This is a genomic window from Otoolea muris, from assembly GCF_943193115.1.
Lineage (GTDB): Bacteria > Bacillota > Clostridia > Lachnospirales > Lachnospiraceae > Otoolea > Otoolea muris.
In genome coordinates this window covers 1-46459 of sequence record NZ_CALPCY010000039.1, presented here as the reverse complement: position 1 = coordinate 46459, position 46459 = coordinate 1, and the positions used below count along the sequence as shown (strand labels likewise).

The 46459-nt window shown below is 54.9% G+C and carries 40 protein-coding genes and 2 pseudogenes; 6 read left to right on the top strand and 36 right to left on the bottom strand.

Going from position 1 to position 46459, the window contains the following annotated elements; translation table 11 throughout:
* Nucleotides 1–289, bottom strand: a 289-nt coding sequence (locus NFS31_RS18980) for a transcription termination/antitermination NusG family protein (protein ID WP_275563911.1), incomplete at its 3' end; no start/stop codon positions are given.
* A 369-nt stretch (nucleotides 290–658) separates the two neighbouring features.
* Nucleotides 659–1180, bottom strand: a complete 522-nt coding sequence (locus NFS31_RS18975) for a transcription termination/antitermination NusG family protein (protein WP_251498668.1) — start codon at nucleotides 1178–1180, stop codon at nucleotides 659–661.
* Between the two features lie 1185 nt (nucleotides 1181–2365).
* Here NFS31_RS18975 and NFS31_RS18970 point away from each other — a divergent pair.
* Both NFS31_RS18970 and NFS31_RS18965 read left to right on the top strand, forming a co-directional pair.
* Nucleotides 2366–3184, top strand: coding sequence for a hypothetical protein (locus tag NFS31_RS18970; protein ID WP_251498665.1), 819 nt, complete (start codon nucleotides 2366–2368; stop codon nucleotides 3182–3184).
* 18 nt (nucleotides 3185–3202) lie between these two features.
* Nucleotides 3203–3331, top strand: a pseudogene (locus tag NFS31_RS18965) (Uma2 family endonuclease); the annotation flags it as partial.
* Between the two features lie 20 nt (nucleotides 3332–3351).
* On the opposite strand, the gene NFS31_RS18960 reads toward NFS31_RS18965, so the two are convergent.
* The 18 genes from NFS31_RS18960 to NFS31_RS18875 form a co-directional block, all read right to left on the bottom strand.
* Nucleotides 3352–4338 (bottom strand): tRNA dihydrouridine synthase, encoded by a 987-nt coding sequence (locus tag NFS31_RS18960; RefSeq protein WP_251498662.1) that lies wholly within the window; start codon nucleotides 4336–4338, stop codon nucleotides 3352–3354.
* Nucleotides 4339–4481: 143 nt separating this feature from the next.
* On the bottom strand, nucleotides 4482–5087 hold the full coding sequence (gene cbiT, locus NFS31_RS18955; RefSeq protein ID WP_251498659.1) for a precorrin-6Y C5,15-methyltransferase (decarboxylating) subunit CbiT: 606 nt from the start codon (nucleotides 5085–5087) through the stop codon (nucleotides 4482–4484).
* A 189-nt stretch (nucleotides 5088–5276) separates the two neighbouring features.
* On the bottom strand, nucleotides 5277–6833 hold the full coding sequence (locus tag NFS31_RS18950) for a cobyrinate a,c-diamide synthase (protein ID WP_251498657.1): 1557 nt from the start codon (nucleotides 6831–6833) through the stop codon (nucleotides 5277–5279).
* Nucleotides 6830–8449, bottom strand: coding sequence for a precorrin-6A reductase (cobK, locus tag NFS31_RS18945; protein ID WP_251498654.1), 1620 nt, complete (start codon nucleotides 8447–8449; stop codon nucleotides 6830–6832). The genes NFS31_RS18950 and cobK overlap by 4 nt, the downstream gene beginning before the upstream one ends.
* A complete protein-coding gene (gene cobJ / locus NFS31_RS18940) occupies nucleotides 8442–9191 on the bottom strand; it encodes a precorrin-3B C(17)-methyltransferase (RefSeq protein ID WP_251498651.1) in 750 nt (249 codons plus the stop codon). The genes cobK and cobJ overlap by 8 nt, the downstream gene beginning before the upstream one ends.
* A gap of 151 nt (nucleotides 9192–9342) precedes the next feature.
* A complete protein-coding gene (locus NFS31_RS18935; protein WP_251498649.1) occupies nucleotides 9343–10479 on the bottom strand; it encodes a cobalt-precorrin 5A hydrolase in 1137 nt (378 codons plus the stop codon).
* The gene (cobM, locus tag NFS31_RS18930) at nucleotides 10460–11239 is read right to left on the bottom strand and encodes a precorrin-4 C(11)-methyltransferase (protein WP_251498647.1); all 780 of its coding nucleotides are present in this window, start codon (nucleotides 11237–11239) and stop codon (nucleotides 10460–10462) included. The genes NFS31_RS18935 and cobM overlap by 20 nt, the downstream gene beginning before the upstream one ends.
* A 117-nt stretch (nucleotides 11240–11356) precedes the next feature.
* Complete coding sequence (cobI, locus tag NFS31_RS18925; protein WP_251498674.1) at nucleotides 11357–12034, bottom strand: precorrin-2 C(20)-methyltransferase; 678 nt, start codon at nucleotides 12032–12034, stop codon at nucleotides 11357–11359.
* 108 nt (nucleotides 12035–12142) lie between these two features.
* Entirely contained in the window at nucleotides 12143–13360 is a 1218-nt protein-coding gene (gene cbiD / locus NFS31_RS18920) for a cobalt-precorrin-5B (C(1))-methyltransferase CbiD (RefSeq protein WP_251498645.1), read from the bottom strand.
* A 43-nt stretch (nucleotides 13361–13403) separates the two neighbouring features.
* Nucleotides 13404–13613, bottom strand: coding sequence for a small, acid-soluble spore protein, alpha/beta type (locus NFS31_RS18915; protein ID WP_251498642.1), 210 nt, complete (start codon nucleotides 13611–13613; stop codon nucleotides 13404–13406).
* A 197-nt stretch (nucleotides 13614–13810) separates the two neighbouring features.
* The gene (locus tag NFS31_RS18910; RefSeq protein WP_251498640.1) at nucleotides 13811–14728 is read right to left on the bottom strand and encodes a DUF4097 family beta strand repeat-containing protein; all 918 of its coding nucleotides are present in this window, start codon (nucleotides 14726–14728) and stop codon (nucleotides 13811–13813) included.
* A gap of 39 nt (nucleotides 14729–14767) precedes the next feature.
* Nucleotides 14768–15418: an HAAS signaling domain-containing protein gene (locus NFS31_RS18905; protein WP_251498639.1), complete on the bottom strand. Its 651-nt coding sequence runs from the start codon at nucleotides 15416–15418 to the stop codon at nucleotides 14768–14770.
* A 5-nt stretch (nucleotides 15419–15423) separates the two neighbouring features.
* Nucleotides 15424–15738, bottom strand: a complete 315-nt coding sequence (locus NFS31_RS18900; protein WP_251498637.1) for a PadR family transcriptional regulator — start codon at nucleotides 15736–15738, stop codon at nucleotides 15424–15426.
* Nucleotides 15739–16861: 1123 nt separating this feature from the next.
* On the bottom strand, nucleotides 16862–16957 hold the full coding sequence (locus NFS31_RS18895) for a putative holin-like toxin (RefSeq protein ID WP_251498635.1): 96 nt from the start codon (nucleotides 16955–16957) through the stop codon (nucleotides 16862–16864).
* Between the two features lie 375 nt (nucleotides 16958–17332).
* The gene (locus NFS31_RS18890; protein WP_251498635.1) at nucleotides 17333–17428 is read right to left on the bottom strand and encodes a putative holin-like toxin; all 96 of its coding nucleotides are present in this window, start codon (nucleotides 17426–17428) and stop codon (nucleotides 17333–17335) included.
* A gap of 422 nt (nucleotides 17429–17850) precedes the next feature.
* Nucleotides 17851–18861 carry a GGGtGRT protein gene (locus NFS31_RS18885; RefSeq protein ID WP_251498633.1) on the bottom strand — a complete coding sequence of 337 codons (1011 nt, stop codon included), beginning with the start codon at nucleotides 18859–18861 and terminating at the stop codon, nucleotides 17851–17853.
* Between the two features lie 73 nt (nucleotides 18862–18934).
* Nucleotides 18935–19627 (bottom strand): iron-sulfur cluster assembly scaffold protein, encoded by a 693-nt coding sequence (locus NFS31_RS18880; protein WP_160225010.1) that lies wholly within the window; start codon nucleotides 19625–19627, stop codon nucleotides 18935–18937.
* Nucleotides 19628–19712: 85 nt separating this feature from the next.
* The gene (locus NFS31_RS18875; RefSeq protein WP_251498631.1) at nucleotides 19713–20702 is read right to left on the bottom strand and encodes a LysR family transcriptional regulator; all 990 of its coding nucleotides are present in this window, start codon (nucleotides 20700–20702) and stop codon (nucleotides 19713–19715) included.
* Nucleotides 20703–20969: 267 nt separating this feature from the next.
* Here NFS31_RS18875 and pcp point away from each other — a divergent pair, with 267 nt between their 5' ends.
* From pcp to NFS31_RS18860, 3 genes are all read left to right on the top strand, one after another.
* Entirely contained in the window at nucleotides 20970–21611 is a 642-nt protein-coding gene (gene pcp, locus NFS31_RS18870) for a pyroglutamyl-peptidase I (RefSeq protein WP_251498628.1), read from the top strand.
* A gap of 92 nt (nucleotides 21612–21703) precedes the next feature.
* Entirely contained in the window at nucleotides 21704–22390 is a 687-nt protein-coding gene (locus NFS31_RS18865; RefSeq protein ID WP_251498625.1) for a DUF969 domain-containing protein, read from the top strand.
* Between the two features lie 15 nt (nucleotides 22391–22405).
* The gene (locus NFS31_RS18860; protein WP_251498622.1) at nucleotides 22406–23326 is read left to right on the top strand and encodes a DUF979 domain-containing protein; all 921 of its coding nucleotides are present in this window, start codon (nucleotides 22406–22408) and stop codon (nucleotides 23324–23326) included.
* 123 nt (nucleotides 23327–23449) lie between these two features.
* On the opposite strand, the gene NFS31_RS18855 is transcribed toward NFS31_RS18860, so the two are convergent.
* The 7 genes from NFS31_RS18855 to NFS31_RS18825 form a co-directional block, all read right to left on the bottom strand.
* Complete coding sequence (locus tag NFS31_RS18855) at nucleotides 23450–24805, bottom strand: MATE family efflux transporter (protein WP_251498619.1); 1356 nt, start codon at nucleotides 24803–24805, stop codon at nucleotides 23450–23452.
* 100 nt (nucleotides 24806–24905) lie between these two features.
* The gene (gene gltA, locus NFS31_RS18850; RefSeq protein WP_251498671.1) at nucleotides 24906–26303 is read right to left on the bottom strand and encodes an NADPH-dependent glutamate synthase; all 1398 of its coding nucleotides are present in this window, start codon (nucleotides 26301–26303) and stop codon (nucleotides 24906–24908) included.
* The gene (locus NFS31_RS18845) at nucleotides 26303–27193 is read right to left on the bottom strand and encodes a sulfide/dihydroorotate dehydrogenase-like FAD/NAD-binding protein (protein ID WP_251498617.1); all 891 of its coding nucleotides are present in this window, start codon (nucleotides 27191–27193) and stop codon (nucleotides 26303–26305) included. Before NFS31_RS18845 ends, gltA begins: the two co-directional genes overlap by 1 nt.
* A gap of 147 nt (nucleotides 27194–27340) precedes the next feature.
* Nucleotides 27341–28216 carry an MBL fold metallo-hydrolase gene (locus NFS31_RS18840; protein ID WP_251498614.1) on the bottom strand — a complete coding sequence of 292 codons (876 nt, stop codon included), beginning with the start codon at nucleotides 28214–28216 and terminating at the stop codon, nucleotides 27341–27343.
* 434 nt (nucleotides 28217–28650) lie between these two features.
* Nucleotides 28651–30264, bottom strand: a complete 1614-nt coding sequence (gene pruA, locus NFS31_RS18835) for an L-glutamate gamma-semialdehyde dehydrogenase (protein WP_251498612.1) — start codon at nucleotides 30262–30264, stop codon at nucleotides 28651–28653.
* Between the two features lie 524 nt (nucleotides 30265–30788).
* A complete protein-coding gene (gene thyX / locus NFS31_RS18830; protein ID WP_251498609.1) occupies nucleotides 30789–32240 on the bottom strand; it encodes an FAD-dependent thymidylate synthase in 1452 nt (483 codons plus the stop codon).
* A gap of 662 nt (nucleotides 32241–32902) precedes the next feature.
* Nucleotides 32903–33424: a cytidylate kinase-like family protein gene (locus NFS31_RS18825; protein WP_251498606.1), complete on the bottom strand. Its 522-nt coding sequence runs from the start codon at nucleotides 33422–33424 to the stop codon at nucleotides 32903–32905.
* A gap of 460 nt (nucleotides 33425–33884) precedes the next feature.
* Here NFS31_RS18825 and NFS31_RS18820 point away from each other — a divergent pair, with 460 nt between their 5' ends.
* On the top strand, nucleotides 33885–34757 hold the full coding sequence (locus tag NFS31_RS18820) for a LysR family transcriptional regulator (RefSeq protein WP_251498603.1): 873 nt from the start codon (nucleotides 33885–33887) through the stop codon (nucleotides 34755–34757).
* 160 nt (nucleotides 34758–34917) lie between these two features.
* On the opposite strand, the gene NFS31_RS18815 is transcribed toward NFS31_RS18820, so the two are convergent.
* From NFS31_RS18815 to NFS31_RS18775, 9 genes and pseudogenes are all read right to left on the bottom strand, one after another.
* Nucleotides 34918–37014 (bottom strand): elongation factor G, encoded by a 2097-nt coding sequence (locus NFS31_RS18815; RefSeq protein WP_251498601.1) that lies wholly within the window; start codon nucleotides 37012–37014, stop codon nucleotides 34918–34920.
* Between the two features lie 195 nt (nucleotides 37015–37209).
* Entirely contained in the window at nucleotides 37210–37617 is a 408-nt protein-coding gene (locus NFS31_RS18810) for an ATP-binding protein (protein WP_251498599.1), read from the bottom strand.
* Nucleotides 37614–39239, bottom strand: coding sequence for a PP2C family protein-serine/threonine phosphatase (locus tag NFS31_RS18805; protein ID WP_251498595.1), 1626 nt, complete (start codon nucleotides 39237–39239; stop codon nucleotides 37614–37616). Before NFS31_RS18805 ends, NFS31_RS18810 begins: the two co-directional genes overlap by 4 nt.
* A gap of 84 nt (nucleotides 39240–39323) precedes the next feature.
* Nucleotides 39324–40994 (bottom strand): GH3 auxin-responsive promoter family protein, encoded by a 1671-nt coding sequence (locus NFS31_RS18800; RefSeq protein WP_251498592.1) that lies wholly within the window; start codon nucleotides 40992–40994, stop codon nucleotides 39324–39326.
* Nucleotides 40995–41037: 43 nt separating this feature from the next.
* Nucleotides 41038–42792 (bottom strand): MATE family efflux transporter, encoded by a 1755-nt coding sequence (locus tag NFS31_RS18795; RefSeq protein ID WP_251498589.1) that lies wholly within the window; start codon nucleotides 42790–42792, stop codon nucleotides 41038–41040.
* Nucleotides 42789–43088 carry an STAS domain-containing protein gene (locus NFS31_RS18790; protein ID WP_251498587.1) on the bottom strand — a complete coding sequence of 100 codons (300 nt, stop codon included), beginning with the start codon at nucleotides 43086–43088 and terminating at the stop codon, nucleotides 42789–42791. The genes NFS31_RS18795 and NFS31_RS18790 overlap by 4 nt, the downstream gene beginning before the upstream one ends.
* 375 nt (nucleotides 43089–43463) lie before the next feature.
* Nucleotides 43464–44180 (bottom strand): annotated as a pseudogene (locus NFS31_RS18785) (amino acid ABC transporter ATP-binding protein); the annotation flags it as partial.
* Nucleotides 44177–45808 (bottom strand): ABC transporter substrate-binding protein/permease, encoded by a 1632-nt coding sequence (locus NFS31_RS18780; RefSeq protein ID WP_251498585.1) that lies wholly within the window; start codon nucleotides 45806–45808, stop codon nucleotides 44177–44179. The pseudogene NFS31_RS18785 and the gene NFS31_RS18780, both read right to left, overlap by 4 nt.
* 59 nt (nucleotides 45809–45867) lie before the next feature.
* Nucleotides 45868–46374 carry a Crp/Fnr family transcriptional regulator gene (locus NFS31_RS18775; RefSeq protein ID WP_251498583.1) on the bottom strand — a complete coding sequence of 169 codons (507 nt, stop codon included), beginning with the start codon at nucleotides 46372–46374 and terminating at the stop codon, nucleotides 45868–45870.
* Between the last annotated feature and the right edge of the window lie 85 nt (nucleotides 46375–46459).

Below are 46459 nucleotides of genomic sequence, written 5' to 3'. Positions count from 1 at the left end.
CCATAAATACATACCCCGGGAAGAGCGGGCATACCTTAAGCCGCCACGTCCCTCCCAGCCGTTTCAGCCATTCCGCCTTTATCACAAAACAGTCCCGGTAACCTTTTCCTGCCAGAACCGCATGGATCCCGGCTACCAGTTCCTCCTCTTTCCCGGTTGTCGTCTGAATCACATACCACATCGCATCCTCCTGTATCACAGCCAGTACGGTGATTGCCTGGATAGCCTGGATGGCTTTTTCTCCGCCGGGGAGCTTTTTATGCCGGGCCCTTTGTGTATATTTCCCCACGTATATTTTCCCCGGCCTCCTTACATCCCTCTTTATAAAAAAACGCAGGCTCCGCCATACCCGCAGTATTTCTGTCTCCGGGGCCGCCGCCTTTTTTGGATTCCGGTACGTTTTTCCTTCCCGGGCGTATTTTATCCCATGAGCAGTCCACAGCGCCGGGCCGACGCCGAATCGCTGCCTTCACGGGAATGGGCCATACATCCATACATGAACCCGCCATCCATCCAAAAATCCATATGCAGGTACAGCCAGCCTGCATGCCTCCATAGCTGTACAGTCTGTCTTATACCGTTGTGTCTGCATTGTATCCGCATTGTGTCTGAGTTGTATTTCTGTATTCCGGTGATATCTCCCGGGCTGTTTGCCGCGTCACACGGAAAGCGCTTCTTCGTCCAGCCCGATCCCGGCCCAGATGACCGCCTTCCTGCGCGCCAGCGAAACTTCGACCTGCGCAAACTTACGGTGCCAGTCGAGCCGCAGGAGACGCTTTTCCCGCCCCTTTAAGGGGCCCCGCGTGATACAGTCCCTCCCGGCCTCCCGATCCCGGTAGCCGTACGATACGGGAAGGACATGCCGCGCCCCGCAGAGTTCGCGCAGGGAGGCTTCCTCCTCCTCATAAACCGGAATCATATACCCCGGTTCTGCCAATATGTGAAAAACTTCCCGGTACTGATCCAGCTCTTCCAATAACATGTCCGGCCTGGCGCTCTGCAAAAAGACATAGCCGGGGAACATGTCCCGTTCCACCCGCCTCCACGCCCCGTCCGAACGCCAGAAGCGCTCGCAGCGGAATACAAAGGCATCTTCCAGCGCCTCATGGGATAACTGCCTGCGGCAGGCGTCGAGCATCCGTCCTTCCCGCCCGCGCCGGCATTCCAGCACATACCACATAGAAACCTCCCGGATTTCGTAGAATAACGTAATCTACGAAGGGAAACTGTGTTAAAATTTATTTTATTATCTGATTTATTTTTCAGTGAATTTTAATTAAGAAATTCACAAAGAAAATTTATAGAATTTTAAAACATATCTGAGAGAAACTGCTATTGAAATAAGGGGAAAACCGTAGTATAATGAATGAAATTTCTTAGATTACGTTATTCTACGAAACTCAATATTCAAACCGGAAAACCATTCTAAAATATCTGCGCTATAACACTTCTTCATGATTACACCCAAAACCGTCAGGATCTCTGAAAGTGTTATAAAACTAAAGTTACTGTCCACACGGCAGCCAACACGAGGTGTGAAGAACAACAATTGTGTAGCAGTTCAGGGTTCAATGGTAATTAGTTAAGAGAAGTGAGCGATTGCGATGTGTTGTTTGTCGTGAGAGGGCCGCCAGCGTCAGATTCTAATTACCATTGGTGTATGAACAGTAACGAATTTTTCATTTTTCGACAAATTCCTTCTTCCAGGGTATTCCCTTCTATCCCTAAATCGCTTATAATAGTTTTACATCAGAGAAAGCGGGCAGCGCTCCCTGTTTGGAGGATACGCACCTTCGGGACTGGTTTAATTTAGGTTAGACCCGTGCCGCAGGTGTGTAAACACCAGAGAGAGGAGGATGTGGTCTATGTTCTTCTTAGAAGTCCTGAGCCGTATTGTAAGTATCTTTACGGGCATTGTGGGCGGCCTTAACGGGTTGATCTCATTAGTCCAGAAGTGTAAACCTTACATAGATCGGCATAAGGCAGAGACAGAAAAAGACCCATCAGCAAGCTTGGCGGCATCTGATGGGTCGAGAGATAATTGCCAAAGCAATCATTAATCACCAAAGGGCGGCAGCTACATCGCCGCCTTTTTTATTACAACTTCATCATAGCATTTTGTCAGGGTGAAGTCAATAAGGAAATCCACAAAGAAATCCAGATAGCCCGGAATCTGTTACTGTTCACACCCCTGACGGGCTGTGCCCAGTAACACGCTTCGCATTGGCCGGTGTGTGAACAGTAACCAATTATACCTCCAGTGAAAACATCGCGATAAATATACATTGCAGGCAACAGGCAAATGTTTTATACTAAAATGTATCAAAGCTGTATGCTTGTACGGATAAGCAAGGGAGGATTCCAGATGAAAAATTTCAATGATGCTGCCCGCGGCATTGCGGAGGATGCGGTACGGTATGCCATGCAGAGCGAAATAGCGCTTGATTACACAAGAGAAAGCGCCAGACACGTTGATACGTTTCTCGATGCCTTCCATGACAGCCTTGACAAATATGACAGCGATGAGGGCGCAAACATCCTGTGGAATACCGCGGTCCTGTTCGGAACCTATATCGGGGAGATGCTGCTGCGCTCCGGGCTGGCTGAAAAGGGGTTTGCCTGGGCCTGGGACGATGGAATTCCCATACTCAGTATTCCCGGCAAAACGGCCGTTTCACCCATCACCAAAGCCCATAAACGGATTCTGAACGGCGCAGAGGACAGCATTAAAAGCTTTGTTGACGTAGTGTTCTCCTTCGTGGACGGTAAATGGCCCAAAACAGGAGTGCTGCGGGTTCCCGATGTTGAAATGGCAAGCGGTAAAAAAACAGAGAGAATTATTTTAAAAGAATCGGATTACTACCTGTCCCTTGTTGCAGAGGGAAAAGAGGATTTCGTGATTTTCAAATCGCACGATGGATTTTTCCAGTTTTACGGAATTGGGAATCAATTCGTCTGCGAGGTCTGGTTCAATCTGAGCGGACGCAGGGCATATGCGCTGATAAATCCCGATTGCACGGATACCGGGCGCGTAAACCTTGTCACACCGTTCGGCCGGTATACTCCCAGAAAGCGGGATATTATCTCGCTGGAACAGCTTAAAACAGCCGTGCGTGAGTATTTTTCTAATCTTGATGAAACAGACTTTCTCGCAAAAGTCCCGCATGAGAAAATGGAAATATAAAGAGGGAGGCCATTATTCGTGGCATTAACACAGAAAAAATTCTATACAGTCAAAGACATATACGATTTGCCGGAGGGACAGCGGGCGGAGCTGATTGACGGAGAAATCTATGATATGGCGCCTCCAGGCACGAAGCATCAGGAAATATCCGGCGCTGATATTCACCGTTATTGATACAATGCCGTTCCAGACTGCAGTACAGACCGCGCCGCCTCCTGATACTCCGCGATCCTCTGCGCCTTGCGGATCCGTTTCAGTTCTTTCGCGGCCTCCGGAAAATGGCTTCCGAAATGATCCCACAGCTCCTTCATTTTAAAAAGCACATTCCGGTCCCCGGGCATAACCTCCTGATATCCGCACAGAAGCATATCATGGAATTTCACAAAACGCCTGCGAAGCTCCTCGTCTGCCTCCTCGTCCGTCTTCCTTTTCCACCTGCCGTCCTTTAACTGCTCCATCAGCCACGGACAGGCTACCGCGCCCCGCCCGATCATGATGGCCGAAAGGCCGGGAAACTCCGTCTCCACATTCTCCGCATCCGAAACGGAACGGATATCTCCGTTATAGCAGAGCGGAATCCTGCTTTCCCCTGCTGCCAGGCGGAATGCCTCCATCCTCGGCTTTCCTTTATAATAATCCTCCCGGACGCGCGGGTGGACGATCAGCCCGCTGACCGGATAGCGGTTGAATATCTCAAGCAGCGCCGGGAATTCCTCCTCCGATACGTATCCGATTCTCGTTTTTATGGAAATGCGAAGCCCGGGGCACGAGGCCGAAAGCTCTGAAAAAACGCAGTCCAGAAACCGGTCAAGCCGTTCCGGATCCGCCAGAAACCCGGCCCCTTTTCCCTTGGCTGTCACGGTTCCGGACGGGCAGCCCAGGTTCAGGTTGACTTCACCATACCCATATCCGGCCAGCGTTTTTGACGCCTTAATAAAATCTTCCTCCCGGCAGGTCAAAACCTGGGGCGTCACGGGCGTTCCCCGGTTGTTCTCAGGCAGAATATCCCTAAGCTCCCTCGCGGAAAATCCCTTCCCGCTCCCGGGAGCCAGAAACGGCGTGTAATACCGTTCCACCCCGGAAAAGCAGGCGTGGTGGGCATTTCGGAAGATATACCCTGTAATGCCCTCCATGGGGGCAAAATAATACTTCATTGATCTCCTCCATTTTTATATTTCCCGGTATATCATTGCGCAAAGAGCAGGCGATGGCATTCATTGTTATTTACGCAATGCCGTAATTAGGAACTGCCCCGAAGCCAACACCCCCGCTGCAAGCAGCGGGGCATCAAGCCTGATCAGCCATCCCTGTCCCGTCTTTCGTCCCCTCCGAATGACGCCACGTAAACCGGATTCTGTCCTTTCATCAGATGCAGCCCTGCCGCGGCCTCCGCCCTGGCTATCTGCACGGAGACAACCTCTGCCGGAATCCCCCTCTGATTTATATATTCCAATGCATGAGACAGGGATTCCAGCGCAATCATATTTATAACCACCCGGATCCCCGGATTTATGCCCCGCAGCGCGTCAAGGATCTCCCACATACGTCCCGACGTTCCTCCGATAAAGGCATGCGTCGGCCGCGCTCCTTCCCGTCCCGGCGCGCCCTCTGTGCACAGGCCCCCAAAGCATTCCGGCGCTTTTTCCTCCACAACGGCGATGCTGCTTATCCCCGCTTTTTCGCAGTTTTTCCGGATCAAATCTGCCGCCTCAGGACGGAATTCGATCGCCGCGATCCGGATGTCCGGACAGGAAAGGGCCGCCTCCACGGACACGGAACCCGTCCCCGCGCCGATATCCCACAGCACGCAGCCGGGATACAGCTCCAGCTTTGACAGCGAAACCGCGCGCGCCTCGCTCTTTGTCATAGGGACATTGCCCCTGATAAACCATTCATCCCTCATAGGTTATGGTATTCCTTTCCTGTTATCAATTCACCGTTATTTGTGCAATGCTGTACGATTCTTCATTGGCTGTACTTTTCGATTTTACAGCTATGCTTTTTACTCCTCACATCATACTTAATCCCAACTAAAAGTATATCTCCTCCATAGCGGCAGCCACTCTTTCCAGCGTGCCGGCATTATTCATCTTCAATCTGCAGGATTCCGGCTGTCTGAAGCCTCCCTCTCTCCGAATTCCCCGCAGGCCGCAAGCCATCCGGCGGCAAATTGGGGATTGGACGGGTAATAAAGATGCGGAAAGCCCCATATCTGGGCCGCCGCGGCAAACTCCCCCCTGCCTTTCCCTCTTATCCCCGGCCGCTGGCGCATGCACCGCCACTTTCTGTCTCCGGACGGCTTTTTCGCCTCCCAGTCCGTTCCCGGGCTCCCGCTGTCCCAGTAGTGAAACTCATGCCCCCGGATTTCCAGCCCTTCCGGGGAGGTCAGTGTCACATACCCAAAGCGTGAAAGCCCCGCGCCGCGAAATGCCGCCGCATCCACCGCCCCGGCCATGGGATAGTCCTTCCCGTCGCTGCCCTCAAGCGTCCTGTGCAGGTAGAGGAAGCCCCCGCACTCCGCCAGCATCGGCATGCCCGCCCGGGCCGCGGCGCCGATCTCCTCTCTCATCGCCTCATTGAGGGCCAGCCCGGCCGCATAGTTTTCCGGATAGCCGCCTCCTAAAATCAGGCCGCAGACGTTTTCCGGCAGCGCCGTATCACGCAGAGGGCTGAACGGGACAAGCTCCGCCCCCATCTGTTCCAGCAGCTCAAGGTTTTCCTGGTAATAGAAGCAAAACGCCTCGTCCCTTGCCACCCCGATCCGGAGCCGCCGCTTTTCTCCTGTATCCGCTTCCTCCTCTGGCCGCCCGCTTCTGTCGCGCCATACCCGGCAGGGCATATGTCCCGATTCCCCCTGCGGCATATCCGCCCGGCCGTCTGCCCGCAGTATCTCTGGCCGCCCGGCTGCCTGCGGCATATCCGCACGCCCGCTTTCCTGCAGCCTCTCCGCCCGCCCGGCCAGCCGGATTAAAGCCTCCACATCAACCGTCCGCTCCATCTGATCCGCCAGCCTGCCGATCCGTTCGCGAAGCGCTTCTGTCTCCCCCGGCAGGAAGAGCCCCAAATGGCGGCTTTCTATCGCATAATCGCCGGACTGCGGCACATAGCCGAAAACCGGGAGACCTGTTTCGCGCTCAATCGCCGGGGCTAAGTTTTTAAAGGTTTGCTCCCGCACCCGGTTTAAAATGACGCCCGCAATCCGGCTGTCCTTCCTAAAATGCGCAAATCCTGAGAGCAAAGCCGCCACAGACAGGGAAGCTCCCCGGCCGTCCACGGCCAGTACGGCCGGCGAAGCAGTCATCCGCGCGATCTCCCATGTGCTGGCGCGGTCAGAGTTCCCGCCTATCCCGTCGTAATACCCCATCACGCCCTCAATCACGGCAATCCCCGCCTGACGGCCTATGATAAGACGGCGCAGAGCTTCCCTCACTTCCTCTTCTCCCAGAAAAAAGCTGTCCAGATTCCGGCCCGGAATCCCCAAAACATACTTGTGAAACATAGGATCAATGTAATCCGGCCCGCATTTGCAGGAGACAGGGCGCAGGCCCCGGCGCGCGAACGCCTCCAAAAGCCCGCATGTGATAAGCGTCTTCCCGCTCCCGCTCTTCGGCGCGCCGATCAAAAGGCGCGGCGCCTGTATCCACGTCATAAAACCGTCTCCTCTCCCGGCCTCTCCAGATAGAGCAGGCACAGCGGTGAAAAAGATTCTTCAGCCATCTCCCCCGCGCGTCCGCTGCGGATCCGTTCCTCCGGGTAGGCCAGATTTTCGCCTGCTGTCACAAGGATATCGCCGCCTCCGGCTTCCGTAAGCTCCCGGCAGAACCTTCCGGCCCCGTTTTCTCCTCCTGTGAGCACAAACATTTCACTCTCCCCGCGGGCGAGCATGGCTCTTACATCCAGGCTGCGCCCATGGGCCGTATACACCGGGACATTCTGCCAGCTTTTTTTCATGCGGGCCGCAAAAAAACTGATGCTTGCGATCCCGGGAAGAATGCAAAACGCCATCCCTTCCTCCTCAAGACGGGCCGAAACGCGCGATGCGCCGCTGTAAAATCCGCTGTCGCCGGAAAACAGGATCACAATCCGCTTCCACTCCGGATGGGCCTTAAGCTCCTTTGCGATATCATCCTCCATGTAGGCCGCGATCCGCTCCGGCTGTTTTTCATGTGCATGAAACTTGCAAAACGCCGCCTCCGCGGCCTTAAGCATCCGCTCCGCTCCCAGCACGGCGTCGCATTTTCGCAAAGCCTCCCATACCTCCAGCGTCATCTGGCCTGCCGGCCCCATGCCGATCCCGGCCAGAACGATATCCCGGCTGTCGGCGTTTTTTTCCTCTTCGCCGTCGTTTGCGGAAACTGGTTTTGCGCATCCTGAGATCTCCTGCGTGTGATCTGCGCCCTTTATCCCCATGCCGCCGGAATATTCGCCACAGGCGTCCCCCGCTCTGCCGTCCCCTTTCACACAGTCTCCTTCCGCCTCTTCCCCTTCCTGCGCGCAGGCGAGGATCTCCCGGCGCGCCGCTTCCACCGAAAGGCCCGTTTCCCGGCTCCTTTTTATCACCACGGCCCCGATCCCGCACGCGGCGGCGGCGGCGAGCTTTTCCTCAAACCCGCCCGCGCGGCCGGATTCCTTGGTGACAAGCCATGAAACTCCGGTCTGCCGGATCATCGCCTCGTTCATCTCCTGCGAGAAAGGCCCCTGCATGGCAATGAGATGCTTTCCCCGCACGCCGATCGCCTCGCACTCCCGGATAACGCCGCTGTCCGGAAGGACCCTCGCGAAAATCCTTTCACGGTAGTCCTTCATCACGGTAAAGGCGGCCAGTTCCCGGCTCCCGGTAGTGACGAGAATTCCTCCCTGCACGGTTTCCAAAAAGGCGGCCGCCTCCTTTACGTCCGCCGCCATATGTACGCCGCCGGAAAACACACGGCCGGCCGCGCGCCCGTCCTCCTCCCGCGTACAGCGCAGATATCGGACGCCCTCTGTTTCACAGGCGTGAAAAATATTTTCGGATGCTCTCTTCGCATAGGGGTGTGTGGCATCCACACAGAGCCGGATCCCGTTTTCCCGCAGAAATACCCGCATCTCATCCTGCTCCATCGCGCCGCGCCTCACAAAAATCCCGGGCGCATCAGGAAGGAGCGAGCGCCCATACTCGGAGACCACGCTTACCCAGACAGGGATCCCGCGGGCCGCGCAGAATTCAGCCAGAATCCGCCCTTCCTGCGTGCCGCCGAACACGGCAAGCCTGCAGGCCCTATCCATTCGTATATCCCCTTGGCGTCACCATCCGGCCCCGCTCCTTTCTCGTGCTTTTATTTCCGATGATTACGGTGGTAAACATATCCGCCTGCGCATGGCGCAGCTCAGACAGGGAAAGAATCTGCGCCTCTTCGCCCTGACGGCCAATCTGGCGTATCAGGCCGCAGACCGTGCCGCTGTCCTTATATTCCATCAGAATCCGGCAGGCCCATTCCAGATAGCCGCTGCGGTTACGGCTTGCCGGGTTATAGAGGCAGACGATAAAGTCCCCCTCGCCCGCGGCCCGCAGCCGCTTTTCAATCGTCTCCCGGGGCGTCAGCAGATCGCTTAAGCTGATTACTGCAAAATCATGGCCAATCGGAGCTCCCAGGACGGCCGCCCCGCCGACGGCCGCCGTCACGCCCGGAATCACCGAGACCTCCACCTCCGGAAATTCCCCCGCCAGCTCAAGCGTGAGGCCGGCCATCCCGTATATCCCGCTGTCGCCGCTGCAGATCACCGCTGTCCGCTCTCCCTGCGCCGCCGCCTTGAGGGCCATAAGACAGCGTTCCCGTTCCTGCCGCATTGGCGTTGACAAAAACCGCGCCTTCGGATAATCCTCCCGCACCAGGTTAAGATACACCGGGTAGCCTACGATCACGCTGCACTCCCTCAGAACCCGATCCGCCCGGATCGTCATCTGATCCCGCCCTCCGGGGCCGATTCCCACTACATATAGCGTCTTTTTGCTGTCTTCTGCATGCATCGCCGCCGCACCTCCTTTTACTGCCTCTGCCTGGTTTTCTGCCTGCCTCTAAACCGCTATCATTGATTCCTGCAGTCAGGTTCCCATTCGCACCTTTGACAGCGCTTCGTTGATAGCGCTTATGTTTCTTTCCATAAGCCCCTTTCCCCTCTCATAACGGTTCACCCTGAAAATGCAGAACCACCTCTTCATCCGGAACCGCCACCGCCGCCGTCACGCCCTCTGAGATCACCTTGCCTGTCAGAAGCCTCGCCCCCCTCGCGGATGTATCAGGAAGGCTCCCATCCTCCCGCCCCATCCCGCCGGCCATGACAACAGCCGCGCGGCAGCATACATTTCCCACTCCCACTGTTTTTCGCACAAACTCCGATTCCGGAAATACCCCCTCTGCCGCCGCAAGCGCAGAAGCCGGAAAACAGGCGAACGCAAGCCGCCATTCATCCGCCAGCGCCCGCAGCGCGGCTTCCTCTCTTTTTTGTTCCACAGTAGCCAGCGCGCAGAGTGACAGGCGGCTTAAGCCGCAGCGTTTCAGGGCGGCCATGGCCCCTTTCCTGGCCGCCTCCAGAGAAACCCCTTTCCGGCAGCCCATTCCCAGCGCCGCTGTCCTGGGAACCAGCCGAAGAAGCCCCGGCCGCCTCGCGCCGTCCCGCTGCGTGACACAGATATTGTGATCCTGCCATATCCCGGGCGACAGCTCCTCCGGAATAGGTCCGTCCGTCGGATAATCGCTGAAAAAACCGATCCGCTCCCCGGCCAGCGCCGCCGCGGAAATCCGCTTTGCCTCCTGCAAATCCTCTATCTCCAGCCTGTTCCGGACCGCAAAGAGATCGACCGCAAACGCATGGCGCAGATCCGTGGCTGTCGTAATCACCGGAAGCGCCCCCAAAATCCCGGCCGCCTCGCGCGCCAGCTCATTGGCCCCGCCGATATGGCCGGACAGGATCGGGATCACGTACTTCCCCGTCTCATCCACCACGAGCACAGCCGGATCCTCCTTCTTGCTTTTCAGGTACGGGGCCGACGCGCGCACCGCGATCCCCGCCGCGCCGACGAAAATCAGGCCGTCTGCTGTCAGAAATGCCTCCCTCGTAAAGTCAGAAAGGCTCTTCCCCGACTCCTTCAGATCGCAAAAACGGACGGCCTCCACGCGTTCCCGCATGTCCGCCGTTTCCCGGAAATCCTGCCTCCCACAACGCGGCGGACATGCCCTCAGCCGTTTTAAGCCCTCGCAAAGGCGGGAAGCCGTCGCAGCTCCCTGCGCTGTAAAGCTAATCAGACGAATCTTCATCCTTGTCTCTCCCTGCCCTGAAACCGGTCGTAAACAACGGATCATAAAGCTTTGAGCGCTCATAGCCGCTGTGGGCCACCGCATCCCCGACGACAATCAGGGCCGTTTTATAAATCCCCTCCCGCCGGGCCGTCTCGTCCAGGGTTCCGATCGTGCAGACCGCTTTTTTTTCATCCGGCCATGTCGCCCTGTAAACGATTGCCGCCGGGGTATCCGCCTCATAGCCGCCCTTTAAGAGCTCCGCCTGCAGGCGATCCGTCATGCCGGCGCTCAGAAAGATCGCCATCGAGGCCCTGTGCGCGGCAAGCGACGCGATGCTCTCCCGCTCCGGAACCGGAGTCCGCCCCGCCATCCTCGTAATAATCAGGCTCTGCGAGACGCCCGGAAGCGTGTACTCCAGATTGAGCGCAGCCGCCGCGCCGCTCAGAGAGCTGACTCCGGGACACACCTCAAAGGGAATGCCTGACTCCTCCATCCTGTCCATCTGCTCCCGGACAGCCCCGTAAATGCTCGGATCCCCGGTGTGCAGCCGGACCGTCATCCCGCCGCGCCGCTCCATCAAAATCACCTGCTCCATGACCTCCTCCAGCGTCATCACAGCGCTGTCCCAGACCGCGCAGCCGGGCTTTCTGTCCCTTAACAGCTCCGGATTTACCAGGGAACCCGCATAAATAATCTGATCTGCCTCCTTAAGAAGCCGCGCGCCGCGCACCGTAATCAGATCCGCCGCCCCGGCGCCGGCGCCCACAAAGTACACCATTTCTTTCTCCTTTTACTGCCTCATAACCTACGGAATGCAACCGTTCAGAGGTTATCTGAGCGGTTAGGAACTGTCCCGAAGTCAACACCCCCGCTGCAAACAACGGGGCGTTAAATTTCACCGCGCCACGAGCAGGGAAAAATACCCTGCATCCTCCGGGATCTCTTTCAAATCGCCGTACACCCGTTCTGTTTTCATGCCGCAGTTCTCCACCATAACCGCCCGGCAGCCCTGTTCTTCCAAAAGCTTCTTTAATTCGGAAATTCTCGTCCCGGCCTTCATAAACACCTTCACGCCCGCAAGGCCCAGCGCTTCCCGCACCGGGTAGGAGGCCGGGATCACATGCAGCTCCTCCGCCCCGTTCACCAGCGGGATCCCAAGCCGCGCGGCGGCGGCGCAAAACGACGGAACCCCGTTTATCAGTTCCGTCTCATAGCCCTGTTCCTGAAGCCGCCCCATCACATAGAGGCAGGTGGAATAAACCGTGGAATCCCCCAGCGTAATAAAGGCGACATCCCGCCCCTCGTCCAGGACCGCCGCTGTCCGCGCCGCCGCCTCCTGATGGCTCCTGTCCAGCCTATCCCTGTCTCTTGTCATCGGCATCGGAAGATACAGAATCGTTTTTTCCTCTATCTCAGGCGCCGCCTGCGCCGCAATCTGATAAGCCGCGCAGCGCTCCTTTTCGCTGTGCGGAATCGCGACCACGCTGCATTCCCTCAATATGCGCACTGCCTTTAAGGTCATCAGCTCCGGATCCCCCGGGCCCACGCCGACCCCATACCAGCGTCCTTTCATTTTCCTGTTCACATTTTTTCCGCCTTTTATGTAAATTTGAATGTTATTTCCGAAATATTTATAACTACTCAGAAAATTTAAGCGATTACAGCCATTCAGAGTCAGCCTTTACGCCTGTTCTGTTCCCTGCAGCTCCCTGACCAGCCCGTCCGCCCCGTCCGTTTCCGCCATCAGCCCCTGGCCCGCGGAAAATAACAGCGCCTCCACCGTTATACCCCCGGCCTTTTCAAGAACCTCCTTCACACGTCCCGCAGCCACGCGCATCACCGGTTTAAGAAGGTCTTTTAAGGCAAGGTAGCGCGCCGCTTCCTCGGTTGTATTCATGCCGTAAAGCGGACGCGCCTCCTCCTCGCTGACGCCGGCCAGAAGCGCGCATTCGGCCAGATACTCCATGCGGCCGTCCCCATAGCGGGAGTGGGTATTCAAAACGCCTCCTGCCACTTTGATCAGCTTTCCCACATGGCCGGCCAGGAGAACCCGCCGGATCCCCTCCTCCTTTGCCATGCGGATGGACGCTCCGATAAAATTGCTGCATGTCACAAATGAATCCATGGAAAGGCCCTTTTTCTCCCGCAGAAAAGCCGCCCCGTAATTTCCCGGGGCCATGGCCAGAAGCGTCCGGCCCTCCGCCGCGCGGACACGGATCTCTAAGCGGATCGTCTCGATCATGGCCTCCTCGCTCATGGGCCTCACAATCCCGCTCGTCCCAAGAACAGACAGCCCGCCTTCAATCCCCAGCCTGGGATTAAAGGTTTTCTCCGCCAGCTCCGCCCCGCCGGGAATCGATATTTCGATCAGCAGCGCCTCCTGTTTCGCGCCGCAGTCCCTGCACACACGCCGCACATTTCCAAAAATCATGCGCCTCGGCACAGGGTTGATGGCAGAATAGCCCACAGGGCAGGAAAGTCCCTGCTTTGTCGCCCTTCCAACCCCGTCGCCTCCGGTCAGGTACAGAAACGGCGATCCCGGATCGGCGTAGCAGGGAGCTCCTTCCAAACGTATCTGCAAATCATTCCAACTGTCCGTACAGCGCGCACGTGTCCGTACAGCGCGCACATGCGCGCAGACCAGCGCTTTGTCCGTCACATCCGGATCATCGCCCGCATCTTTTTGCACCGCGCAGAACGCCCAGTCCGCGCCGCCCGCATCCTCTTCCACCAAAAGCGCCGCCGTCCGGCCGGAGGGAAGCTCCACCTCCATGGACGGCGGCGCTGCGCCCGTGCAGAGACGCGCCGCTGCCGCCGCCGCCGCCGCTGCCGCGCATGTGCCTGTCGTAAAGCCGCTTCCCGGTATTTCCGTCTCATGCCATCGTAATGTATCCCGCAATCAGGCCACCCCTCCTCCTCACACTATTATATTTGACTTTCCGCTATCTTTCAACCTGCTTTTTTAATTCCCTTTTCCGTTTCGTAATCAGGCCGCCGATACGCCCGCTCTCTTTTGCCGTCAGGCTTCTCCAGCCGTTCTGCGCAACCTTGTCCGCCAGTCCGAGCTCCGCGGCGATCTCAAACTTCAGCTTTTCCTCTGGTTTTAAGCCTGCTGCATTAAAGGGCTTCTCTTTTTTCGTATTTTTACCCATAAAAAGCATACTCCTTTCCAAAGCGCCCATAACCAGAAGCCATCACGGCCACAGACGCGCGATTGCTCCGGCGGTTGTGCGTGCGTACGTCCGGCCGCTGCCCGCTTTCCGCCGGGCTGCGGGCGCGGCGCATCATGCCTGCATTAAACCATCGAAGTATTAAAAGTATGCCCCTGTCACCGTGCGATATACCGGTTTTAATGGAAATCCTGAGAAAAATCGATCTCCACGCTTCCGGCCGCGCAGTCTGCTGAAATCTCCTTTCGCTCCCTTCCGTCCGCCGCCTCCCGCCTCAGGCTGTCCTCATTCACTCCTGTATATGATGTGCTCCCGATGCGGACATTTCCCGCCTTATTACTGATTCGGAAGTCAAATTCATCCTCCGCGCCGGACACGCGCAGCGAAACCGCTCCGGCCTTTGCTTCTGCGTCCACGCTCTCTGCGCCGGCTGCAGAAGCGCTTATTTTCCCCGCATCCGCACGCACGGTAATCTTCTTTGCCCGCAGCGTTTCCGCCCTGATCTCGCCGGCCTTCACGGACAGAGAAATACGATCCGCACACACGTCGCCTAACTGCACAAATCCGGCCGCCCCATCCACTGAAAACTCCTCAAACTGCCAGTCCGCAGGCACTACAAGCACCGCCGCGCCGGAACCTCCGCGCCTTCTTCTCTGATAAGAAAGCTTCACCTGAACGGCCGGATCCGCCGTACCGCGCACAACCTCCACATCCAGATGCGGATCTTCACGCACATACAATGCCGGGCCGTCCATAGGCTCGGTTCCTGTCTCAATTCTAAGCGCCGTCCGCTCCACTGCAACAGAGAGGTTCTTCACGCCCTCCAGCCGCTCGTAAAGCGTCATGCCGTCCCTGGAAATACGCATGGTTCCATCCGCATATGGGCTGATCCCATCCCACCCCGGATCAGAGGCCGCGTCCAGAAGCGCGCCGATGCGCTCCATATCTTCTGTTCCAATATAATGCTCCATGACATAACTGACTCCCCGCCTGGCAGCCCCAAGCCCCCCGGCCGCCGCCGCGGCTAAGGTAAGTATTATTCCTGAAAATATAAAAATCAGGCCAGTCACCGCAATCCGCTTCATCCATTTACTCATCTTACTCCTCCGTTCCCGGCCGCGCCTTTTTTTCAGGCGTCATCCTTTCTTTGCAAATATTCCCCAGATTCCCCTGCCGAGCCACGGCAGGAAACAGCCATAAAAAAGCCATGAGCAGCACAGCAGGATGCATCCCCCTCCAAATGCCAGGAGGCCCAGCCCAATCAAAAGTATGCCCGGCCAAAAGCCCGGAAACACAAAAAACGCTCCCAAAACGGTCAGAGAAATGCCTCCCAAAAGCATCGCAGCCGTCAGCACGGCCAAAAGCAGAAAAAAGCCGGCCAGCAGGGCAAGCCCTCCAAAAAGGCTGCCGGCAACGCCCACAATCACCGAAAGGACAAGGGGGCCGAATACGATCAAAGCCAGCCCCATCAGGAGATACTGCCAAAACGGCCGAGCCTTTTTCTCCTCACGCAGCGGTTCCCCGCCAGATCGGTCCGCCCCGCCGCCGCGCGCATCCCGGTTTTCCGGAGCGCGTTTCCACTCTGACCCAGCCTCCCCCGCCAGATTCGCCCGGATCGCCTCCGCAACCTGTTCCGGCGTCCCAAAGCCTGCCAGAACCTCCTCCTCACGCTCCGGCCCGGCCTCCTCCAGATAACTCCTGTAATAAGAAACCGCATCCTGCATCTCTTCCTCCGGTATATCGCGAAGCAGATATGTCAGCCTCTTTAAAAACTCTTCCTTTCCCATTCCTGTCACTCCTCCTTAAGAATCCCGGAAATCCTCTGCGCATAGACGCGCCACTCTCCTCTGTAAAGATTTAACTGCGCCCTGCCTGTCTTCGTGATCTTATAATACCGCCTGTTGCGCCCGTCAATCGCTCTGTCATACGTCTCCAGGCATTCTTCCTTTTGCAGGCGCCGCAGCACCGGGTACAGGGTCGATTCCGATATATCAATCGCCTGCCGGATGTCCTGGGTCATCCGGTAGCCATAGGTCCCTTCGCTCTCCCTCGAAACCGCAGCCAGGACAATCGCGTCCAGAAGAGCGGCTCCCGTATTAAAAACCATGTCCTCACTCCTTACTTTTTCTCGTATTCGTAACGGCCTTACGCTTTTACATCCCTGCTGTCTGATAGAACGAGACAGCAGGAGCTGTCACTTCAAAAATTATATTATGAGTTTAAATATATTATATAATGTATAATATAATTCAGTCAACAACCCCGCTGCAAGCAACGGGGCGTCAAACTTGCAGCGCTGCAGAGCAGCGGGGTATTTGGCCCTCGCGGCAGTCGCCAAATGTGAATGCAAGATTGCCCATTTTGGCTCCTGCTGCCCTCGGGTTTTCTGTGACCTTCGCTCACAAAAAACACCTCGCGGAATACTACCCGTGAATCAATGTCAGTTAGTTAAGCGAGATGAACTGTTGTGGGGCGTTGTCTGTCGTAAGAGGGCCGCCAGGCTATAATAAAAATATCAAATAATATGGCTCATCATGGCTATAGCATACGAATAATTTTTTGCTCCTTTCCAAACTTTGTTGAAAAGATTGTTATCATCGTGTAAAAACATGCTATATTGCATTTATACCATGAAATGTTTGTCGAATGGACAAACCTGAAAAGAGTCAATTTTTGGTTGATAAAATCCCAAAACATAACAGTTAAATATTCATCGAATCATTATAAAACAGAATATATAAAGCAATTATACTGATTATTTGCAATTCGGTCAGAGGATATTCCTGCCCGTTTATGCCAGACAAACGTATTACAGGACTTTCGGAGGGATGAAACGGATTCCCGGCCCGCTGATAACGTAGCCGTGGCCAGCTCCTGTATCCATAAGGAACCCGTAGAAAACCGCCGGTACTTAGCGAGGTCTTTAAAGGGCTTAGTACCGCTGCTCTTTTCTCCGAGCGGGAGCGGGGTTCCGTTGGATACAGGAGCTGGCCACGGCGGCCTCTCCACGATAAACAACATCCGGCAATCGGCCGCTTAACTAACTGCCATTGACCCGTGAACAGTAACAACTTATACCGTTTTACAGCATCTATTTTTATTTAAGACTTGAACATTCCTGATAAATGTGTTATATTTTAAGCATAAAAGGAGTAACCGCCCACAAAGTGGTTGACCTCCGGGATAAGTTTTTAAGCCTACCTAGACCGCCAAGTACAAGGTAGGCTTATTTATTTTCGCTTGTGATTCCTATCAATATAGGCAAGCAGTGCGACCAGAAAAGTACCGCCCAAAAACAACAGGCTTAATACCTCATATGTAGTCATATGCACCACCTCCCCTCTTTTGCAAGTTTGGGAGGCTTACCACCTTGTAACACGATTACTCCTTATTTGCATTATAGCATGAATATTTCTTTTCCACAACTCATATCCAAAACTTCTCTTATCAATTTCGTCACTTTATATTCCCAAATAATATTCTGAAAATTGTGTGACACTTCATCATTTTGGGGTACTATACGGGAGTTACTAACTCAAACTTATACCGTTTTACAGCATCTATTTTTATTTAAGACTTGAACATTCCTGATAAATGTGTTATATTTTAAGCATAAAAGGAGTAACCGCCCACAAAGTGGTTGACCTCCATGAATAGACAATAAGCCTACCTGTATCGGCCAAGTAACAAGGTAGGCTTATTTATTTTCGCTTGTGATTCCTATCAATATAGGCAAGCAGTGCGACCAGAAAAGTACCGCCCAAAAACAACAGGCTTAATACCTCATATGTAGTCATATGCACCACCTCCCCTCTTTTGCAAGTTTGGGAGGCTTACCACCTTGTAACACGATTACTCCTTGTTTGCATTATAGTATGAATATTTCTTTTCCACAACTCATATCCAAAACTTCTCTTATCAATTTCGTCACTTTATATTCCCAAATAACATTCTGAAAATTGTGTAACACTTCATCATTTTTGGGTACTACGAACTCGATTATTTAATTCCGCAAATCTCTGAAAACCCCACAACCCGCGCAGTTTCAGGCTATTTCCCCTTTCGCTATGGTTGGGGCGCAAAATATGCCTCTGTCGCACCAACCACCAATTTTCAAGCAAAAACGCGCTGATATTGCGTGCAAAAACGCCGCAATTTATATAAATCACGGCGTTTTTCTGTCTTTATATGTTATTTTTGTGATTTTGGCTCAACTCAATCAAAATTTGCCCGCTTTACTGGCCTCTTCAATCAATACCGCAACCGCCACCGTGGCTCCAACCATCGGATTATTTCCCATTCCGATCAGTCCCATCATCTCCACATGGGCCGGTACGGATGAGGATCCGGCGAACTGCGCGTCGGAGTGCATGCGGCCCATGGTATCGGTCATGCCGTAGGAAGCGGGGCCTGCCGCCATGTTATCCGGGTGAAGGGTGCGCCCTGTGCCGCCGCCGGAGGCCACGGAGAAATACTTCTTGCCCTTTTCCACGCACTCTTTCTTATAGGTGCCTGCCACCGGGTGCTGGAAGCGGGTCGGGTTGGTGGAGTTGCCGGTGATGGAAACATCCACGCCTTCCTTCCACATGATGGCCACGCCCTCTGTCACGTCGTTTGCGCCGTAGCAGTTTACCTTGGAGCGCAGGCCGTCCGAGTAAGACTTTCTCCACAGCTCCTTCACCTCGCCCGTGTAGTAATCCATCTCTGTCTCCACATATGTAAATCCATTGATGCGGGAAATGATCTGCGCAGCGTCCTTTCCAAGGCCGTTTAAGATCACGCGCAGCGGTTTCTGGCGCACTTTGTTCGCCTTTTCCGCGATGCCGATCGCGCCCTCCGCGGCCGCGAAGGACTCATGTCCGGCCAGGAAGCAGAAGCAGTCCGTCTCCTCCTCAAGCAGCATCTTGCCGAGATTGCCGTGGCCTAAGCCTACCTTGCGCTGATCCGCGACAGAGCCGGGGATACAGAATGCCTGAAGTCCCTCGCCGATCGCGGCAGCCGCGTCCGCCGCCTTCCGGCAGCCCTTCTTGATGGCAATCGCCGCGCCCACGGTGTAAGCCCAGCATGCGTTCTCAAAGCAGATCGGCTGAATCTTTTTTACCTGATCGTACACATCCAGTCCGGCATCCTTTGTAATTTTCTCAGCCTCTTCGATGGAAGCGATGCCATAGCTGTTTAAAACAGAATTGATCTTGTCAATCCTTCTCTCAAATGATTCAAATAATGCCATAACTTAATGATCCTCCTTAAATCTTTACCTGTCTGATAAGCTTATCCGGCTGAATGTAACCGTTCACATACGTTTATTCCTGTCTCGGATCGATGATCTTCACTGCGTCGTCAACGCGGCCGTACTGGCCCTTTGCCTTCTCGTATGCCGTGTTCGGATCGTCGCCCTTTTTGATGAAATCCGTCATCTTGCCCAGGTTCACGAACTGATAGCCGATGATCTGGTTCTCCGCGTCAAGCGCAATCCCTGTTACATAGCCCTCTGCCATCTCCAGATAACGAGGACCTTTCTTAAGTGTTCCATACATGGTTCCAATCTGGGAACGGAGTCCTTTTCCCAAATCCTCAAGGCCCGCTCCGATGGGAAGCCCGTCCTCAGAAAACGCGCTCTGCGTCCTGCCGTAGGCGATCTGTAAGAACAGCTCCCTCATAGCTGTGTTGATCGCATCACAGACAAGATCCGTATTCAGAGCCTCCAGAATCGTCCTGCCCGGGAGAATCTCAGCCGCCATGGCCGCGGAGTGTGTCATGCCGGAGCACCCAAGGGTCTCAACCAGCGCCTCCTGGATAACGCCCTCCTTCACATTCAGGGTCAGCTTACACGCGCCCTGCTGCGGGGCGCACCAGCCCACGCCGTGCGTCAAGCCGGAAATATCCTTCACCTCTTTGGATTTTACCCATTTTGCCTCCTCAGGGATCGGAGCGGCGCCGTGATTAACGCCCTGCGCTACTGGACACATACTTTCTACTTCGTGTGAATAAATCATTATAAGACTCCTTTCAAAATGAATGTGTTGTACTTTGTTAATTTTATCACATCATACTTGTTTTATTATCTCACGGATCTCTCAATTAGTCCATAGGTTTTTTCTGTTTTTTCTCCGCTAATTTTTCACCGCTGTAATATCTCATCAGCGTATCCGTATAAAGCCCTGCCATCTCCGTGAGCGGCCGGTCATTCCTGTAAATATAGTACAGCGTATTGTCATACTCCTCCGGGCGTTCCCCCTCCGGAAATGGAAACGGCAGGGAAATAAGGCCGAACGTCCTGTCCTGTTCCAGCGTGGCCTGGCTTCCCAGCGCAATAAAATCCGTCTGCCGCAGGATGTTGTGCATGCTGCCCCGGTTGTATATGTAAATAATCTGCCGGAATTTCTCGAAATCTATCAGCTCCGACAGGGACGCTTTATTGTAATAACCGTCCTCCAGGCTGTAGATCCTGGCTTCCTTTTTTGTATAATACATCACCAGGCCCCACGAATACAAATCCTCCAGCGTAAACCGCCCTTTCTCAGCCAGCGGATGGCCGGAGCGGACGATCAGGTGCAGCCTTGTGTCAAAGACGCGTCTGCAGATGAGCCGTTTGGCCTTAAAATACTCCCTTGTCAGCGCCTCGTTCTTCTCCTTCAAAAAGATCACGCCCAGATCCGCGGCCTGGGAATGGACATCCTCGATCACATCCGCGGTCGGCTCCTCCTTATAATGAAATAAAAACGCCTTGTCCGGCAGGACTGTAAGCATGCGCAGATACGCGTCCATGGCATACGAGGACGGAAACGCCGCGATCTTTAAGGAAATGCGCCCCGGCTCCTCCTGAAACAGCCTGACAAACTGTTCCGACTCCTCAATCAGATCCCTTGCCATGTCAAGAAACAGCCGGCCGCGCTCGGTGAGCGAAAGTCCCTTCTTGCCCCTGGCAAAAATCGTCACATTGTACTCCTCTTCTGTATCCCGCAGGATCTTGCTCAAATATGGCTGCGTGATATACATCCTCTTCGCCGCCTCGGAAATCGAGCCGTACGTCTCAATGGCCACCAGATATTTCAGCGTCCTGATATTCATAAAAGCATCCTCCCGTCATGCGCGGCCGGCCCGCCGTATAACCATTTTGTTATGCGGCGATAGATAATAGCAATTGGCCATAACGCCAAAAGATTGTTATAAATATAATAAAAGCAATGGTTAAATCTGTCAAATAAAAATCATTTTTTAAATTTTAATTATTCTGTTTTGCCAAACATTACCTATAATCATGGCCCAAAAGGAGGATAGTATAACAAACAGAGGCCGCCACAAAACGTATAACTGTAAGGAAAGGAAGGAAAAACGATGAAAATTTTATTAACTGCATTTGATCCCTTTGGAGGAGCTGACGTAAACCCGGCCATGGAGGCGGTGAAGCTGGTAAAAAACAGCGTCGCAGGCGCTGACATCATTAAGCTGGAGGTCCCCACTGTATTCGGGAAATCGATTGACACCGTGGAGGCCGCTATGAAGGAACATATGCCGGACGTCGTATTCTGCATCGGTCAGGCCGGCGGACGTTTCGGCCTGCATCCCGAGCGCGTGGCCATCAATGTGGATGACGCGAGAATCCCGGATAACGAGGGCAAGCAGCCCATTGACATCCCCGTCTTCGACGACGGCGAGCCCGCCTATTTTTCCCTGCTCCCGGTCAAGGCCATGGTGCAGGCCATCCGCGGCGCCGGCCTTCCCTCCAGTGTTTCCAATACAGCCGGAACCTTTGTCTGCAACCACTTGATGTACGGCGTTCTGTACCACATTCACAAGAGTTACCCCTCCATGCGCGGCGGCTTTATGCATGTGCCCTACAGCCCGCAGCAGACCGTAAACCTGGCCGACGCCCCCTCCATGTCCATAGAGAATATCGCCAAAGGCATTGAGGCCGCGATTTCCGCTATTGTCTACAATGACACGGATATCCGTGCCGTGGGGGGAAAGGAATTCTGACGGTAACAATTCAGGGATCTCTGAACAGTTACTTCTGACATACGTTCAGGCAGTCTGAACCGCTTCATTCTGACACAGAGGGGGAACGATATATGGAAGCCATCAAATTAATTGGTATTGTTATTGTAATTATTGGGTTTATTTTAAAAAAAGATACGATTGCGACTGTCGTGATCGCAGGCGTGGCCACAGGGCTGGTTTCCGGCATGTCCTTTATTGAGGTGCTGGATATTTTGGGGCAGTCCTTTATCACACAGAGAGTCGCCACAGTATTCGTGCTCACTCTGCCGGCTATCGGCATCTGCGAGCGGTACGGCTTAAAGGAAAAAGCCGTGGATCTGATCCGAAAGACAAAAAATATGACAACCGGAAAGGTGATTACGCTCTATCAGGTCTTACGCGCCCTGGGCGCGGCCTTTTCCCTGCGGCTCAGCGGGCATCCGCAGTTTGTCCGCCCCTTAATCAGCCCCATGGCCCACGGCGCGGCCGTAGTCAAATACGGCGCCGTGGATGAGGAAACCGAGGATGAGATCAAGGGCTACTGCGCCGCCAGCGACAATTTCGGCAATTTCTACGCGCAGCTCTGCTTCATGGGCGCGGCCGGAACCATGCTGATTGTGTCCACGCTCACCGAGCAGGGGTGCGAGCTCGACGCGCTGAGAGTGTCCCTGTGCGCGATTCCCATCGCCCTGATCTCCATTGTGGTCGGAGCGGCGCACAACTATTTACTCGATAAGCGGCTGGACAAAAAACACTCCGCGTCAGGCCCGGAAGCATAAAGGAGGGATGGTATCATGGATTTCAACACAATTATGTCTGAATTTTTTTACTGCCTCATCGGCGCGGTTTTTATCCTCACAGGCTTAAAGGCTCTTAAGGATGACACCCTGGCCTGCCGGAGCCTCACCGCCGCGTTCTGGTTCGTCCTGGCCGCAATTTTCATGGTCGGCCCCTATCTGCCGGCCTACATTTCCGGCGGCGCGATCCTCGTCCTGGCCCTTTTAACCGGCCTTGGCAAGGTAAAGCCCAGCAGAGGGCCCGGCCTCGACGCGGATCAGAGCAGAAAGGAAGCGGATCGCCTGGGCAACCGGATCTTTATCCCGGTTATCTCCCTGGCGCTCATCGCCCTGCTGGCCGCCTCCTTCCTTCCCTTTGGGGCCAGCAACGCCATCGGTATATCCGGCGTGCTCTCCCTGGCCATCGCTTTTTTCATCACCAAAGCGCCCTCCCGTTCTGCCACGGAGGAAGGAGCGCGCCTGATGGATAACGTGGGCGTGACCGGCATACTGCCCCAGCTTCTGGCCGCCCTCGGCGCCGTATTCACCGCCGCCGGGGTCGGGGATGTCATCTCCGGGGCCGCCTCGGCCGTCATCCCGGAGGGAAACCTCTTTATCGCCGTCCTCGTCTACTGCGCAGGCATGGCCCTCTTTACGGCTGTGATGGGAAATGGCTTCGGCGCGTTCTCTGTTATCACCGTCGGCATCGGCATGCCCTTCCTGATCGCCAAGGGAGGCGATCCGGCTGTCGTAGGCGTCCTAGGCTTAACGGCCGGCTACTGCGGCACGCTCTTAACGCCCATGGCCGCCAACTTTAACATCATGCCCGCGGCTCTCCTGGAAATGAAGAACAAATACGGCATCATCAAGGCCCAGCTTCCGGTGGCTGTCGTTATGTTTGCCATTCATGTGGCGCTGATGTATTTCTGGGCGTTTTAACGCTAAAGAAGCATTTACGTTTTGAATATTGCGCAAAGTAAGTGAGCCAAAAGGCGCAGCCATTTAAAAACCAATGTAAAAAGCGGCATATCAATCCGGATATGCCGCTTTTTACGTTTACTTTTACTTTTCTCCCCCGCGCGCCATCCGCTTAAGCACAAACAAAAATCCGGCGTACAGGACGCAGCCCTTCAAAATACTGGACACGGTCAGCGCCCACCAGATCCCGTTTAACCCCAGCGCCGTCGCCGAAAAGAGGACGGCCATGGGGATCCGGGCCGAGGTGAGCGTCACGCTCACCGCCGACGGAAAGCCCGTGCGCCCCAGTCCGGCAAAGGCCCCCACCGAGGTCTGCTCCACCAGCATAAAAAGCTGTGAAAATCCCAGTATTCTCAGATAGTCCACGCCCCCGGCCAGCACCGCAGGCTCTGTGATAAAGACAGAAAACAATGGCCCGGCCATAAAAATCAGGAGCGACGTGGTGCACAGCCCCCACAGCGCCGTCATGGCAATGGCTGTGGAAAACCCCCGCTTCACCCGATCCATCTGTTTGGCCCCGAAATTCTGCCCGATAAAGGAATTGATCGCGGCGGCAAAGCCGTCTCCCACCATCCACGATACAGACTCAATCTGGCTCCCCACTCTCTGGACTGCCACGGCCTTGTCGCCGTAACCGGCCACCAGGCGTGTCAGAATCATGGAAATACCGGCGTAAATCAGGTTCTGCACGGCCGCCGGCATGCCGATCCGCACCATCTCCTGCCTGCAGTACGGGGGAACCGGGGTAAACAGTGAAAATCCCTTAAATAGCCGGCTCTCCCGCCGAATCGCCAGAATAAACAGAACCGTCACGGCCGCCTGCGCCGCAACCGTGGCCACAGCGGCCCCAACGGTTCCCATGGCGGGAACAGGACCCGCGCCGAATATGAGGAGCGGATCCAGAATCACATTCAGCACAAGCCCCGCCACATTCACCTTAAACGGCGTCCGGCTGTCCCCCGTGGCTGTCAAAAGCCCGGTGAGAATCATATTAATATAGGAAAATAGAATACATCCGCAGGCAATCCGCAGATAGATCATCGCCGACTCCACAATCTCCCGGCTCGCAAGGCCGAAAAAGCCGATCAGCGGCCCGGCCAGGACAAGGCAGACCGCCCCAAACGCCAGGGCAAATACCACGCCCATCTGGATCGCTCCCCTGGCGTAGCGGGCGGCGGCCTCCTCATCCCCGGCCCCCAGGGCATGCGCCACCTTCACCTGTCCGCCGGTCTTTGCCAGAATCGCAATCCCCTGGGAGAACCAGCTATACATGCCCGCTGTCCCCACCGCGGTCACGGCCCCGGAGCCCAGACGGCCGATCCAGGCCATATCCGTCAAATTATACGCCATCTGCACCAGAGACGTAGCCATGATCGGAACCGCAAGCCTGGCCAAAGCAGGCAGGATCGGCTCATTCAGTAAATCCACCTGTTTTCCCATTTTACTGTGCCCCCATAATCATTTTCTATAACTCCGGCTTGCCGGGCGCGGGCAGCGAGCGCTGTTTACCCGCAATGAATACAGCGCTGTACCAGTCTCCTTACCGCTGTGACAGATACGCGTCGATGCCCCTGGCCCCGGCGCGGCCCGCCTCCATCGCGAGGATCACCGTCGCCGCGCCCGTCACCGCGTCGCCGCCGGCATAGACGCCTTCCTTTGTTGTCTTCCCGTTCTGCTCATCCGCGATAATACATTTCCAGCGGTTGACCTCCAGACCCCTGGTGGTAGAAGAAATCAGCGGGTTCGGGGAGGTCCCGAGCGCCATGATCACCATGTCCGCCTCAATCTCGAACTCCGATCCGGCCACTTCCACCGGCCTTCTCCTCCCGGATTCATCCGGCTCTCCCAGCTCCATCCGGCGGCACACGATCCCTCTCACCCAGCCGCTCTCATCAGTCAGGATCTCAGCCGGATTCGTCAGGAGATTGAACACAATCCCCTCTTCTTTTGCGTGATGGACCTCCTCCGCCCTGGCCGGAAGCTCTTTTTCGCTCCTTCTGTATACAATATGTACCTCAGCGCCCAGACGAAGGGCTGTCCTGGCCGCGTCCATGGCCACATTTCCGCCGCCCACCACGACCGCTTTCTTTGCATTCATGATCGGCGTGTCATGATCCTCGCGGAAGGCTTTCATGAGATTGCTCCTGGTCAGATACTCATTGGCCGAAAATACGCCGTTTGCATTCTCGCCCGGAATGCCCATGAATTTTGGAAGCCCGGCTCCGGAGCCGATAAAGACCGCTTCAAAGCCCTCTTCCTCCATCAGCTCGTCGATGGTCACGGATTTCCCGATCACCACGTTCGTCTCCAGCTTCACGCCCAGCTTGCGCACATTGTCGATCTCCGGGCCGACCACGCCTTCCTTGGGAAGACGGAACTCCGGGATCCCGTAGGTCAGGACGCCGCCCGGTTCATGGAGCGCCTCAAAGATTGTCACCTCATAGCCCAGCTTTGCCAGATCCCCGGCGCATGTCAGGCCCGCGGGGCCGGATCCGATCACAGCCACCCGCTTCCCGTTCGTCGTCTCCGGCGCGGCCGGCACAAAGCCGTGCTCCCTGGACCAGTCCGCCACAAAGCGCTCCAGCTTTCCGATGGAAACCGCCTCTCCCTTTATGCCGCGGACGCACTGTCCCTCGCACTGTGTCTCCTGCGGGCAGACGCGGCCGCAGACGGCCGGCAGCGCGGACGATTTGGCGATCACCTTTGCCGCCTCCTCAAAGCGGCCTCCCTTTACCTCCTGAATAAAGGCCGGTATATCGATCGAAACCGGGCATCCGGCCACACATTTCGCATTTTTACAGTTTAAGCACCGCTCTGCCTCTGCCACAGCCTCCGCCTCGTCATAGCCTAAGCAGACCTCCTTAAAATTAGCGGCGCGTACAAGCGGCTCCTGTTCCCTGACCGGAACCTTTTTCATCATGTCTCTTTTTGCTTCCATCATCTGTCACCTCCGCAATAGCCGCAGCCGCCGTGATGCGTGTCTCCCTCTTTCAGCCGGAGCATGGCCCGCCCCTCCTGATCCTTATATATCTGCTGACGCTTCATGGCCTCGTCAAAATTTACCAGATGGCCGTCAAATTCCGGCCCGTCCACGCAGGCAAATTTTACCTGATCGCCCACTGTCACACGGCAGGCCCCGCACATGCCGGTCCCATCCACCATGATCGGGTTTAAGCTCACAATTGTGGGAATGCCCAGCCTCTTTGTGAGAAGGCAGACAAACTTCATCATAATCATAGGCCCAATGGCCACGCAGACGTCGTATTTCTTTCCCTGCTTTTCCACCAGATCCTCGATCACGCCTGTCACCATGCCCTTTGTCCCGGCGCTTCCGTCGTCTGTGGCTATGTAAAGCGATCCGGCCGCTTCCCCCATCTCCCGGGTCAGGATCAGGAGATCCTTTGTCTTGGAGCCCACGATCACATCCGCGTCGATGCCGTGCTCCTTCATCCATTTCACCTGCGGATAGACAGGCGCCGCCCCCACGCCGCCGGCCACGAATAAATATTTCCTTTTTTTCAGGCTCCCGATGTCCTCTTTTACAAAATCCGACGGATTTCCCAGAGGGCCGACAAAATCACGGAAGGAATCCCCTGTCTTTAAGGAGGCCATCTGCTCCGTCGATGCGCCCACCGTCTGGAACACGATCGTCACCGTGCCCTCTTCACGGTCAAAATCGCAGATCGTGAGGGGAATGCGCTCGCCCTCCTCATGAAGCTTTACGATCACAAACTCCCCCGGCTCGCAGGAACGCGCAACCCTGGGGGCTTTTACAACGCACAGGTAAATTTTGTCGGCCAGCTTTTCGGCCTTTACAATCTGGTACATGGTATTCTCCTTTTTTTGCTTCCTGATTCTGATGTAATCCACATTAATTCGATACGATTTTGCTTTAACAGCGGCAGCCGGGCGCGTAAGGGGCCGCAAGAAGCCGGCGCATCCTCAACACCCGCTGACCGGCAGTGTCTGGCAAATTCAGGCTTTCCTTAAAAGCCGCTCCGGAAACTGCCGCCTGAGCGTGCGCATCATGCTGGCCGCATTGATGTAAAACGCCTCGTCCGGCTGTTCTTTTTTGTCTACATGGGAGTGGAAGATCCGTTCCAGCTCTTTTAATGCCTCGTCGTCGGAGCTGTGCTCGTTCATGACGCCCAGCATAATTTCCCGGCTCTCTGTGAGTTTTTTCTGCAGGAAATCCCATATGCGGGCCCTGTCCCGCTCTCTGACAGGGCCGTGGTGATTCAGGATGATTTCCTTTACGGGATAGGCGCGGGAACGCCGGATGGACTCTTCCGCTCCTAAATAATCCACCAGAAAGGAGGGCATATAACCGCCTTTGGGCCCCATAACGCCTACGGTCTCGCTGCAGAGCATCAGTTCGCCGTCTATAATATAGGAAAAGGAATCTCTTGTGTGGCCGATGGTCGCAAAGGCGTGTACTTCGTGATCGCCGATCCGGACGGTTTCCCCGTCTTCCAGCGTTTCATCGACCTGCAGATCCGCATCCCGGTAGTCCGGATCCCAGAAAAGGCCGGCCGCCTCTGCCGCCTCGCCGCTCAACCGGCGGATCGTCTCCAGTGCAGACGGTTTTTTGAGGATTTCTCCCGCCTTTTCGGAAGCGTACACTTTTACGTCCGGCCACGCCCGGCGGACGGCCGGAAGACCTGATACGTGATCATAGTGGGAGTGGGACAGGAGAACCGCGTCCACCCTGCCGCCGCCCAGCTCTTTTTTGATCTTTTCCACCATCGGGGCAGCCGCGTAGGCCATGCCCGCCTCAAAGAGAATATTTGCCTCTCCGCGGATCAGAAAGACAGCGCCCTCTCCCACGCCTGATACGTCTGTAAAATGCATGCCGCATAACCTCCTGGATTTTCTCCTCGCGAATAAACACATTATAGAAGATTCTCCTGCTTATGGCAAGCGGAAATTGTCGGGCGCAATAAAAGTGTTTTATTTATTTAAACGGAACGATTGCGGGGGCGCTGTTTTTCGTGAGAGGGCCGCCAGAGTCAGATTCTAAACCCAACGGAACCCCGCTCCCGCCCGGAGAAAAGCGCAGCGGACGCTAAGCCCGAAAAGACCTCGCTAAGCGCCGGCGGTTTTCTGCGGGTTCCTTATGGGTTTAGAATCTGACACTGGCTACATACCCGGCAAGCTATAATAAAACCAACAGTTAATATAATTCATTACGACTATATTATAAGAATAATATTCTTTTATTCATAAAATCACAGGATATAACAGTTAAATATCTGTTGATTTACACCGAAAATTGAATACATTATTTACAGAATTCCCCCCTCCTCATCCGCTGCAAATAATTCTTTAATTGTCCTCGGACTAACCCACCTATACAGGTTTAACCGGCTTCCGGCCTTATCGTTCGTGCCTGACGCCCGCGCTCCGCCGAAGGGCTGCTGCCCCACTACCGCGCCTGTCGGCTTATCATTAATATAGAAATTTCCGGCTGAATTTCTCAGGGCCTCTTCCATGTGTACGATTATGCCGCGATCGCGCGCGAAGATCGCCCCTGAAAGCGCGTAGGGAGTCGAGCTGTCGCAGAGTTTAAGCATTTCCTCAAATGCTTCGTCCGGATACGCGTAAACGGTCAGGACCGGCCCGAAGATCTCCTCTGTCATGGTTTTATAATCCGGCCTTTTCGCCTCAATCACGGTCGGATAAATAAAGTACCCTGTGGATCCATCGTACCCGCCGCACAGAACCTCCGCGTCCGCGGACTGCCTTGCCTCGTCGATGTAGGCGGTGATGGATTCAAACGCGTTCTTATCAATCACCGCGCCCATTTCATGCGAGAAGTCAGACACATCCCCTGTCCGGATCTGTGAAGCGGCCTTCAAAACGCCCTCCTTTACCTCCGGCCAGAGAGACGCCGGAATGTAGGCCCTGGACGCCGCGGAGCACTTCTGGCCCTGATACTCGAATGCGCCCCGCGCCAGCGCGGATACTAAAGCCTTCACGGACGCGCTCTTATGTGCAAAGATAAAATCTTTTCCCCCTGTCTCCCCGACCAGGCGCGGGTAGGAGCGGTAATTCCGGATGTTCTGTCCCACCATGGACCATACGCTTTCAAACACGCCCGTGGATCCTGTAAAATGAAAACCTGCAAGCCGCGGATCGCGCAGCACAAAACGGCTCATGTCCGCACCGCTGCACGGCACGAATTGGATGGCTCCGGCCGGAAGTCCCGCTTCCAGCAGCACTTTCATGACATAATAATTGGACAGCACCACGGACGAGGCCGGCTTCCAGAGGACTACATTCCCCATTAACGCCGGGGCGGACGGGAGATTGCCCCCGATGGACGTAAAATTAAACGGCGTGACAGCCGCCACAAATCCCTCCAGCGGACGGTATTCCAGCCGGTTCCATTCGCCCGGCGCATGGTTCGGCTGTTCCTCATAGATCTGCTGCGCATAGTACGCATTAAACCTGAAGAAATCCGCCAGCTCACAGGCAGAGTCAATTTCAGCCTGATGAACCGTCTTGCTCTGGCACAGCATGGTCGCCGCATTGACCACGGCCCTGTACGGACCGGTCAGGAGGGCGGCGGCTTTCAGAAAAATCGATGCGCGGTGCTCGAATGGCATGGATTCCCACGCGGCCTTTGCCTCCATCGCCGCATCGATTGCCGCTCTCAGCTCCTTCTCCCCGGCCACGCTGTACTCTGCCAGGACATGCGAATGAAGATGCGGAACCGTGCAGACTCCCGTCTTTTCCGTCCAAATCTCCCTTCCGCCAATGATCAGCGGAATCTTAACCACCTCTCCCATCTGGCGTTCCAGCTCTCTTTGAATGTTCTCCCTCTCCTCTGAACCCGGCATGTAACGGAAGGCCGGCTCATTGGCAGGCATATCCATTCTATAATGTCCATTGCTCATTGTTTCTCTTCTCCTTTCATTCTCACCATTATATTTTACAAAATATAATAAAATATGGTTTCATTTTAATGATATTATATTTCATATTTATGAATATAAATGTATTATAATAGATTAAAATTAAAATGTCAATATAATCATCTCTATTATCCCGAAATATTTTCATATATATGAATTGTCTTTTTTCTATTTCATTACGTTTAATCAAAATTCAACCACATTTTTTCCAATCTGATCTGAATGGAGTTCCCGGAAGAGCAGCGCCTCCCTGTTTGCCGCGCTGCCCGGACACTATTTTCCTGCGCTGGCTCCGGAGCCAGCGCACGCCAAAAAGCCTGCTTCCCGCAAAGCCAGGAAGCAGGCGCACCGCAAAGCCGTAAGCGAATCTGTGCCAGAGCCGCCTATATATGTTTCTTAACAGTTTCCACGGTTTTATTATACTAAAAGAAACCGCTTTTTATCAAGAATAGCCAAATTAAACGATCGTGTAACTTTCCTGGAATTTTGATGGACAGATCCTCCCGTTACCCGAGCGAAAACAGCTCCCTTACCTCTTTCATCCGCCCGCACGACATCCTTCCCTCGGGGCAGGCCCCGTCCATATAACAGCCGGGCCCGTACAGGGAAAACAGAGCCGGATACCGCCTCCTCAGAATCCGCAAGAGCTCCTTTGCGCGCCCCGCGATCTCCCACTGCGCGCGGCTGCACGTTCTTAAGCGGATGAAGGTCAGAAGCTCATTCGCATTCATCGTGGTCAGGACCGGGATCGTCAGGCCGCTGAGCAGCAGATACGCCATACTGCTCTCTGCAAATCCATTTTTCCGCAGCCGCTCTGCCGTCCGCTGCGATTTGGCAAATACCTCTTCATACCGCTCCTTAAGGCCCGCCTTCACAATGCTCTCAGGCGTGATATACCGCTTAAAATCACAGCTTGCCAGATAATCCGGCACAAGGATGGACTGCATCCTGTGCCGTACCAGATGTGTGACGCCGGACAGGGAGACTCCGTTAAAAAGGATTGTGAAATTCACCTGCTCCAGCTCCCGCCTGCGCGAATGCGATAAAATATTCCGGATTACCTCTTTCTGCACGTGCGGATCCGGCCAATCTGCCTGAAGCCGTCCGCCGGCGGACAGCGCCGCTGCCCGGCATATCATTTCCTCCGGATGAGCCGGGCCGTCCACCAAAACAACCGGCGCCTCATGATCCTCTGTCACACTGCCAGGCTGTGCTGTCTTTATCCCTTTTCCGGAGAAAAACGACGGAAATTCTGTCTCCCCTGAGCCTGGCCATTCCTGATTCTCTGCCTCTTTCGTTTTCTCCGTCTGCTCCTTTTTAAAACCGGAGCTTTCAAACGGCAGAAACGGAAGCGTTTCCTCACACTGAGCTATCAGGGAGCTTCCCAGGGCCGCAATCTCCGGGTATTTCCTCCCCCTCCCCCAAACCATCTCATTCACGATTTTCACCAGCTCCCGCGCGTTTACGGTGCAGTAAAAATTACTCCGGAATGAATATGGGAGCACAAATCTGGCGTCCTCCTTGGGGATTCCCTGTTCAAGCAGAAACTCATATTCCTTAAATAAATATTCCATGTGGCTGCCATACAGCTCCTCAGACGCTGCGGCGCGTTCGCCGCAGCACGCGAAATCCGGCGTCACATAGCCCATTTTTCCAAAGTCCACATATCTGCGCGACTTCACAGTAAAGGACGCCAGCCGGAATTCAATCATAAACTGCTCCACAAACACGGACACATTGTCAAAGGACAGATTCAAAAACACATGCTCCAGCACCGAGGTATGCCCCGAAGACAAGATTTTCTGAATCAGCCTGATATTCTCCTCCTTATCCCTCGCGCATGATTTCTCATAGATTGCATCCGCGCCGCCCTTTGTCGTGGAAATACGCCCCGCCGAGGCCACTATACTGTCAGCGTTTTCATTGTAAAATAGAATTCTTACGGAACCCTGCTTCAAATTGTTCTCTCCTTTTCTGTCTGTGTCTCGCTGCAATCGAACCGCGTTTCGTTACGATATCGTTTGCCGCCAAACAGCCATTTCTTCCTTAAATCCGCGATGCTTTATTCTATCATTTTACTTAACCTATTTCAAGAAATCTTTTCAGACGCCGCGGCTGAATCGCTATTATTCACGGCCCGATGGCATTTTACTTAAGCGAAGTGAACGGTTGCGGGGCGTAGTTTGTCGTGAGAGGCCCGCTGATAACGCAGCCGCCGCCAGCTCCTGTATCCAAAAGGAACCCGTAGAAAACCTCCGGCGCTTAGCGAGGTCTTTTCGATCTCAGCGTCCGCTGCGCTTTTCTCCGGGCGGAAGCAGGGTTCCGTTGGATACATGAGATGGCGGCGGCGGCCCCCTCACAATGAACCATAGCTCACATACACCTTAGGAACTGTTAAGAAATAACTTTTCAATAGTGCGCAGGATTTTTCTTCGAGAGTGCCACTCAAAAATCAGGCGCATAGTAGGCTATGTAACTGATTTTTGAGTGGTACTCTCGGAGAAAAAGACAAGCAATATGAAAAGTTATTTCTTGACAGTTCCTTAACTAAAAAATGACCGGACACAGCCTGAACGATGCCGTGTCCGGTCACTCTAACCCTTATCATTGCTTCAATTTGTTACATTCTTGACAAACATTTCTTAATAATCTCCACAGCCCCTTCCATTCCAAACTTGGATGTGCTGACTGTCAGATCGAATTCCACCGGATCGCCGTCCTCGGTTGTGGAATGGTTCTTGCGGATTTCGACTCTCTGCTCTCCCATCTGTGCGATCCGCTCCTCCGCCTGCGCGCGGTCCAGCTTTTCATTGGCCATGGCCCACTGAATTTTTGTCTCAAGATCCGCCTTAATGAATACATTCAGATTTCTGGGACGCCCCTGAAGCACGGAGGCGGCGCTTGTTCCTACAAATACGCAGGAAGCCCTGTCGGATAAGTATAGTATCGCCTCCCGCTGGGCCGCCAGATCGTGCTCGTTCTCATCCTCCGGTATCTCCTTAAGCAGATGGTTCTCCTCCGCAATCCGCCACAGATCCTTTTTATCATAGCACTCAAGGCTTAACGTCTTTGCCAGCCACTGTGCGACATTTTTTCCGTTGCTTCCATACTCCCGTTCAATACATACTGTTTTGTTTGCCATTACTTCTCCTCCTGACAGGAATTCCTCCTAAACGGCGGGCCGTGCGGCGGATATTCCTTTTTTTGTTGCCCTGTCATAAAATGCTGCGTAAACCTGTAATGATGGTAACAGTTCAGACAACCTGAACTGTTACAGCGTCTGCCTATGAAAATCGCTTCGCAATGGGGCAGATGCCTGCTGCCTCTATGTTTTCGTACGGTCGGCGCAGCAGGTGCGCAGACCTGTCTGAACTGTTACGAATGATGTACAGTTACGCAATGTTATGTTACAAATAGTATACGTTATTTTTTTAACAATTTCAAATACTTTATTCTTATATATTGATAACTTTTATATTATAATATATACTAAATATTATAGTTTCATCCTGTCAATGCAACCGTTCGGATGACCTCTGAACCGTTGCCAGGGGATCACTTTAATTATAGAACTGCAGACAATGAAGACTTGTGAGGTTTTTATGGAATTATTACAGCTTCGCTACTTTCTCACCGCCGCCAGATACCAGCACATGACAAAGGCGGCTGAGGCGCTGCGGATCGCCCAGCCGGCCCTTTCCCAGTCGATCAAGCGCCTGGAACAGGAACTTGGCGTCTCCCTGTTTGACCGGGAACGGCGCGCCGTCCGCTTAAACGATGCCGGGCGCTTCCTGCTAAAGACGCTCCTGCCCATCATGGAGGCCCTTGACGCCCTTCCGGACGCGGTCCGCGAACAGGCCGCGCGCGCGCAGGGAACCATCCGCTTAAGCCTCGCGGCCGCCTCCTGCCTGGCGGCAGGATGGGTGGCTGAATATAAACGCCTTCATCCGGAGGCGCGCTTCCTGATCCGGACAGATTTTCACGAAGAGCAAACGGATCTGTGCATCTGCGGCGCCCTACCGGACGCTCCTGCTGCAAAAGGAAGCAGGCTGCTTCTAAAAGAGGAATTTTTCCTGGCCGTCTCTTCCGGCTCGCCCCTGGCCGCCATGCAGGGCGCGCGCCTCAGCGACGCAAAGGATCAGGATTTTATCACCCTCTGCACAGACAAATCCGCCCGGCAGGCCGGTATGCGGTTCTGCCGGGAAGCCGGCTTCACGCCGCGGATTGTCTGTGAATGCAGCGATCCGGAATCGGCGCAGCGCCTGATTGGGGCCGGCCTTGGGGCCGCCCTCTGGCCTGTGTATTCCTGGGGCGTTCCCCGCCATCCGGATCTGGCGCTTGTGCCGGTCAGCTTCCCGGACTGCCGGCGCGATATTTTCCTCGTGCGGCCGCCCTCCGGCGGGGACGCGGCTCTTCTCGGCGATTTCTGCAGGTTTCTGCAAAACAAAAGCAAAGGAACTGCCGCGGATTCGTGACAGTTCCTTTACAAAAAGTGTTATAGTAAACGACAAAATAATTTGTCGTTTACTACGGGGGATGCGCACGATTTTGCAAAGGCAGATGCTGCGTTTCACGTAGCGCAAAATCGGCGCAGTGAACGCCAAAAACAAAAATTTTTGTCGTTCACTATATATATTATTCTTTCTCGTTCTCTGCAGCCCTTGCCTCGACTTCCTTCTTCTGGACATCGCCCGGCGCCTGCTCGTAGCGGCTGAATTCGTAGGAATACAGTCCGATTCCGCCCGTCATGGAACGCAGATCCGTATTGTAGCCGAACAATTCGGACATCGGAATATCTGCCTCAATGATCTGTTTTCCGTGGTGATCCGAATTCATGCCCAGCACGCGGCCTCTGCGGCGGTTTAAGTCGCCCATCACGTCGCCGGTGAATTTATCCGGAACCGTGACCTTTAAGGACGCGATCGGCTCAAGGAGAACCGGGGTTGCATCCATAAACGCCTTTTTAAATGCCAGGGTGGCGGCCATCTTGAACGCCATCTCAGAGGAATCTACGGGGTGATAGGAGCCGTCCACCAGCGTGGCCTTTAAGCCCACAACCGGATAGCCTGCCAGCGGTCCTTTAAGGACGCATTCCTGGATGCCCTTTTCCACGGCCGGGAAGTAGTTCTTCGGAACCGCGCCGCCGAACACTCTCTCCTCAAATACATAGGGCTTCTCCAGATCGCCGGAGGGCTCAAATTCCATCTTTACATCGCCGTACTGGCCGTGTCCGCCGGACTGCTTCTTGTGCTTGCCCTGGGCCTCGACTTTCTTGCGGATCGTCTCGCGGAACGCGAATCTCGGCTTGCTCAAGACAATATCCACCTTATATCTCGCCTGCAGCTTGCTCACTACCACCTCAAGCTGCTGATCGCCGATGCCGTAGAGCAGGCTCTGGCGGTTCTCCGGGTCGTTGACCGAGCGAAGCGTCAGATCCTCTTCCATGATCTTTGACAGAGCGCTGGAAACCTTGTCCTCGTCGCCCTTGGTCTTGGCCGAGTACGCCATATACGTATACGGTGTGGAAATCTTCGGCTTGTGGTACACGATCGGCGCCGTGCGGACCGCTATCGTATCCCCTGTCTGGGTCACGGTAAGCTTGGCTACCGCGCCGATGTCGCCGGCCTTTAACTCCGGAACCTCGATCGTATCCTTGCCTCTTAAGAGATAGATCTTCTGCACCTTCTCCTCCGCGTCCTTGTTTACATTATAAATCACGCTGTCCGGCTTTAAGCATCCGGTGCAGATCTTCATCAGGGAATATTTGCCGATAAAGGGATCCACAACGGTCTTAAACACTCTGGCGGATAAGGACACGTCGTCGTTGTATTTCGCCGTAAAACGCTCGCCGGTGGATACATCCACGCCGACGCACTCGAACTTATCCGGCGACGGGAAATATTTGTCAATGGCCTGCAGCAGATGGTTGAAGCCCTGCGCGTTCACGCCGGAGCCCATCAGCACCGGAACGATGCTTCCGTCCGTCACCTGCTCCCTGAGAGCCTTTGATATCTCCTCCTGCGTAAACTCCTCGCCGGAGAAGTAGCGTTCCATATACTCCTCGCTCGTCTCAGCCACGGCCTCGATCAGGGCGTCGCGCACGATCCCCAAGTTCTTCTGCGTATACTCCGGAATATCGCACTTCTCATAATCGCTTAAGTTCGTAAAGCGGCGGCCTTCCATCTTTACCACATTTACAAAGCCCACAAACTTCTCGTTCTCACGGATCGGCACCTGTAAGGGCGCGATCTGGCGGCCAAAGCGCTTTTCAAGCTTTAAGATCAGCTCGCGGAAACTCGCGTGGTCGTCGTCCATATTGGTCACAAAGAAGAGACGCGGCAGGCTGTACTGCTCGCACAGCTCCCATGCCTTCTCCGTGCCAACCTCGATGCCGGCCTTGCAGTTTACCACGATCACGGCCGCGTCAGCCACGCTGATGGCCTCCTCCACCTCGCCCACAAAGTCAAAATAACCGGGAGTATCTAAAATATTGATCTTCAGCGGGCCTTCCTCTCCCTGATATTCAAGCGGAATCAGTGATGTGGAAATAGAGAACTGGCGCTTTATCTCTTCTTTATCATAATCGCTGATCGACGTTCCGTCCGGAACCTTACCCATCCTCTTGGTCACGCCTGTCACCAGGGCCAGCGCCTCTGCAACCGTCGTCTTTCCCGCGCCGCCGTGACCTAATAAAACCACATTACGGATTTGTTTCGTCCCATATACATTCATATAAATTCCTCCCGTATATTAATTTTAGTCCATGTTGATATTGTACAAGAAAACAGAGATAATTTCAAGTGAAATGTAACATTTCAGACAATCGGGAGCGGATTGATTCTATGAGAAGGCCGCCGGGAGCAGGTTCTATATCCAACAGGAACCTGCCCCGGGCGGCCTTACGCGATTACAGCATGAACGGGTTCCTCATATCGCCTTCTTAATCCGAAGAATATTCTGCCCGTCCTTATACTCATATGTGATCTCATCCATACTCTTCTTTACCATATAGATCCCCAGCCCCCCGATCTCGCGGTCCTCGGCGGAAAGCGCCACGTCCGGGTCCTCTTTGGCGAGCGGATCGTAGGGAATCCCGTTGTCGATAAAGGACACCACGACCGCAAGCGGATCCTGCAGCACCTCCACGCGCACTGTGGCCGGGCCGATCTCGGGGTTGTATGCGTAATGCGCAATATTTCCAAACAGTTCGTCGATCGCGATGTCAATCTGCATCTGCGCCTTCAGGGGACAGTCAAGGGCTTCGAGCTGCTCGTCCACAAAGGCCGTTACCTGCGTGATATTTTCAATTGTGGCGTCAATGGTCAGTTCCTTCATTGTTTTCTCTCCTCCATCCGCTCCCTGTATTCCATGCACAGCATGGTGATATCGTCAAACTGCGGGGCCTCTCCGACAAATGCGTCGATGTCCCTCTTTACGTGCGTGAGCAGCGCCTCCGGCGGCTCGCCGGCATGACGGCACAGAATCTCCTTAAGGCGCTCCATGCCGTAGAGCTCCTTGTCCCGGTTCGTCGCCTCTGTCACGCCGTCCGTGTATTGGAACAGCCGGTCGCCCGGCTCCAGGCGCAGGCTGCCGCAATGGTAGCGCATGCCCTCCATGCCCGCGAGGACAAAGCCGGCGCGGATTTTGTACGGTTCAAAGCCGCCGCCTTTTTTGCTTATAAAGGGAATCTCATGGCCTGCGTTTACGAATGTGAACTCGCCGCTCACGAGATCCAGAACGCCCTCAAAGGCGGTGATAAACAGGCCCTCGCTGTTGGATTCGCAGAGCAGATCATTGACCTCTGTGAATACATCTCCCAGATCGCGGCCGGGCTGTGTGTGATCCTTGATAAGGGTCTTGCCGATCACCATGAACAGCGCCGCCGGAACGCCTTTTCCGGAAACGTCGGCCATGACGACGGCCAAATGACGTTCGTCTACCATGAAGAAATCATAGAAATCGCCGCCGACCTCCTTCGCGGGGTTCATGGTCGCGTAGATGTCAAATTCCGGACGCTCCGGGAAGGCCGGGAAAATGCTGGGCAGCATATCGGCCTGAATCTGCGTCGCGATCGAGAGCTCCGCGCCGATCCGCTCCTTTTCCGCCGTGACCGCGGTCAGATTTTCCATATACTTGACGATGTCGCTTTCCATCTTGTGCACGGCCTTTGCCAGCACGCCGATCTCGTCCGTTTTCTGTATGGAGAGCAGCGCGTCCGAGGGCGCGCCTGTATCGGCAAAGCGCTTCGCCTCGTCTGTGACCGCCAGGATGGGCGTGAGCATTTCCCGGTACAGAAAGGCGCTGTATGCGAGCAGGAACAGGCAGACCGCAATCAGGACTCCGGTCACCACATGCTTTACATACGTATTGCGGGCATTTTCCAGCCGGGTCATGGCCTTTTCCACTCCCAGGATCGCCACGATAGTCCCTTTGCCGTCCCGCACGGCCAGGCCGGCCGTCGTATGCGCCCCGGACTCCTCTGAATAGGCGTAAAGATATTCCGTGGCGCGCTCCCCTTTTGTGATGATATTACGGACGTTATTGACGTACTTTTCATCCACGCCGATAGCCGTATAGCCAAGCGGATAGCGGTCAAATCCGCTTTGGGAGTTCACGGAATCATAGATGTAGGTCAGCGTCCTGTAATCCGACTCATCCACCCTGGCGACGTAGATCAGCGTCGTATCCGTGGCTTCCACGAGATCGTCGAGCAGGCGCTCAATCCGCCTGTACTCCTCATCCTGCCGCCCGGTTGAGAGATATTCTTCAAACCGGTCGGGGTTTAAATACTGAAGCGCCGTCTCCGCGATCTCATAGGCGGAATCATTGTACTGCTGTTCCAAAACAGACGTAAATTCCCGGTAGCCGATCGCGCTGATGATCGCTCCCAGAAGGATACCAAAGATGATAACGCCCAGGGTGAGCTTTGCGGTGATTCCCGTCATCCTTTTTTTCATGCCTGACGTTCCTTTCTATTGCCTGTATTTCCAATAATGTACTCTCGAAATCAGGCGCAGCGGGATTCCGAGAGTACATAATATCTAAAGGGCGGCCGCCTGCTGCGATGCAAAAAACTGCTTTTTTTCCTCTGTGTCCAGGATCCGGATCCCCTTGTGCTGCCCCATCATGCTCCCGCCTGCGGCCAGACGGGCCTCGTAGCGCCTGAAACTCCCCGCGCAGAGACGGGAAATGCGCGGCCGGCCAATCTCATGCATGAGCCTGCAGCCTTTATACTCGAAATTTGCCCGGCACAGGCAGGAATCCAGCCGCTCTTCGGCTCCCGCGGCCAGCGCGCCCTCGTATTCGATGTAAAACAGATACCGCGGCAGCGCGCCGGATAGATCCTCCTGAACGGAATACCCCGCGATCCGCAGGCCCGCCCCGCGGGCAAATTCCTCTACGGCCGCCTCCAACTGCTCCTGATTGCATTTCTCCCCTGCGATGTTTACGATCTGGTGCTTCCGGTAGCAAAACCGCACAACCGGGGCCTGTCCATGAAAGCCCGAGACCTCGATTACATCCCCCATCTCATACCGGTATAAGCCGGAATGGCTGGTAAACAGCAGTTCGTACCGCATTCCTTTGCGAAGCTCCCACATAAAAAGCGGACGCCGGTTTCCCCCCGCCTCCCTTTCCAGAGGCAGAAATTCAAAAAAGCCTGTCTCCGGAAGCAGGATGTAAGCATCCGTCCCGTCCATCCGCTCCGCCAGGCCGAAGATTCCCTCCGAGGCCGCATACGCGTAGGAATGGATGGGTATATTCCCGGCGTACTCCCTCATGCGCTCCGTAAACCAGGGAAAGGTTTTGCCGCCGATGGCCAGCACATAGCGGACATCCGGCCATATTTTCTGTATCATCCCCCTCCGGAGATCCTCTCCTGAATAGCGGCCAAGCTCCCGCGCCCGCTGCGGATCCGGCGGAAGGCTTTTTTTAACAAAATCCCTCCATCTGCCGCTCAGAGGAATCCCCGCATCGACGCCCCCGGTCTCCATATCGCGCAAAAGCGTATCCCAGTTGCGCCGGATATAGTCCATCGCGCCCGCCACCCGGTTGACAAACACGCCGTGTATGGCGCGCAGCCCGCGCTCCGCAAGGGCAAACCGCGCCTTCACATAGAGCAGATCCTCCAGCTCGTCCGGAAACAGAACCTCTTTGGGCGCGCAGTAATCCGACGCGTCAAATCCCCCGTCCCGGTCCATCCACTGATAAATACAGCCCGAGCGGATACCGTTCATCGTCCCGTCTTTCATGCAGGTGCGGGCAAATTCACCGATCTGAAATATTTTCCCAAAAATATCGTCCCCCGGCCAATCTTTGTAATACTCCCGAACCATCCCGAACACGGCGCTGTAGGCGTAAATACACTGGATATTCAGATCCGTTTCCGTAAGCGGCACATACTTCGCCTCCCCCGTCGTCCCGGAGCTGATGCAGTAATAGGCCGCCCTCTCCGCTGTCAGAACCCGTTCCTCCCCGTCAATCATGCGCAGAATGTACGCCTCATAATCCCTGTAAGAAGAAACCGGAACCCGCTTCTGGTACTCCTCTGCGCTCCGGATGGAGTTAAATCCGTATTTCCTGCCGTACACGGTATCGCGGTTACGGCGCAGCAGGCCCTCCAGCAGCGCCTGCTGTACAAACGCCGCCCGGCTGCATGAAGCCTCCAGGCGCGCCATGGCCTCCTGTCCCAGCTTTGCGTAATTGGTTTTCATCGCTTCCTCCGTTCCTTTGCCGCATCGTCCGCCATATCCGCCGTCATATGTAAATCTGAATGGTATTCATGCCAAAGGTCCGTTGGTACACCGTTGTCTCCACCAGATCCTCGATCATCCGGACGCCCATATACATGTCGTCCTCCGGCGCTTCTCCCCCCGCTGTTTTGCTGAGCGGGTTAAATTCCATGCCGCTGTAGCGGATGCGGATCCCAATCACGCCCTCCAGGGAATAGACCCTTAAGTCAAATTCCACGCGTTCCTGGTTCACGGACGTGATCAGGGTCATCAGCTCCTCCATTGCCAGGCTCACGCGCATGACCTGTCCGGGAACCATCCCGTTTTCCTCGCAGAAAACCGTGATCTTGCCGCTGGCGTCACAGATATCCTCCGCCTCTCCCTTAACAGAAAAATTGATCACTCTTCCCGCCTTTTCCAGCGCATGATCCATCAGGAGAAAACGGGAATATTCCGGGCGCAGGCGATGGTAAACCCCTGTCGCCGCCGCCCACAGAAACAGCGTCAGAAGCTCGCCGGAGCATAAAAACCACCACGGGCTCTGCCCGGCGCGAAACAGCAGAACCAGGCTCACGCACGGCGCAAGGAACACGCGCAGCAAAATGACGGCGTTAGACCACATCGTCCGGCCCGCGACATTGTAATACCCTGACAAAATACTGTTGAGAAGCGCCGGAATCATGCCAAGCGCCATACAGGCAAAAGCAGGGAGCAGAGATACTGAAAGGCCGTACAGAGAAGAAACCGTCTCCGCTCCGGCAAGGATCACCGCGCAAAACACAAGGCACCAGAAAATCCCGCTCTTGACCTCCCTGATGAGCAGCAGCCGGGCGCTCCGGTTATCGTGCTCCCCGCTGTAAATGCCGAGCATGGCGGACGCCGCCTGCGGCACGCCGCCGGTCACGCTCTCCTCAAACGCGCCGATACAGCTCACCGCCGTAAACGCCGCCACCAGGGCGCTCCCTCCGTGCCTGAGAAGCAGCGCGTTGACAGCCGCCACGCGCAGGGTCTGGAATACGTTATTTAACGCCGACGGGCTGCCCGCCTCTGCGATGCGCGCAAAGGGAACTCCCCCGCCGGAAATGCCAAAACCGAACGGAAAGCTGCTTTTCGCATCGCAAAGGCTTAAAAAGCCCAGCGCGCAGGCCGCGGCGGTTGCCAGGACGCTCGCCAGGGCGGCCCCGAAGACCCCCATATCGAACACATACAGAAACAGCAGATCCAACAGCACATTTCCCGCGCCCATCAGAACCATCATCGCCGTTACGCGCCCGTTTTTGCCGTCCAGCCTCAGGTACCAGAACGGAATATAAATCATGATTTTAGGCAGCGCCCCTGCCAGAGTCACGCCCACATAGTGTGCTGTCAGACCTGCCACAGCCTCCTCCCCGCACAGCAGCCCGGTCAGAGGCTTTAGAAAAAACAGCCCTGCCGCTGTAATCGCCGCGGATGAAACGGCGCACCAGAACACAGCAGCCCGGTACAGGGCCTGCGCCCTCTCCGCCTGGTTATTCCCAATGGCCTCCGACGCGCAGATCGCGGTTCCCGAGACGATAAAAGAACCCGCGATGCAGAGCACAAGATACACGGGAAGGCTGAAATTGATCGCGGCCAGAGCGTCTGTGCCCAGCCGCTGCCCTACCAGAATGCCGTCCGCCAGAATATTGATATTGCCGCTTAAAATGGACAGCATGCAGGGGATCAGGGCTTTTCCGTAAGCTTTTTTTAAAAATTTTTCGTTCTGCTCCAGAGAGACGGAGGAGGTTACCGGTTTACTCATTTTTCTATGGTAAGAATATCCGCGAAACCGGTCACCTCAAAGATCTCCATAATCGTTTCATTCACATGAACCACCTTCATGCTTCCCTGCTTATTCATGCTCTTCTGCGCTCCCAAAAGCACGCGCAGCCCGGCGGATGAGAGATAATCCAGGGCGGTCATGTCAAAGACCAGCTCCTTCACGCCGTCCAGCCCGGCCTTTAAAGCCTTCTCCAGCTCCGGCGCTGTCGTTGTGTCCAGCCTGCCCTCCAGGGCAATGCACAGCTCATTTCCGTTTACCGTTTGTTTCATGTTCATACCATCTACCTCATTTCCTTATAATTTTATTATCAGATGGTTTTCACCATCCTGATAGCTGTGTTGCAGTTCCTTTGCGACCGCCTTCAGTATCCGGGCCGACAGATCCTCCGGATCCTCAAAGGGGTGGAACAGGGCGCCTCCATATATAATGCGGATAACTGCCTGGCCCTCCCGCTCGCTGTACTCCAGCGCAAAGCTCATATCAGGGGGTGCTGCAGGCAGAAGCTTTTGCAGCAATACTTCTTCGGCCGCAAGCTGCGCCGCATAGATCTGGCGCTGGGAGAGCTGACGCTTTCTTCCGAATTCCTCTATCTGTGTCATAAAGCCCGGGAAATCAAACGTTCCGGGCGTAATATCCGCCTTCAGCTCCTTTAGCTGGCGGATAAACATCCGCGTCAGCTTCTTGGAGGGATGCCCGAAAATCTGCTCCGGCGTCCCCTGCTCGTAGATCTCGCCCTGATCCATATAGAATACGCGTGTGGACACTTCTCTCGCAAATTTCATCTCATGCGTAACGATCAGCATCGTTAAGCCCTCTCCGGCCAGACGCCGCATCACGGAAAGAACCTCTCCCACCATCGTGGGATCGAGCGCGCTCGTGGGCTCGTCGAACAGTACGATCTCCGGATCCATGGCGAGTGTTCTCGCGATGGCAACCCGCTGCTTCTGCCCTCCGGACAGCTCGTCCGGATACGAAAGCGCCTTTCCGGCCAGGCCCACCATGTGAAGAAGCTCCATCCCGCGATCGTATGCCTCCTGCTTCGGCCTGCCCAAAAGCTCCATGGGAGCGCACATGAGATTTTCGATCACGCTCAGATGCGCGAACAGGTGGAAATTCTGAAACACCATACCCATCCTGCGCCGCAGGGCCGGCAGATCCGCATTCCTTTCTAAAATATCTTTCCCGCCCACGAGAACCGTTCCCGAGGTGGGCGTTTCCAGACGGTTTAAGCAGCGCAGCAGCGTGCTCTTTCCCGTGCCTGAGGGCCCGATGATGGAAATCACGTCCCCCTTATGAATATCCGCATTGACATCCTTAAGCGGCGTCGCGCCGGGGTATTCTTTTCTCAAGTTTCTGATATGGATCAATGCGTGTTCACCCCCTTTAAAATCTCTCTGCGCCGCTTCGGATCCAGTGAAATTTCCACGCGGCCGATCAGGGAGGCTGCAAGCCATGACGCCAGAAAATACAGCACGGCTGTGACGATCAGCGGGAAAAACGCCTCATAGGTCCGGCTCCGGATGATATCCGACGCCTTGGTCAGATCCTGTATGGCAATGTAGCCCACCACAGACGTCATCTTCACCATGGAAATAAATTCCCCCTTAACGACCGGAAGGAAATGCCTGGCGGCCTGCGGCATTACGATCTTCATAAACGCCTGCTTTCCCGTATAGCCAAGCGCCAGCGCCGCCTCGGTCTGTCCCGGATCCACGGACTCGATCCCGGTTTTCATCATTTCTGACACATAGACCGCGAAATTGATGGAAAATCCGATGATTGCCGCCGCCATCGAAGGAATGTCCACCCCGCCAAAGACAACGTAATAGATCAGCATTAACAGCACCAGCACAGGCGTTCCCTGTATGGCCCGCACAAAAGCCGCCGCCGCTCTTCTAAAAAACAGCGGGCCGGAGCGCCGTATCATACAAAGCCCGAACCCGAGCGCCATGCCGATGCAGCCTGCGCACGCAGAGATCACAAGCGTCACCCCCAGGCCGCCTGCCAGAAGCTTCCAGCGCATCTCTTTGACGAAATTATTATAAAAGCTGTCCTTTAAGGCGCCCACAAAGCCTTTCTTCTCCCCCGCGGCGCCGTTTCCGCCGTCCTTGTTTAAAACAACCAGCACAACGCCGCCCGTGTAATAGCTCTCCGACATATCGATGCTTTTTTTCCGTTCCTCTGTGATGCTCATACAATTGCTCACAATATCCGCTTTCCCGGAGACAAGCATGGGAATCAGCGCAGATAAATCGGCCTGCACAAGCGAAAGCTCCATATCCAGCTCACAGGCAATACGCTGCACGAGCTCCACCTCGTACCCCGTGCCCGCGCCGCTCTCTGTTGAATAACACATCGGCTTTGTGGTCACGCCGTGCACATAGCGCAGCACGCCGTTATTTCCGTCCGCCCGCAGATCCTCTGGTATCGCCATCTGCGCCTCATCCCCCGAAAACCATCGCCGGGCCATATCCTCAAGCGTCCCGTCCTCTCTGAATCTCCGGATAATCTCATTTACCTGCTCCGTAAAGCGGCTGTCCTTTGCAAGACCCAGACCGTAGGCGTCGTCTGCATAGACATACCCCTCCATGATCCGGACCCGGGGATTCTGCGCGGCCAAAAGCCTTGCCACCGGTTCGTCCAGCGCGATTGCATCCACTTTGCCGTTTTCCAGCGCCATCACCTCATCCGCGACATTGCTGTAATATAAAAACTGCGCATCCCCGATCGCCGCGCTCACAAGCTGGTCAAAGACCGCGCCGTCCGCCACGGCAAACGTCTTTCCTTTCATACCGGCAAGGCCGGCGTCCTCCTTAGCAGCGCTTACGTCCGCCGTTTTCTTTTCCCTGTCTTCTCCCCCTGCCTCCGCTGCATGCGCGGCAAATCCGCCCCAAAGGCAGGCGAAAAGCAGCAGCGCCGCCAGAACAGCGCGGCGCGCATGCCCGCATCCCGCTGTTCCAAATGCCCGCCGCGCCCGTTTTCCGCTCTCTTTCATTGAACCCTCTCAATTCTGTCCGTTTATCCGTCCCGCTCTTTATATCTTACCGCAGCGCGTTATCCCTGGCTCATATACCGGTACGCATCCGTCCCGCCGTACATCATCCCATACTGCATGATCTTCTGCCGGATCTCTTCGCTTCTCTTCAAATCATCATCCATTTTCCCGGAGAAATCATCCAGCAGAAAACTGATATTCCTCTGCATCACCCGAATCGTATGCGCCATATTCTGCATCATATCCACTACATTTCTGGGGTTCGTCCTGATAAACTCCTCCAGCGCGTCTTTTGTGATGCGCATCACAAGCACCTCATTATACGCCACCACTGTATACACCCCCGGCAGATCTGACAGCACATTCAGCTCCCCAAAGCACCGCCCCTTTGAATAAATCCCAATCAGATGTTCGTCCCTCTCCCCATACCGGTTGTAAACTGCCACAGAACCGGAGATAATCTTATACATCTCCCCGCACACCTCCCCCTCCCGGAGGATCACCTCATCCTCCTGAAAGGTCTTAAGCTTCCACTTCTTCCTTGAGTCCACACTCCAGTCATCCATTATTCAATTCTCCTAGTATAATAATGGTGTAGTCAAAAATGACTACTGGTTAACAGTTACAACGTCCAATCTAATAAATCTATAT

Coding starts and splice junctions, on each gene's coding strand:
- NFS31_RS18935 (WP_251498649.1), bottom strand. CDS start 10,479: ATGAAGATTCGTCTGATTAGCTTTACAGCGCAGGGAGCTGCGACGGCT.
- pcp (WP_251498628.1), top strand. CDS start 20,970: ATGAAAATTTTATTAACTGCATTTGATCCCTTTGGAGGAGCTGACGTA.
- cobJ (WP_251498651.1), bottom strand. CDS start 9,191: ATGCATGCAGAAGACAGCAAAAAGACGCTATATGTAGTGGGAATCGGC.
- NFS31_RS18960 (WP_251498662.1), bottom strand. CDS start 4,338: ATGAAGTATTATTTTGCCCCCATGGAGGGCATTACAGGGTATATCTTC.
- NFS31_RS18845 (WP_251498617.1), bottom strand. CDS start 27,193: ATGTACCAGATTGTAAAGGCCGAAAAGCTGGCCGACAAAATTTACCTG.
- NFS31_RS18790 (WP_251498587.1), bottom strand. CDS start 43,088: ATGAACATGAAACAAACGGTAAACGGAAATGAGCTGTGCATTGCCCTG.
- NFS31_RS18800 (WP_251498592.1), bottom strand. CDS start 40,994: ATGAAAACCAATTACGCAAAGCTGGGACAGGAGGCCATGGCGCGCCTG.
- NFS31_RS18825 (WP_251498606.1), bottom strand. CDS start 33,424: ATGGCAAACAAAACAGTATGTATTGAACGGGAGTATGGAAGCAACGGA.
- NFS31_RS18795 (WP_251498589.1), bottom strand. CDS start 42,792: ATGAGTAAACCGGTAACCTCCTCCGTCTCTCTGGAGCAGAACGAAAAA.
- cobK (WP_251498654.1), bottom strand. CDS start 8,449: ATGGATAGGGCCTGCAGGCTTGCCGTGTTCGGCGGCACGCAGGAAGGG.
- NFS31_RS18840 (WP_251498614.1), bottom strand. CDS start 28,216: ATGCATTTTACAGACGTATCAGGCGTGGGAGAGGGCGCTGTCTTTCTG.
- pruA (WP_251498612.1), bottom strand. CDS start 30,264: ATGAGCAATGGACATTATAGAATGGATATGCCTGCCAATGAGCCGGCC.
- NFS31_RS18970 (WP_251498665.1), top strand. CDS start 2,366: ATGAAAAATTTCAATGATGCTGCCCGCGGCATTGCGGAGGATGCGGTA.
- NFS31_RS18780 (WP_251498585.1), bottom strand. CDS start 45,808: ATGAAAGAGAGCGGAAAACGGGCGCGGCGGGCATTTGGAACAGCGGGA.
- NFS31_RS18885 (WP_251498633.1), bottom strand. CDS start 18,861: ATGGCATTATTTGAATCATTTGAGAGAAGGATTGACAAGATCAATTCT.
- cobI (WP_251498674.1), bottom strand. CDS start 12,034: ATGAAAGGACGCTGGTATGGGGTCGGCGTGGGCCCGGGGGATCCGGAG.
- NFS31_RS18900 (WP_251498637.1), bottom strand. CDS start 15,738: ATGGTTTTTAATACGGGAGCCGCTCTTCTGGACGCGATTGTCCTGGCT.
- cobM (WP_251498647.1), bottom strand. CDS start 11,239: ATGGTGTACTTTGTGGGCGCCGGCGCCGGGGCGGCGGATCTGATTACG.
- NFS31_RS18895 (WP_251498635.1), bottom strand. CDS start 16,957: ATGACTACATATGAGGTATTAAGCCTGTTGTTTTTGGGCGGTACTTTT.
- NFS31_RS18915 (WP_251498642.1), bottom strand. CDS start 13,613: ATGGGTAAAAATACGAAAAAAGAGAAGCCCTTTAATGCAGCAGGCTTA.
- NFS31_RS18865 (WP_251498625.1), top strand. CDS start 21,704: ATGGAAGCCATCAAATTAATTGGTATTGTTATTGTAATTATTGGGTTT.
- NFS31_RS18890 (WP_251498635.1), bottom strand. CDS start 17,428: ATGACTACATATGAGGTATTAAGCCTGTTGTTTTTGGGCGGTACTTTT.
- cbiT (WP_251498659.1), bottom strand. CDS start 5,087: ATGAGGGATGAATGGTTTATCAGGGGCAATGTCCCTATGACAAAGAGC.
- NFS31_RS18860 (WP_251498622.1), top strand. CDS start 22,406: ATGGATTTCAACACAATTATGTCTGAATTTTTTTACTGCCTCATCGGC.
- NFS31_RS18820 (WP_251498603.1), top strand. CDS start 33,885: ATGGAATTATTACAGCTTCGCTACTTTCTCACCGCCGCCAGATACCAG.
- gltA (WP_251498671.1), bottom strand. CDS start 26,303: ATGGAAGCAAAAAGAGACATGATGAAAAAGGTTCCGGTCAGGGAACAG.
- NFS31_RS18815 (WP_251498601.1), bottom strand. CDS start 37,014: ATGAATGTATATGGGACGAAACAAATCCGTAATGTGGTTTTATTAGGT.
- NFS31_RS18875 (WP_251498631.1), bottom strand. CDS start 20,702: ATGAATATCAGGACGCTGAAATATCTGGTGGCCATTGAGACGTACGGC.
- NFS31_RS18805 (WP_251498595.1), bottom strand. CDS start 39,239: ATGAAAAAAAGGATGACGGGAATCACCGCAAAGCTCACCCTGGGCGTT.
- NFS31_RS18910 (WP_251498640.1), bottom strand. CDS start 14,728: ATGAGTAAATGGATGAAGCGGATTGCGGTGACTGGCCTGATTTTTATA.
- NFS31_RS18975 (WP_251498668.1), bottom strand. CDS start 1,180: ATGTGGTATGTGCTGGAATGCCGGCGCGGGCGGGAAGGACGGATGCTC.
- NFS31_RS18855 (WP_251498619.1), bottom strand. CDS start 24,805: ATGGGAAAACAGGTGGATTTACTGAATGAGCCGATCCTGCCTGCTTTG.
- NFS31_RS18905 (WP_251498639.1), bottom strand. CDS start 15,418: ATGGGAAAGGAAGAGTTTTTAAAGAGGCTGACATATCTGCTTCGCGAT.
- NFS31_RS18775 (WP_251498583.1), bottom strand. CDS start 46,374: ATGGATGACTGGAGTGTGGACTCAAGGAAGAAGTGGAAGCTTAAGACC.
- NFS31_RS18810 (WP_251498599.1), bottom strand. CDS start 37,617: ATGAAGGAACTGACCATTGACGCCACAATTGAAAATATCACGCAGGTA.
- NFS31_RS18950 (WP_251498657.1), bottom strand. CDS start 6,833: ATGACGTGGATACAGGCGCCGCGCCTTTTGATCGGCGCGCCGAAGAGC.
- NFS31_RS18880 (WP_160225010.1), bottom strand. CDS start 19,627: ATGATTTATTCACACGAAGTAGAAAGTATGTGTCCAGTAGCGCAGGGC.